This is a genomic window from Pseudomonas sp. Ma2-10, assembly GCF_054330215.1.
In genome coordinates, this window is record NZ_JBTEYL010000020.1 from 57672 (window position 1) to 99869 (window position 42198).

The 42198-nt window shown below is 58.8% G+C and carries 38 protein-coding genes and 4 pseudogenes (1 of these 42 cut by a window edge); 19 read left to right on the forward strand and 23 right to left on the reverse strand.

Annotated features, from left to right (window positions below; translation table 11 throughout):
• The 3 genes and pseudogenes from ACXPVS_RS20690 to ACXPVS_RS20700 form a co-directional block, all read right to left on the reverse strand.
• A protein-coding gene (locus ACXPVS_RS20690) for a lactonase family protein (RefSeq protein ID WP_458511625.1) crosses the window boundary here: on the reverse strand, positions 1–1150 show its 5' portion. It extends 20 nt beyond the left edge of the window; 1150 of the gene's 1170 nt are visible here — the first part of the coding sequence; the start codon lies at positions 1148–1150; its stop codon lies off the left edge, out of view.
• Positions 1143–1439, reverse strand: coding sequence for a DUF5629 family protein (locus ACXPVS_RS20695; protein WP_458511593.1), 297 nt, complete (start codon positions 1437–1439; stop codon positions 1143–1145). Before ACXPVS_RS20695 ends, ACXPVS_RS20690 begins: the two co-directional genes overlap by 8 nt.
• 189 nt (positions 1440–1628) lie before the next feature.
• Positions 1629–1745 (reverse strand): annotated as a pseudogene (locus ACXPVS_RS20700) (AraD1 family protein); the annotation flags it as partial.
• 30 nt (positions 1746–1775) lie between these two features.
• Between ACXPVS_RS20700 and ACXPVS_RS20705 the strand changes: the two are divergent.
• A pseudogene (locus tag ACXPVS_RS20705) lies at positions 1776–2089 on the forward strand (dihydroxy-acid dehydratase domain-containing protein); the annotation flags it as partial.
• A 134-nt stretch (positions 2090–2223) separates the two neighbouring features.
• Here the strand turns inward: ACXPVS_RS20705 and ACXPVS_RS20710 are convergent.
• The 8 genes from ACXPVS_RS20710 to ACXPVS_RS20745 form a co-directional block, all read right to left on the reverse strand.
• Positions 2224–4608, reverse strand: a complete 2385-nt coding sequence (locus tag ACXPVS_RS20710) for an efflux RND transporter permease subunit (RefSeq protein WP_458511594.1) — start codon at positions 4606–4608, stop codon at positions 2224–2226.
• Positions 4609–4636: 28 nt separating this feature from the next.
• Positions 4637–5704: a WD40/YVTN/BNR-like repeat-containing protein gene (locus ACXPVS_RS20715; protein WP_458511595.1), complete on the reverse strand. Its 1068-nt coding sequence runs from the start codon at positions 5702–5704 to the stop codon at positions 4637–4639.
• Positions 5705–6079: 375 nt separating this feature from the next.
• Entirely contained in the window at positions 6080–8737 is a 2658-nt protein-coding gene (pepN, locus tag ACXPVS_RS20720) for an aminopeptidase N (RefSeq protein WP_458511596.1), read from the reverse strand.
• Positions 8738–8747: 10 nt separating this feature from the next.
• Positions 8748–9578, reverse strand: a complete 831-nt coding sequence (locus ACXPVS_RS20725; protein WP_458511597.1) for a DUF2797 domain-containing protein — start codon at positions 9576–9578, stop codon at positions 8748–8750.
• Positions 9575–9835: a YeaC family protein gene (locus ACXPVS_RS20730; protein ID WP_008152127.1), complete on the reverse strand. Its 261-nt coding sequence runs from the start codon at positions 9833–9835 to the stop codon at positions 9575–9577. Before ACXPVS_RS20730 ends, ACXPVS_RS20725 begins: the two co-directional genes overlap by 4 nt.
• Positions 9836–9868: 33 nt before the next feature.
• A complete protein-coding gene (locus ACXPVS_RS20735) occupies positions 9869–10738 on the reverse strand; it encodes a rhomboid family intramembrane serine protease (RefSeq protein ID WP_458511598.1) in 870 nt (289 codons plus the stop codon).
• On the reverse strand, positions 10735–11706 hold the full coding sequence (locus tag ACXPVS_RS20740) for a metallophosphoesterase (RefSeq protein ID WP_458511599.1): 972 nt from the start codon (positions 11704–11706) through the stop codon (positions 10735–10737). The genes ACXPVS_RS20735 and ACXPVS_RS20740 overlap by 4 nt, the downstream gene beginning before the upstream one ends.
• Positions 11706–12596 (reverse strand): NAD(+) kinase, encoded by an 891-nt coding sequence (locus ACXPVS_RS20745; protein ID WP_007906781.1) that lies wholly within the window; start codon positions 12594–12596, stop codon positions 11706–11708. The genes ACXPVS_RS20740 and ACXPVS_RS20745 overlap by 1 nt, the downstream gene beginning before the upstream one ends.
• A gap of 115 nt (positions 12597–12711) precedes the next feature.
• On the opposite strand from ACXPVS_RS20745, the gene ACXPVS_RS20750 reads away from it, so the two are divergent.
• Complete coding sequence (locus ACXPVS_RS20750; protein ID WP_458511600.1) at positions 12712–13662, forward strand: DUF1853 family protein; 951 nt, start codon at positions 12712–12714, stop codon at positions 13660–13662.
• Between the two features lie 95 nt (positions 13663–13757).
• Positions 13758–13836: pseudogene (locus tag ACXPVS_RS20755) on the forward strand (TetR family transcriptional regulator); the annotation flags it as partial.
• A gap of 156 nt (positions 13837–13992) precedes the next feature.
• On the opposite strand, the gene ACXPVS_RS20760 reads toward ACXPVS_RS20755, so the two are convergent.
• Positions 13993–14553, reverse strand: coding sequence for an NADPH-dependent FMN reductase (locus ACXPVS_RS20760; protein ID WP_458511601.1), 561 nt, complete (start codon positions 14551–14553; stop codon positions 13993–13995).
• Positions 14554–14728: 175 nt separating this feature from the next.
• Here ACXPVS_RS20760 and ACXPVS_RS20765 point away from each other — a divergent pair, with 175 nt between their 5' ends.
• The gene (locus ACXPVS_RS20765) at positions 14729–14989 is read left to right on the forward strand and encodes a hypothetical protein (protein ID WP_074876303.1); all 261 of its coding nucleotides are present in this window, start codon (positions 14729–14731) and stop codon (positions 14987–14989) included.
• A gap of 88 nt (positions 14990–15077) precedes the next feature.
• Positions 15078–15971, forward strand: coding sequence for a LysR family transcriptional regulator (locus tag ACXPVS_RS20770; protein WP_458511602.1), 894 nt, complete (start codon positions 15078–15080; stop codon positions 15969–15971).
• Here the strand turns inward: ACXPVS_RS20770 and ACXPVS_RS20775 are convergent.
• The 5 genes from ACXPVS_RS20775 to ACXPVS_RS20795 all read right to left on the reverse strand — a co-directional run bounded on the left by ACXPVS_RS20775 (position 15937) and on the right by ACXPVS_RS20795 (position 21112).
• Complete coding sequence (locus ACXPVS_RS20775; protein WP_458511603.1) at positions 15937–16551, reverse strand: GNAT family N-acetyltransferase; 615 nt, start codon at positions 16549–16551, stop codon at positions 15937–15939. The genes ACXPVS_RS20770 and ACXPVS_RS20775 overlap by 35 nt on opposite strands.
• A 14-nt stretch (positions 16552–16565) precedes the next feature.
• Positions 16566–18821 (reverse strand): Orn/Lys/Arg family decarboxylase, encoded by a 2256-nt coding sequence (locus ACXPVS_RS20780; RefSeq protein ID WP_458511604.1) that lies wholly within the window; start codon positions 18819–18821, stop codon positions 16566–16568.
• Between the two features lie 126 nt (positions 18822–18947).
• Positions 18948–19706: a DNA polymerase III subunit epsilon gene (dnaQ, locus tag ACXPVS_RS20785; RefSeq protein ID WP_458511605.1), complete on the reverse strand. Its 759-nt coding sequence runs from the start codon at positions 19704–19706 to the stop codon at positions 18948–18950.
• 102 nt (positions 19707–19808) lie between these two features.
• Positions 19809–20261: a ribonuclease HI gene (gene rnhA, locus ACXPVS_RS20790; protein WP_008152099.1), complete on the reverse strand. Its 453-nt coding sequence runs from the start codon at positions 20259–20261 to the stop codon at positions 19809–19811.
• A gap of 92 nt (positions 20262–20353) precedes the next feature.
• Positions 20354–21112, reverse strand: coding sequence for a methyltransferase domain-containing protein (locus tag ACXPVS_RS20795; protein WP_458511606.1), 759 nt, complete (start codon positions 21110–21112; stop codon positions 20354–20356).
• Between the two features lie 65 nt (positions 21113–21177).
• Between ACXPVS_RS20795 and gloB the strand changes: the two genes are divergently transcribed.
• The 8 genes from gloB (at position 21178) to fabI (ending at position 31886) form a co-directional block, all read left to right on the forward strand.
• Positions 21178–21945, forward strand: coding sequence for a hydroxyacylglutathione hydrolase (gloB, locus tag ACXPVS_RS20800; protein WP_458511626.1), 768 nt, complete (start codon positions 21178–21180; stop codon positions 21943–21945).
• A gap of 99 nt (positions 21946–22044) precedes the next feature.
• Positions 22045–23499 carry a transglycosylase SLT domain-containing protein gene (locus tag ACXPVS_RS20805; protein WP_458511607.1) on the forward strand — a complete coding sequence of 485 codons (1455 nt, stop codon included), beginning with the start codon at positions 22045–22047 and terminating at the stop codon, positions 23497–23499.
• A 189-nt stretch (positions 23500–23688) separates the two neighbouring features.
• A complete protein-coding gene (locus ACXPVS_RS20810) occupies positions 23689–25521 on the forward strand; it encodes an extracellular solute-binding protein (protein WP_458511608.1) in 1833 nt (610 codons plus the stop codon).
• Complete coding sequence (locus ACXPVS_RS20815) at positions 25518–27359, forward strand: extracellular solute-binding protein (RefSeq protein ID WP_458511609.1); 1842 nt, start codon at positions 25518–25520, stop codon at positions 27357–27359. The genes ACXPVS_RS20810 and ACXPVS_RS20815 overlap by 4 nt, the downstream gene beginning before the upstream one ends.
• A gap of 4 nt (positions 27360–27363) precedes the next feature.
• Positions 27364–28437 carry a microcin C ABC transporter permease YejB gene (locus tag ACXPVS_RS20820; RefSeq protein ID WP_458511610.1) on the forward strand — a complete coding sequence of 358 codons (1074 nt, stop codon included), beginning with the start codon at positions 27364–27366 and terminating at the stop codon, positions 28435–28437.
• Between the two features lies 1 nt (position 28438).
• Complete coding sequence (locus ACXPVS_RS20825; protein WP_458511611.1) at positions 28439–29458, forward strand: ABC transporter permease; 1020 nt, start codon at positions 28439–28441, stop codon at positions 29456–29458.
• A 1-nt stretch (position 29459) separates the two neighbouring features.
• Entirely contained in the window at positions 29460–31070 is a 1611-nt protein-coding gene (locus ACXPVS_RS20830; RefSeq protein WP_458511612.1) for an ABC transporter ATP-binding protein, read from the forward strand.
• 21 nt (positions 31071–31091) lie between these two features.
• Positions 31092–31886: an enoyl-ACP reductase FabI gene (gene fabI, locus ACXPVS_RS20835; protein ID WP_077749640.1), complete on the forward strand. Its 795-nt coding sequence runs from the start codon at positions 31092–31094 to the stop codon at positions 31884–31886.
• A gap of 61 nt (positions 31887–31947) precedes the next feature.
• On the opposite strand, the gene ACXPVS_RS20840 is transcribed toward fabI, so the two are convergent.
• Positions 31948–32802, reverse strand: coding sequence for a LysR substrate-binding domain-containing protein (locus tag ACXPVS_RS20840; RefSeq protein WP_458511613.1), 855 nt, complete (start codon positions 32800–32802; stop codon positions 31948–31950).
• Positions 32803–32916: 114 nt separating this feature from the next.
• On the opposite strand from ACXPVS_RS20840, the gene ACXPVS_RS20845 reads away from it, so the two are divergent.
• Positions 32917–33342 carry a VOC family protein gene (locus tag ACXPVS_RS20845; RefSeq protein WP_458511614.1) on the forward strand — a complete coding sequence of 142 codons (426 nt, stop codon included), beginning with the start codon at positions 32917–32919 and terminating at the stop codon, positions 33340–33342.
• The gene (locus tag ACXPVS_RS20850; RefSeq protein WP_458511615.1) at positions 33339–34616 is read left to right on the forward strand and encodes an amidase; all 1278 of its coding nucleotides are present in this window, start codon (positions 33339–33341) and stop codon (positions 34614–34616) included. The genes ACXPVS_RS20845 and ACXPVS_RS20850 overlap by 4 nt, the downstream gene beginning before the upstream one ends.
• Positions 34617–34619: 3 nt before the next feature.
• Here the strand turns inward: ACXPVS_RS20850 and ACXPVS_RS20855 are convergent.
• Positions 34620–34700 (reverse strand): annotated as a pseudogene (locus tag ACXPVS_RS20855) ((2Fe-2S)-binding protein); the annotation flags it as partial.
• A gap of 155 nt (positions 34701–34855) precedes the next feature.
• Between ACXPVS_RS20855 and ACXPVS_RS20860 the strand changes: the two are divergent.
• Positions 34856–35689, forward strand: coding sequence for a helix-turn-helix domain-containing protein (locus tag ACXPVS_RS20860; protein WP_458511616.1), 834 nt, complete (start codon positions 34856–34858; stop codon positions 35687–35689).
• Here ACXPVS_RS20860 and ACXPVS_RS20865 read toward each other — a convergent pair.
• Complete coding sequence (locus tag ACXPVS_RS20865; protein WP_458511617.1) at positions 35686–36270, reverse strand: LysE family translocator; 585 nt, start codon at positions 36268–36270, stop codon at positions 35686–35688. The genes ACXPVS_RS20860 and ACXPVS_RS20865 overlap by 4 nt on opposite strands.
• A gap of 235 nt (positions 36271–36505) precedes the next feature.
• On the opposite strand from ACXPVS_RS20865, the gene ACXPVS_RS20870 reads away from it, so the two are divergent.
• Positions 36506–37504, forward strand: coding sequence for an MBL fold metallo-hydrolase (locus ACXPVS_RS20870; RefSeq protein ID WP_458511618.1), 999 nt, complete (start codon positions 36506–36508; stop codon positions 37502–37504).
• 32 nt (positions 37505–37536) lie between these two features.
• Entirely contained in the window at positions 37537–38424 is an 888-nt protein-coding gene (locus ACXPVS_RS20875; protein ID WP_458511619.1) for an alpha/beta hydrolase family protein, read from the forward strand.
• 171 nt (positions 38425–38595) lie between these two features.
• Here ACXPVS_RS20875 and ACXPVS_RS20880 read toward each other — a convergent pair whose 3' ends face one another.
• The 3 genes from ACXPVS_RS20880 to ACXPVS_RS20890 all read right to left on the reverse strand — a co-directional run bounded on the left by ACXPVS_RS20880 (position 38596) and on the right by ACXPVS_RS20890 (position 41147).
• On the reverse strand, positions 38596–39294 hold the full coding sequence (locus ACXPVS_RS20880; protein WP_458511620.1) for a haloacid dehalogenase type II: 699 nt from the start codon (positions 39292–39294) through the stop codon (positions 38596–38598).
• 190 nt (positions 39295–39484) lie between these two features.
• Positions 39485–40360 (reverse strand): glutathione-dependent disulfide-bond oxidoreductase, encoded by an 876-nt coding sequence (yghU, locus tag ACXPVS_RS20885; RefSeq protein WP_458511621.1) that lies wholly within the window; start codon positions 40358–40360, stop codon positions 39485–39487.
• A gap of 226 nt (positions 40361–40586) precedes the next feature.
• Positions 40587–41147, reverse strand: coding sequence for a carboxymuconolactone decarboxylase family protein (locus ACXPVS_RS20890; RefSeq protein WP_458511622.1), 561 nt, complete (start codon positions 41145–41147; stop codon positions 40587–40589).
• A 141-nt stretch (positions 41148–41288) separates the two neighbouring features.
• On the opposite strand from ACXPVS_RS20890, the gene ACXPVS_RS20895 reads away from it, so the two are divergent.
• Entirely contained in the window at positions 41289–41891 is a 603-nt protein-coding gene (locus ACXPVS_RS20895; protein ID WP_458511623.1) for a TetR/AcrR family transcriptional regulator, read from the forward strand.
• Positions 41892–42198 lie beyond the last annotated feature (307 nt).

The window sequence follows — 42198 nt, forward strand, 5'->3', positions numbered from 1 at the left end:
TGAGGTCGCTCGGGGCATCCATCGGTAGTTTTTGCACGGTTTTACCCAGCAGGCCTGTCGTTGAATCGCGCTCGACGACGACAATCTGGTTGCTTTTCTGATTGGCGATCAGCAAGAACTTGCCACTTGGATCGAGGCTGAACTCGCGCGGGTGATCACCTTCTACGGAGCGGCGCTGCAGCTCCTTAAGGTGCCCGCTCGCAGGATCGATGGCGAACACCAGCAGCTGATTGGCGGTGCCACGGTTGCTGACGTAGAGGAACTTGCCATCGCGTGACGCGTGAAGCGCTGCGGCTGCCTTGTCCGAAACGGGTTGACCCGTCGCCAACTCGACCATTTGCGTTTGCTTGAGTTGGCCGTCCTTGTAATCGAATACCGCCACCTGCGCACTCATTTCCATGGTCAGCCACGCGTGCTTGCCATCGCCGCTGAACAGCAGATGACGCGGCCCGCTACCGGGAGGCAACTGGACGGACGCCGGTGTCGCGGCGGTCAAGGGCAGTTCCGGGTTGGCCTTTGGGTCGAAGCGGTAGACAAAGATCTTGTCGGCGCCCAAGTCATTGGAGAACACATACTTGCCGTCCGGCGACGAAACCGTTGAATGCACGTGCGCCGACATCTGCCGTTCGGGATTGACCCGGCTTGATGGATGGCTGCTCATCTGCACCACGGGTTTGAGCTTGCCATCGACGCCCACCGGCAATACTGCCAGCGTACCGCCCGGATCTTCAGCCACCGAATAGTTGCTGACAAACAGGTGACTGGCTTCAACGCCGAGACTCGAATGCGTCGGCTCGCTGCCCAGGCTTTGCACCTGACTGATCAGGCTCAGGGCATGGGTTTGGGGATCGATCGCATAACTGCTGACGCGCCCTACCGGATCGGTCTGTCCCGGGCCGTTTTCATTGACCACGAACAGGTGACGCTGATCCTTGGACAGGGTCAGCCAGGATGGATTGTCGCTCTTGACCACTTGCAGTGGTTTGGCATTGATCTGCCCGGTAGTGCTGTCGAAGTTCAGGCGATAAATCCCCTGGCTTTGGCCGGCTGTGTAAGAACCGACCAGCAACTGATAGTCGTCGGCCGAGGCAACCTGAAAACCCATCGCGCCGACGCTGCCGGCCATCAACAGTGGCCAGAGTTTACGCATCCTCATTCGCTTCTTCCTCGTCCTCACCACCACCGAACGCGGTCATGCACACCAACCGGTGTTCACCGGAACTGCCGGTGATCAGCCAGCTTTGCAGGGTTGGATCGAAGGTCGCAGCCTCGACTTCGAGCGGAGTGAACTCCCAGTGCTTGGACGCACGACCGTCTATGCATTCGATGTGCAGATTATCGTCTTCATCAAGGGAGAACTCGAAGGCGTGCAGCCCGTCGATTTCCACCATATCGCAGTGTTCGAGGGTGGCGAGCAAGGTGTCGGTTGCGGCAGTCATGGCAGTCAATCTTTGAAGGGGAAAGACGCAATGATAGCTCATCCCCCCATGATCGTTCCCACAGAGTGGGAACGATCATTCGACCGTTACAGGAAGTCGCGGGATGGCTGGCCATCCACCAACCGCTGAATGCGCAGCGGCCGGGCGCAGGAAACGGTTGGCGCTCCGGCGGAGATCGGGCCTATCTCCTTAAAGGGTGCCAACGGTGCCGGGCTCGAACGCCGCGTCAACCAGTGCAATCCCATTGATTAACGGTGCACCGAACTCGGCCTGACTGATCTCGAACACCTCACCCGGCTGGGTGCGAGGTACTCGAGGTTTTTGCGCTCTATCACAGGCACCTGCAACACAATGGGCACCGCGTCGACCCTGGCCTGCATGGCTGAAGCACTGGGCACCTCCCTGCCCCACAACGCGGCGATTCCTGCCGTCGGTGCGCATCGTTATGTGCTGGCGCACATGTCCGGCATGCGCGCGGCGCAGATGGTTCGACCAACGCAGTGATCCACTTGAAAGCCATTGCCGGGCGCATCGGTCGCGGCATACCGACCATCGTCGACCTGCAACCTTGCGGACGTTTCCTGATGGAAGAGTTCTACTACGCCGGTGGCCTGCCAGCGGTGCTGCGTCGCTTGGGTGAAGCCAACTTGACTCTGGTGCAGTTGGATGATGCGCGTAGTGCATTGAACGCGCTGCCCGGCACCGAATTGTCATAGCGTAAAGTCAAAAAATCGCACAAAAAAAGCCGCAACCTGAGTTGCGGCTTTTCTATTTCAGCCTGGGATCAGTGAGCGAATAACGAGTTGCCCTTCTGCCCCGCCAGTTTCTCCGGCTTGATCAGGAACCGCGCCAACGCTGGCAGCAGCCACAGTGCGCCAAACATGTTCCAGAGCAGCATGAAGGTCAGCATCAGGCCCATGTCGGCCTGGAACTTGATGGCCGAAAAGATCCAGGTGCACACGCCAATCGCCAGGCACAGGCCGGTGAACAACACGGCTTTACCGGTGGATTTCAACGTCTGGTAATACGCCTCTTGTAGCGGCAGGCCTGCACGCAAGAAACTTTCCAGACGGCTGTAGATGTAAATGCCGTAATCCACGCCAATCCCCACCCCGAGCGCCACAACCGGCAGGGTCGCGACTTTCACGCCGATGCCCATGAAGGCCATGAGCGCGTTGCCCAGTACCGAGGTCAGGACCAGCGGCAGCACGATGCATAACGTCGCGGCCCAGGAGCGGAAGGTGATCATGCACATGGTCGCCACGCAGATGTACACCAGGATCAGGATGGTCAGCTCGGATTCCTTGATCACCTCGTTGGTGGCGGCCTCGATCCCGGCGTTACCGGAGGCGAGGATGAATTCCAGGCCTTCCTTGTTGTTCTCCTTGGCGAAGTCTTGCACCGCATGCACGGCGCGATCCAGCGTGGCGGCCTTGTGATCGTTGAGGAACACCAGCACCGGCGCCAGGGAGCAACTGTTGTTGTACAGACCATCAGCCCGAGCGATCGAGTTGTTCAGCACGTCCGGGTTACGCGACAAGGTTTCCCATTTCATGTTGCCCTCGTTCATGCCCTTGATCATCTGCTTGGACACGGTCACCAGCGAGATCGCCGACTGCACGCCCTCGGTGTTCTGCATCTTCCACATCAGCTCGTCGATCGGCGCCATGGTTTCGTAATGCGAGCAGCCTTCGGACTTGGTCTTGACCATCACCACCAACACGTCGGAACTGGTGGAGTAATTGCTGATGATGAAGTTGTTGTCCTGGTTATAGCGCGAGTCCGGACGCAGTTCCGGAGCGCCCTGATCAAGGTCACCGATTTTCAGGTTCTGGCTGTACCAGAGGCCGCCGCCGAAGGCCAGCAGCGCCAGCACGATGGACACCTGCGCTACTTTCGGGCTGGCAAAATTCGACAGCAGACGCCAGAACGGGTGTTCCCGGCGCGCGTCTTTCTTGCTGCGCTCGACGGCGCGCTTGCTGATACCAACGTAGGAAATTGCCACTGGCAGCAGGATCAGGTTGGTGAACACGATCACCGCCACGCCGATGGACGCGCCGATAGCCAGTTCACGAATCACCCCGATATCGATGATCAGCAGCGTGATAAAACCCACCGCATCCGCAAGGATCGCAATCATCCCCGGCAGGAACAGCTGACGGAACGTGCGCCGCGCCGCAGTCAAGGCGTTTTCTGCCTCGCTGGACTGCAAGGCAATACCGTTGATCTTCTGCACACCGTGGGAAATACCAATGGCGAAGATCAGGAACGGCACCAGCATCGAGTAGGGATCGAGCCCGAAACCAAAGAAGTGCATCAAACCGAGCTGCCAGACCACCGCCACCAACGTGGTGCTCAACACCGCCACGGTGCTGCGCATACAGTTGGTGAACCAGTAAAGCAGAATCAACGTGATGATGAAGGCGATGCCGAAGAACATCACCACCATGATCAGCCCATCGATCAGGTCGCCGACTTTCTTGGCGAATCCGACGATGTGGATTTTCACGTTAGGGTTCTGGGCTTCGAATTTGTTGCGGATCTTGTCTTCGAGTTCGTGAGAGAACTTGCGATAGTCCAGCGCCAGCAACTTGCCTTGATCTTGCGGGTCCGGGTAGGACTCCAGCAGCGGGATATCGACAATACTCGACTTGAAGTTGTTGGCCACCAGACGCCCGACCTGACCGGACTTGAGCACGTTGTTGCGCAACAGGTCGAGGCTTTGCTGGGAGCCGTTGTAGCTCTGCGGAATCACTTCACCACCGGCGAAGCCTTCCTCGGTCACTTCAGTCCAGCGCACGCTCGGGCTCCACAGCGACTTGAGGCCGGAACGGTCAACACCGGAAATGTAGAACACCTCGTCATTGATCTGACGCAGAGTCTCCATGTAATCCTTGGAAAAGATGTCGCCATCAGTGGCTTCCACCGAGATGCGCACCGTGTTGCCCAGATTCGCCAGATCGTTGCGATGCTCCATCATCTTTTGAATGAACGGATGATCAAGCGGGATCATTTTTTCGAAACTGGTGGATGGCCGGATCAGCGTCGCCTGCCAGAACAGGAAAATACTGACCAGCAGGCAGATGACGATCACTGCCGGGCGGTTGTTGAAAATCAGGCGTTCGAGAAACGTCGCCTTGTCATGATGATGAGTGCTCAAGGATGTCATAGACCCGCCCTCTTATTATTTGCCCGGCTCATTTGGACGACCCATTTTTTCCATTCTCTGCCCCGGTTGGCGAAGTGACGCGAACGCCACCTTGTCCTGCCAGAATCAGATTGCCATTGCCCGCTGCGGTGACCGCCGAAACGGCAATGCGATCCGAACGGTTGAACACGCTGAAGGTTTCGCCGTTGTCGTCGCTGCGGATCACCGAGCCACCGTTGCCGACGATCACGATGGAACCGTCCTCGAGCAGCGTCGCACCGGACAGACCGAATTCCAGCACACCGCGAACGGCCTTGAGCTCAATCGGCTCCCAGGTCGTACCGAAATCGGTGGAGCTAAACAGATTGCCCCGCAGCCCATAGACCAGCAGCGTATTGGCCTGAGCGGTGCCGATCACGCCAAACAGTGAACCCTCATAGGGACCTTCAAGCTTCTCCCAGGTCTGGCCCCAGTCGGCGGAGCGGAACATGCTGCCCTGCTCGCCAACGATGAACAGGCCGGAATCCTTGACCGCGGCGATGGCGTTGAGGTGGTACTGGTCTTCGTTGTCGAGGCGATCGCTGACATCTTCCCAGTGCTTGCCGCCGTCGGTGGTGGCCAGCAACGCCCCGTAAGCGCCTACGGCAAAGCCGCTATTGACGTCCAGAAACCAGACGTCGAGCAGCGGCGATTCGCGTTTCAAATCTTCGAATTGCTTGATCCAGGTGACGCCGCCGTCCTCGCTCGCGAGGATCTGCGCATCATGTCCGACGGCCCAACCGTGCTTGTCGTCGACGAAAAACACCGACGTCAACAGTTGCCGCGTCGGCACCTTGGCTTGGGTCCAGGTCGCGCCTTGGTCATCGGAATACAAAATGTGCCCGCGATCCCCGACCGCCACCAGGCGCTTGCCGGCGTGCACGACGTCGAGCATCAGGCTCTTGCTGGCTTGGGCAGACTCAATGGAATAAACAATGTCGGATGCTGGCGCAGCAGCGGCCAGCACAGGTGCCGACAGCACGGCACAGCCCAACAGCGAGAGCGCTGTAGCCAGCAACGCGATTTTGCGTAATGCCGGCGGGCGGCAGATACCCACACCCATGACAGGCTCACTCATAGACCTTCCCCCATTATTATTGTTAGGCCGTTCAACCTTTCAGGGCGCCGTAAGGGATGCTCTTTGGGATTGCCTTTTCTGGAGCATAGTCCTGAAATACGCAATCTAGAGCCCCTTCGGAAGCTGGCTTATCCTATCGGGGTTTGGAAAGGTCTGACAATCGACGCCACGTTATGTTTTGTTAACTGGGGGGTATAACGGGCGTGAGTGAATGGGGAGGTATTCGGAGGGGTGATTTCGATGGGGGTGTAGATCCGTTACCGCAGAAATGGAGAGGTACACCTGAAATAAAATGGTCGGCTGTCAGGCCGCCATCGCGCGCAAGCTCAGCTCCTACAGGGGGTTGAGTCAACCGCTGCAGGAGCGAACCCAGAGTCAGGCCAGGCTTTTGCTGACCACTTCAAACACGTCGCTGGACAGTTGACCCGAAGCGCGAATCCGCTCCAACTCACCTTTCATCAACGCCTGACGCGCATCGTCATACTTGCGCCAGCGAGTCAGCGGCGCCAACTGCCGAGAAGCGATCTGCGGATTAAACCCGTTCAGTTCGATCACCAGATCCGCGAGGAACCGATAACCCGAACCATCGGCCGCATGGAAGTTGATCAGGTTCTGCCCGGCAAACGCGCCGACCAGTGCGCGAACCTTGTTCGGGTTCTTGATATTGAACGCCGGGTGTAGCATCAACGCCTTGACCCGCTCCAGACCACCGGGCAACACGCTGCCCGCCTGGACGCTGAACCACTGATCCATGACCAGCGGATTATCTTTGAAGTGCTCGGCAAAACTCGCCAGTGCCGTGGCCTTCTCTTCTTCGTTCGGCGAATTCACCAATACCGCCAATGCCGTCAGGCGCTCGGTCATGTTGTCGCTGGTCTCGAATTGCTCCAACGTCGCCGCCAACACTTGCGGCTTGCCGCTGAGCATCAGGTAAGACAGTGCGATGTTCTGCAACGCGCGACGCGCAAAGTGTTCGGCCTCAGCCACATACGGGGTGTGCTTCGAGAGATCGCGATTAGCCTGATAACGCAGCCACAACGCCTCGAACAGATTGTCCGCCAATTGCTTGCGAGCAAACTCGCGAGCGATGTGAATGGCGTCAACGTCAGCCACTTCGCTGATCTCGGTCAGATACGCTTCGCCCGGCAGCGAAAGCATTTCCGCGACCATCGCCTGGTCCAGCGTCTCGTCCGACAACACAGTGCGCAAGGCAGAAATCAAACGCTGATCCAGCACCAGTCTCTCGCCCTTTTGCTGCTGAGCAATCAGCTCTTGCAGCACCTGAACTGACAATTGCTGACCCGCATCCCAGCGATTGAAGCCGTCGCTGTCGTGCTGCATCAGGAACATCAGTTGATCGCGGTTGTACGGGAAGCTCAGCTTTACCGGCGCCGAAAAGCCACGCAACAACGAAGGCAATGGCTGCTCCGCAATGTCGATGAAGGTGAATGTCTGCTCGGCGTCGGTCACTGAAATGACCCGTGAGGTGCCCTGAGCGCTGGCTTCACCGGAAAGACGCAACGCAATGGCCGCGCCGTTGGAGTCCAGCAGGCCCAATTCAACCGGGATCACGAACGGCAACTTCTCAACCTTGTCCGGGGTTGCCGGGCAGCTTTGACGGAACGTCAGGCTGTAGGTTTTCGCCGCTGCGTCGTAGGACTCGCTGACCGCCAAACGCGGTGTGCCGGCCTGGCTGTACCAGCGCTTGAACTGGGTCAGGTCGACACCATTGGCGTCTTCCATTGCTTTAATGAAGTCGTCGCAGGTCACGGCCTGACCGTCATGACGATCGAAGTACAGGTCGCTGCCTTTGCGGAAGCCTTCGGCGCCGAGCAAGGTATGGATCATGCCGACCACTTCCGAACCCTTTTCGTACACGGTCAGGGTGTAGAAGTTGGAAATCTCGATGAAGCTGTCCGGGCGCACGGCGTGAGCCATGGGACCAGCATCTTCGGCGAACTGGTGGGTGCGCAGGTATGCCACGTCCTGGATGCGCTTGACCGTGGCCGAGTTCATGTCGGCGGAGAAGCCCGAATCGCGGAACACGGTGAAGCCTTCCTTCAGCGACAACTGAAACCAGTCGCGGCAGGTCACACGGTTGCCCGACCAGTTGTGGAAGTACTCGTGGGCAACAATCGCCTCGACCCGCTGGTGCGCGGCGTCGGTGGCGGTTTCGGCGCGGGCCAGCACGGCGCTCGAGTTGAAGATGTTGAGGCCCTTGTTCTCCATGGCGCCCATGTTGAAGTCATTGACCGCGACGATCATGAAGATGTCCAGATCGTACTCACGACCGTATACCTCTTCGTCCCAGCGCATGGACTTCTTCAGGCTGTTCATGGCGTGCTGGCACTTGTCGATGTTTTCCGGCTCGACATAAATGCGCAGTGCCACGGAGCGATCGGTCATGGTGGTGAAGGTGTCTTCAACGCCCCACAAATCACCGGCCACCAGCGCGAACAGGTAGGCAGGTTTCTTGAACGGATCTTCCCAGGTCGCCCAGTGCCGGCCGTCTTCGCCGGGACCGGAGGCAATCGGGTTACCGTTGGACAGCAACACCGGATAGCTATGTTGTTCGGCAACCACCGTGGTGGTGAACGTACTCATCACGTCTGGACGGTCGAGGTAATAGGTGATCTTGCGAAAGCCTTCGGCCTCGCACTGGGTACAGAACATCGTGCCGGATTTGTACAGGCCTTCCAGCGCAGTGTTGGTTTCCGGATGGATCTTGACGCTGGTGTCGACCGTGAAGGTGGTGCTGGTCGGGTGCAGGGTCAGGTGATGCTCGGTCAGTTGGTAGTCCGCGTCGCTCAGCTCGTGGTCAGCCAGGGTGACTGACATCAATTCAAGCTGCTGGCCATCCAGCACCAGCGGCGGCAGGCCCGGGCCACGGTCAGGGTTGCGGCGCATTACCAGTTGCGCATGGACCAGGCTGTGGTCCTCGAACAACTCGAAGGTCAGGTGCGTCTCGTCGATCAGGTACTCGGGCGCCTGATAGTCCTTCAGGTAAATCATCTTCGGTTGTTCGGTGCGCATGCTGGAGTCCTTACTGATGCACGGCGAGCTGGTAGGCCGTGTATTTACGAATATTGATTACGCCGGTGTCGAAAATCAGGTACTGGCCCTTGATTCCCAACAGCGTGCCTTCGGCAATCGGATTCTTGTCTAGGTTGAAACTGACGATCTTGGCCGGGTATTGCTCGACCGGATAGCGGATTTCGAGCGTTTCTACATCGGCAATGGTCTGGATCGCCTGTAGGCCGAATCGTTCCTGCAAACAGTGCAATCCTTCGGCGCAACTGTCGAACAGCTGGTCACGAACCTGAGCCAGGTCGACCGACACCGCATCGCCCTTGAGTAAAGCACGCCAGTTGGTTTTGTCCGCCACCTGACTGCGGAACAAGTCTTCGACGAAGCCCGACTGCTGACGGGTCGAGACACGCATGATTGGCAAAGCCTGACAGGCGCCCTGATCGATCCAACGGGTCGGCAACTGGGTGGCGCGGGTAATCCCGACCTTCACCCCCGAAGAGTTGGACAGATACACAATGTGATCCGTCATGCAGAACTTCTCGCCCCACGCCGGCTCACGGCAGGTGCCAGCGTCATAGTGACAACGCTCCGGGCTCATGATGCAGATATCGCATTGGGCCAGTTTGGTCATGCACGGGTAGCAGTAACCCTGACTGAAACTGGTTTTGGTCTTGCGTCCGCAATGGGAGCAATGAATCGCCCCCAGGTATTCCAGGCGCACCGTAGTCCCGATCAACGGATTGACCGGCACCTCGACGTCGTCCAGACGAAACGCGTACTGCACGTTCGACCCGTCAAGGCGCGCCGACATTTTGCTGCTTGCACCGCGGCCAATCTCGTTCAATGGACGGCATCCGATTTGAACAGAATATTCGGCACTTCGATTGACTTGGAGCCGCACTCCTGCACGCCCATGTAACCGGTGCGCTGGTCTTCGGGCAGGTTCTGGATTTCCCAGGCAATCATCGCTTGCAGCGACAGTTCGCGTTGTTCGGCGGTGAGTTTGCCACCGTCGGACCATTTACCGATTTCCACCGCCAGTTTCAGGCTCTGGTAGATATCAGGGGTTATGTTGTTGATCATTTCGTTAAAAGAGGACATCAAGGGCTCCGCGCTCTTAAATACATAACAGTTTTAGGCGGCCAGTTTACGGCGGTTGTACAAACCACCCAACAAACCGGTCAAGCATCCGATGAGCAACCCGCCGACGTGGGCCGCATTGGCAATTTCACCGAAGCCGATCATCGAGACCAACCCGGACAGGCACAGCACCAGCCACACCAGCATCATCACCAGCACGCCGCGCGGCAGGCGATAAGCCGGGGTTGGCGACAACAGTTGAAAGATCCAGCAATGCCCGAGGAGGCCGTACAGCACGCCGGACAACCCGCCAAACAGCGTCGGGCCACTGAAAACAAACTGGGCGTAGTTCGAGACCAGCCCGAACAGCAACGTCAGGCCGATCAGGTTGATACTCCCCTGGCGCGACTCGATGCGCCGCCCCAGCTCCCAATACCACATGCCATTCATGGCCAGGTGCAGGATGCCGAAGTGGATCAGCATCGGCGTCACCAGACGCCACCATTGCCCCGCCGCCAGGCTGTCGGCCAAGGGCACGAAATGGATGTACTCGCCGACAACACGGAAATCAAGGAAGGTCAGCCAGCGCATCGTGTCGAGGTTTTCGCCCAGCAGCGTCACGGCACCGACAAGCAGGCTCAGCAGCAACACGAACGCTGTCGCCTTGGCGTGGCGCAGTTGCTCGACGAAACTTGGGCGCTTTATGGTTTGCGCCACCGGAATGTCCAGTTGTTGATCGGGATCACCGGCCGGGAAGCGTTCGTACAACACACGCACGTCTTCGCTGATGTTGGCCGGCACCCACAGCACCTGCTCACCCGCCTCTTCACTGACCCGATGCGGCACCTGCATGCGCTGCAACAGTTTGACGAACCCGCTCAAATCCACCGCCAGCGGCAGACGTAAAACCGCAATGGCGCTCATTGCAGCACCTCCGGGCGCTCGACATCGACCCAGACAAATTTATGCGGGTCGAGACGGGTTTCCTGATCCAGACGGTAGGCGACCAGCTTGCCGTAGAGCACCGCGCTGTAATCCAGACAGGCCAGGTTCGGCCGGATCGGCACTGGTTTGCCGCTGCGCCAGTAATGGCCCACGAACAACAGTGGCTCATCGACGCCGTAGCGCAGCAAGGTATTTTTTTCAGTGGACGACAGCGGCGTCCGGGCCACGGGGTCGGGCAAGGCGTCGGGCTGGAACACGATGTCTCCATAGGTTTGCGGGTTGTCTTCCCAGAACTTTGTGCGGAAGAACGAACGCGTCAGGCCATCGCCACTGGTCATGGTCAACCCATGAGGCAAGCGCATGTCAGTGCCGCGCAGCAGGCGGTCAAACACGGTGCAGGCGAAACTGCCCGGTACGGCCGAGGCCTGGAGAAAATGCTCATCAACGCAGCCGTTGGGGAATAGCGCGCGCAATGGTTCGATCAGGCCCGCGTCCCAGCAGGCATGCACCACGCGAAAACGCCCGGCATCGACGAACAATGGCATCTCATAGAACCATTGCAGGAAATCATGCCAGTCAGCCGGATGGTCTTCGAATTGGGTCAGGGTTTCGTTCAGCAAACGGGCATGGCGCGGGGTGTGTTCACGCACGAACTGCTTGCCGCTGCCCGCCGGCGCTGGCGCGCTCCAACCGAGGGCGTTGAACTCATGGTTGCCCATGATGCACAGCGCCTGGCCGGCTTCGACCATGTCGTGAACGATGTGCAGCGCTTCGCGAATCCGCGGACCGCGGTCGATGATGTCGCCGACGAACACCGCCATGCGCGACGGATGCCGCCAGACACCACCGTGTTTTTGGTAACCGAGCCGGTCGAGCAAGTGCTCAAGTGTCAGAGCGCAACCGTGCACGTCACCGATCAGGTCGTAGCTACGCGCGGGATCGAGCATCAGTCGCCTCCACCACCCAACTTGCTGCCCCAGCCGAGTTTAGTCCGGCAGACTTCATAGTAGTTATGGTCAAGCGGGTGAATCAGCCGCAGCTTTTGGGCTTTCTTGCTGATTGTGATGGTGTCACCCGGCGCGCAGGTGAAATGGTTCTGCCCGTCACAGGAGACTTGCGGGTAAATCTGCATATCTTTGGACACGACGATTTTCAGCTCACTGTTGCCATCGACCACAATCGGCCTGCCCGACAAGGTATGGGGGTACATCGGCACAATCACAATAGCGTCGAGCTTGGGATGCATGATCGGGCCGCCCGCCGATAGTGCGTAGGCCGTCGAGCCGGTCGGCGTGGCGACGATCAGGCCATCGGCCTTCTGGCTACAGACGAACTGGCCGTCAATGTACAACTCGAACTCAATCATCCGCGTCGATTTGCCGGGGTGCAGCACCACGTCGTTCAGCGCGTCGCCCTGACCGATGGCCTCGGCGTGGCGGCGGACTTCGGCTTGTAGCAGGAAGCGGTTTTCCACCAGATAGTGGCCGTCGAGCACTTCGGCGACTTTGACTTCCAGCTCATCGGGACGAATATCGGTCAGAAAGCCCAGGCTGCCACGGTTGATGCCGAGCACCGGAATATTGTGCCGGGCCAGTGCCCGCGCGGCGCCCAACAGGCTGCCGTCACCCCCGACCACAATCACCATGTCACATACTTCGCCGAGCATCTTGCGCGAGGAGGTTTGCAAGCCATGACCCGGCAGCACTTCGGCGATGGTGTCTTCGAGGATCACGTGCAGGTGACGATCGAGCAGAAACCGTTTCAGTCGGCGGACGGTATCCAGCACCTGTGAACTGCCAAGGCGACCGATGATGCCGATATTACGAAATTGCTCCATGGGGCTCCTAATGAAGGGCGCGGCGGCGAAAAACACGATTATGGGCGAAAGCGCGGGATAGACAAAATCCTTTCAGCCACAACGGTGTACTCACGATTGAGGCTATGCTCGCAAGATGATCCTATTTCCCGATTTGCTGCAGTTACCCCACCAGTTGCGCCATCCCGAAGTGCGCGACCTGGCCTGGGTCATCCTCGCGCCGCCGATGCTTGGCGTCACGACGTGGCCGCAGCGTCATCCGCTGGCCGGCAGTGACTGGGTCCAGGCACCGGAGCGGCTGGAACGGTGGCTGCGGCAACTCGATCACGACAGTTATGACTTGCTGCATTGGCTGGCGCAGGCCCGAACCCGGCGATTGGGCTTGTACTACGAACGCCTCTGGCAATACGCCGTGCGGCACGCGCCGGGTACCGACCTGATTGCCGCCAATATGCCGATCCGCCGCGAAGGCCACACGCTGGGCGAGTTGGACATGCTGCTGCGCGACCGTGACGGGGTGCATCATCTGGAACTGGCGATCAAACTTTACCTTGGCCCGCAAAATGGCGACGGACACGACACAGCTCAGTGGCTCGGTCCCGGCTGTCACGATCGGCTGGACCGCAAACTGGCCCATCTGACTCAGCACCAATTGCCGATTTCGGCGCGCCCGGAGAGCCGCGAAGTATTGGCGGCGCTGGATATCCAGCAGTTCAGTGCGCATTTGTGGCTGGGGGGCTATTTGCTGTATCCGTGGCCGGGGCAGGCCGAGCCACCGAAGGGTGCACACCCCCAGCATTTACGCGGTAGCTGGCTGCATCAGAAGGACTGGTCAGACTTTGTCGTACAGCGCCCGTTCGGTCGCTGGCAACCCCTACCCCGCCATGCCTGGCTGGCGCCGGCCCACTATCCGGCGGAGCAGACCTGGAGCACTGGACAGCTGAATGCCTGGCTCAGCGAGCTGGAGCCACTCGCCCCGGCGCAGTTGCTGGTGCGACTCATCGAAAACGCCCAGGGCGATTGGGAAGAGGCCGAGCGGCTGTTTCTGGTGGCGGATCTTTGGCCGAATGTGCCGGGTAATGGCTGAGTTTTGTAGCGTCCGGGCTGACCCGCTCCTAACGGGCCATAGGCAACGCCGCCCAGGCAAAGCCCCCCGCCGCGTCCAGCAGCAGACTTTGACAAGAAGCCGGCGTTGCCATTGGTACGCTGTACGACTATTTCCCGAGTAAGGAAGCCTTGCGATCAGGCTACGTTCGGCACGGTCGGGACGTCTTGATGCTGCGTCTGGACCTTCACGTCGTGCACGCAAGCTTCGCGGGCCCATCCGGATCAAACGCTTGGCACGTCTGACCTATAACCCGAATGGAAGCACTGATCTGTAGCCGATTGACCAGTACGCCGTAACGTAGAAGATTTGTCACACCTTCTTGTGTTGTTCGACCCAAAGACCATAAGCATTGATGAATTTTTGCAGGAACGGTTTTAGCGACTCGGACAGGTTGCCCGCCTCATCGAATGCTGAACCGGCACCGCTCAGATAAGCTTCCGGTTGCTGCATGCACGGCACATCCAGAAACACCATAGACTGGCGCAGGTGATGGTTGGCGCCAAACCCCCCGATAGCGCCCGGCGAAGCACTGATCACCGCTCCGGGCTTGCCGCTCCAGGCACTCTTGCCATAGGGACGCGAACCCACATCGATCGCGTTCTTCATCGGTGCAGGCACCGAACGGTTGTATTCGGGGGTTACAAACAGCACCGCGTCGGATGAGCTCACTTGTTGCCGGAAAGTGCTGTAGGCTGCCGGCGGTGAAGCACCATCGATGTCCTCGTTGTAGAGCGGCAGATCGCCGATTTCGACGATAACCAGTTTGAGATTGGCGGGTGCCAGCTCGGCCAGGGCCAGCGCCACCTTGCGATTGATCGATTCCTTTCTCAAGCTGCCGACCAGTACAGCGATCGTATAGACGTTGCTCATGGAAGATTCTCGACTGTCCGATGGAAAGAGCTTGTAGTTATAGATGACGATTCAACCAGTGGGCGACTGAAAACGCCGCCCCGGACTATTTTTTTCCTGTAGGAAAACTTACCTCGCCCAACCACGGTCTACAGAGCCGCAAATTGTGTGATTTATCCCCAGAGGTTCTAAGCAGATGGCAGCAGTACTCGTCGGTCAGTTCCATGCAAGAGACGCGGAAGGCCGCGTTTATTCCGTGCATGAGTTCCAGGAATCCACCCCGTCGGCAGACGGCCTCACGGGCTCGGTGCCTGTCACCACTTATAAGCTGGCCATTGGCGATCGCGTACGGAAACTCGATGACAACCAGTTTTTGCTGGTGCAGTCGGACGTGACCATCGTGCGCGAACCCGACACCTATGTCGGCAACCTGCCGGAAACCAACGTCGCTTCATAACCCCGCGTTATGAGCAGAAGTCATATGCGCGCACTTGAGTTAGGATTCAGCCACTGACTCCCTCACCTGCTGAACATGGACTTCACGCATGCGTTTACGTCATATCGAAGTGATCCAGGCGCTCCTGCAGACTGGTCACCTGGGCACCGCCGCCGAATGGCTGCAATTGCCCGTGGCTGAAGTCGAAGGGATTCTGCGCGACGCCGAGGATCAGTTGGGTTTCATGCTGTTTTCAAGCGTGCGTGGACGCTTGCAGGCCACGCGCGAGGCGCGGGAGTTACAGGCCCAGATCGCCCTCGTCTATGAAGCGCTCGAGCCGGTTCAGCGGCTGGCCAACAGCCTCAAGCAATATCAGGCTCCGCCCTTGCGGATTGTCTGCACGCCGCCCTTGGCACAGCAGCTATTGCCACAGAGCATTGCCGCCCTGCGCCGACGCCTTCCTGACGCGCCTTGCACCCTTCTGAGCCAACCTACCCGCGAGATCGTCAGAAACCTGCTGTTGCGCGAAAGCGATCTGGGCCTGAGCCTGCATGACCCCGATCACGCTGACATTCATTGCCAAGTGATCGCCCAGGGGAAACTTCAGTTGCTCGCGCCCCACGGCTGGTTGCAACCCAAACAAAAGTACATCTCGCTGCAGGACCTGGCCGGCCAATCGCTGGTTGGCCTGGAAGGTCATGATCCGCTGAGCCCGGCGCTGGAAAACAAGCTGCATGCCCTGCGCCCTGCGCCGGTCATTCAGACCCGGGTACAGACTCATCAGATGATGCGCAGCATGGTCGAGGCCGGCGAAGGCTTGGCCATCGTCGACCCTTTCACCGCCCTTGGGGCGAAATCGACCGGGCTGGATGCCTGCCCGCTGGCGCCGGCGATGCCGATCAGCCTATACGCCTTAACCCTCAAGAACGGCGAGCCATCGCCAGCGGTTCAGGCGTTGCTGGGCATTATCACGGAACAAGCCGTGGCGATATTGACGAGCTAAGCGGGGTTTCCAGCGGGTTATCGAACAATCGATACCAGAACAGCGCCACTTCGGCGGTGTTCGGATCGATCCCGCGATAGCGCAGATGATCGATTCCGCCCATGACGTAACCGCTGCGTTCATAGAGCCGGCAGGCCCCAAGATTGTTGTTCTGGGTTTCAAGCATGATGCCCGGCAGTTTCTTTTTTCGGCTCCAGAACTGCGCCACATCCAGCAACGCCTTGGCCACGCCATGACGGCGCGCCGGCGCATGCACCGCCAACTCGTCGATATGGGCAAAGCCGTTCCAGTTGGTGCTGACCACCAAGTGACCCACGGGCTCATCATCGAGATAAGCCGTGAAAATCGCGCTGTCTGCGGCATCGCGGAAATTGCTGAACTCCTCGGGATCAATGCCGTAGCACTTGCGATAGGGCGTGATCGGCGTCACCGTCCACTGCTCCACCGGTTTACCGATTTCGGCGGCACCGTAGGCCGCGACTTCAAAACTGAAATCACTGCCCCAGATGTAGGCTGCAAAACCATCGTCGGCAACGCGCACCGACAGCCCTGGGTATTTCGGATTCATGACCGGTTGCATACTGGGAAAGGTCCTCACTCCTTGATGCAATCGACGGTATACAGCCGTCCATTGCCCTCGTCTTCGTGTTGCAAGCCGTGCACATCAGCGACAAACCCCGGGAAGCTGCTGTCGAACGTACGGGCAAAGGCCAGGTAATCGATGATCGAACGCGTCGACTCGGTAAACCGCTCGCCGGGCATGATCAACGGGATCCCCGGCGGGTACGGTACCAGCATCACTGCGGCGATCCGGCCATCCAGAGCATCGATCGACACCGCTTCAACCTCGCCACGCACTAATTGATCATAGGCATCAGACGGCTTCATGGCGATTTCCGGCAGCACTGTGTACATGCGTTTGAGGTGTTTGGCCGTGGCATTACTGCGATAGCAGGCGTGCAGCTGATCGCACAGATCGCGCAACCCCATGCCCTGATAGCGCGCGACATTCTCTTGTGCCACGCACGGCAGGCAAATCGCGAGGCTGACATTGGCGTCGTAGCTACGCTTGAACTCCAGCAACTCGGTCAGCAGCGTGCTCCATTTACCCTTGGTGATACCCATGGAGAACAGCACCAGGAACGAATAGAGCCCGGTCTTTTCAACGACCAACCCACGCTCCCAAAGGAATTTGCTGACCACCGCCGCCGGAATCCCGCGCGGGCTAAGGGCGCCGCCGGCCGTCAGGCCCGGCATCACCAACGTGACCTTGATCGGATCAAGCAGCACGTAGTCGTCGGTTACGCCGCCAAAGCCGTGCCAGTCAGCGTCGGGTTGCAGCAGCCAGTCATCGGTGACGACACGGTTGATGCCCTCCGCCGAGGGCGGCTGCCAGATGGAAAACCACCAATCGTCAGCGGCGATGTGCTGGCGCAAATTGGCTAGCGCCCGACGAAAACTCAGCGCTTCGTCAAACATTTCCTGCAACAGCGAACGCCCGGCCGGGCCTTCCATCATGGCCGACGCCACATCCAGCGAAGCGATGATGCTGTACTGCGGCGAGGTAGAGATGTGCATCATGAACGCTTCATTAAAGCGATCCCGATCCAGCTGCCGCGCGCCGCCGTCCTGGACGTGAATCATCGACGCCTGGCTGAACGCCGCCAGCAGTTTGTGGGTGGAATGGGTGGTAAACACCAGGGGGCCGTTCTCACTGCAGGAAGTGCCCATGCCGTAACGTCCGGCGAAGAACTCGTGAAACGCCGCGTAGGCGTACCAGGCCTCATCGAAGTGCAAGACCTCGACGCTGTTGCCCAACTGCTGCTTGATGAGCTCGGCGTTGTAGCAGAGGCCGTCGTACGTCGAATTGGTCACCACCGCCAACTTGACCTTGGGTGCCCGGCCCTTGGTCAGTGGGCTGGCGTCAATCTTGGCCTGAATCGATTCGCGGCTGAATTCGCTCAATGGAATCGGGCCGATGATCCCCAGCTCATTGCGCTCCGGGCACAGGTACAGCGGAATGGCACCGGTCATGATGATCGAGTGCAATATGGACTTGTGGCAGTTGCGATCCACCAACACCAAGTCATCGCGAGCGACCATCGAATGCCAGACGATTTTGTTGGCGGTCGAGGTGCCATTGATCACAAAGAAAGTGTGATCGGCGCCGAAATTGCGGGCAGCGCGGGCCTCCGCTTCTGCCAGCGGACCGGTGTGATCGAGCAAAGAACCGAGTTCCGGCACCGACACCGACAAATCGGAACGCAGGGTATTTTCCCCGAAAAACTGGTGAAATGCCTGACCCACCGGGCTCTTGTGGTACGCCACACCGCCGCCATGGCCGGGCGTGTGCCAGGAATAGTTAGAGTCAGCCGTGTGCTGCACCAGCGCTTTGAAAAACGGCGGCAGCAGACCATCCAGATATTTGCGTGCCGCTCGAGCGACCTGCCTGGCCAGAAAAGGCACGGTGTCTTCGAACAGATAAAGAATCCCGCGCAACTGATTGAGTTCGGCCATGGCGTCGGCCGGAGCGTTCTCCAGGGTCACCTGCTCACCCAGCGCGAAGATCGGCAAGTCGGGCGCACGCACTCGCGCCAGGCCAATCAGCTCGGCCATATTGTGTAATAGATGAGAGTGAGCGCTGGCGTCTTCGGCCGCAATCAACATGCAGGAAAGACCGTGATGGGTCGAGGCAACCAGACGCCCTTCGGTGTAGTCCACCGCCGAGACAATGCTGAAGCCTTCCTGTTCCAGCTCCCGGGCAATGCCACGCACGCGATCACCGGCGACGGTGTCCGCCTTGATGTCGCGATGGACGATCAGGACCGGAAATTTCAAATCTTTATACATGAGGCTCAGTGTCCTGAGGCGGCAAACCGTGGTCCGCCAATCACCTCAGGGTAGAGGGTTCGAGCGCATGTGGCGAGTGCGGTGCCCCGAAGCAGATCGTCGGGCGCACCATTGTGTGGCGAAAAATCAGGCTTGAGCCTTGGCCTCGGCCAGTTGTTGCCAGAGTGACGCCGCGCCGGCGGATTTGGCGATGGCTTCCAGGCGTGCCACGTGTTGAGCCAGGTCATCTTCGCTGGCACGGATGATACGCGTCGGCTGACGATCGACCGGCAGGCGGCGGATCTCGGAGGCGGAATTGTCCGAACCTTCCCCGGAACCGTTGCCGTCGGAAGCATTACCAGCCAGTGACAAGCTGGTCTGGCCGCCCGTCATGGTCAGGTAAACGTCGGCGAGGATCTCGGAGTCGAGCAAGGCGCCGTGCAGTTCACGGCCGGAGTTGTCGACGCCATAGCGTTTGCACAAGGCATCGAGGCTGTTGCGCTGCCCCGGGTGACGTTCCCGGGCCATCATCAGCGTGTCGAGGATCGAGCAGTGCTGCGTGATGTCCACACGATCGTGCTGGCCCATCAGGGAGAATTCGTTGTTGATGAAGCCAACGTCGAACGCCGCGTTATGGATGATCAACTGAGCACCCTTGATGAATTCAAAAAATTCATCGGCCACTTCAGTGAAGCGCGGCTTGCCGACCAAAAACTCGTTGGTGATGCCGTGGACGCCAATGGCGCCTTCATCACTCTCGCGGTCTGGTTGCAGGTAAACGTGGAAATGCCGGCCTGTCAGGCGCCGACCGATCAACTCGACACAACCGATTTCGATAATCCGGTGGCCGTCGGTCACCGGCATGCCGGTGGTTTCGGTATCGAGTACAACGGATCTGGTGGCCATCAGTGCTCAGCTCTCAACGGGTCATTCGTGCAAAAACGGCGATATTAACACGCTCGCTGGGGTCTTTCAGATACACCGTGTTGCAGCCATTCGCGGGCAGGCTTAAGCCTGCTTGTAACCGCGTACTTCATCCACGCCACGGTTGGCCAGTTGGTCGGCGCGTTCATTGCCATGGTGACCGATGTGGCCACGCACCCATTTCCAGGTGACGTTGTGGCGATTGACCTGCTCGTCCAGCAACTTCCACAGATCAGCGTTTTTTACCGGTTCTTTCGCAGCCGTTTTCCAGCCGCGCTTTTTCCAGTTGTCCATCCACTCGTTGATCCCTTTCATCACATACTGCGAGTCGGTGACCAACAGCACGTCGCAGGAGCGCTTGAGTTCTTCAAGACCACGGATCGCGCCCATCAGCTCCATGCGGTTGTTGGTGGTGTTGGCTTCGCCGCCCCACAGTTCTTTTTCAATGCCTTTGCACACCAGCAAAGCGCCCCAACCGCCTGGACCAGGATTGCCTTTACAGGCGCCGTCAGTGAAGAGTTCTACGCTATCGCTCATGCCAATCTATCCAGAAAATGCGGTGGCTCGCCGATCAGTGATCGACGATGCCCGAGGCCGGGGCAAACCCGGCCAGGAAAATAAAAAGTGTATTACGCGTCGATGCGGCGACGATTGACCTTGGCCATCGGCAATGGAATCAGCTTACCCATCGGTTCGCGCCGCGCCTGACGGACGGGGCGCAGGCCCACCACGATTTTGCGTGCAACCAGTAAATAGAAGCCGCCACCCGACAGTTGCCAATCACCGGCCTTGCGTTCCCAACCGGCCAGGCGAGCCTGCCAGGCGGGTGATGCAAGCGGCGGACGATAGCACCCGAAGCGGCGTTTCTCCAGTGCGAAGCCCAGCAGGTTCAACCAGTCACCGACCCGCGACGAGGAGATACAGCGAGCCTTGCGCAAGGCATCGTGGGCGAAAACGTGACGCAAGCCCCAGGTGCTCCAGGGGTTGATCCCGACGATCAGCAGATGCCCGCCGGGCCGCACGCTGCTCGCCGCTTCACGTAGCAAACCGTGGGGCGACAGGCAGAAATCCAGCCCATGCTGCAACACCACCACATCGGCGGCATGTTCGCTCAAAGGCCACGCCTGCTCTTCGCAGACGATCTCGACACCCGGCAATGGCGCGCCGAGCCGCACATTGCGCTGGACTTGCGGCGCCGACGGCGGCGTTTGGGCCGACGGGCCGTAATGCACCAGGTAGCCACCGAAGAACCGCCCCAACTCGTCTTCGAGCATGCGACGCTCTTCGTCCAGCAGAAATTGCCCGATGGGGCCGGACAGCCATTCACGGGCCCCGCTGATCAATGCCAGCCATTCAGGATCAGCCTGAGCGAACGCTTTATCGGTCATTGCATTCTCCAACGCGTCAGGAAGTTCTAAGATGCGCCATTGTTTTCCGCATGGCGAATCCGACGATGATACAGATCAGTGCCCTACCCGCCTTCACCGACAACTACATCTGGTTATTACAAGACCACCGCACCCAGCGCTGCGCGGTGGTTGATCCGGGCGATGCCGCGCCGGTGCAGGCCTGGCTCGCCGCGCATCCGGGTTGGGTCTTGAGTGATATTTTGATCACTCACCACCATCATGACCACGTCGGCGGCGTCGAGCAGCTTAAAAAAGCGACAGACGCGACCGTCTACGGTCCGGCCAGCGAAACCATCCCGCTTCGCGACGTGGCCCTCAAGGACAACGACAGCGTCAGCGTGCTGGGCTGGGACTTCGATGTCTTTGCCGTCCCCGGCCACACCCTGGGGCATATAGCCTATTACCATCATGGTTTGCTGTTTTGCGGTGACACCCTGTTCGCGGCCGGTTGCGGACGCTTGTTCGAAGGCACGCCGGAGCAAATGCATGCCTCACTGACGCGCCTCGCCGCGCTGCCTGAAGATACGCTGGTTTACTGCACTCACGAATACACCTTGAGCAACCTGAGGTTTGCCGCCGCGGTCGAACCGGGCAATCCGGACACCGCCGCACGTCTGGAAAAGGTCACCGCACAACGTGAAGCCGCAATCATCACGCTGCCCTCTACGCTGGCGCTTGAAAAGCTTACCAACCCATTTTTGCGTGTCGATGAAACATCCGTTAAAGAAAAAGTGGACGAACGGAATGGACCTAAAAACCGGGCTCCGAGTGCGGTTTTTGCTGCTCTGCGCGCTTGGAAAGATAAGTTCTAAGGCGCTTGCCTGATGGTACAAAAATTCTGAATGGTTGACCGCAGGGGGTACGCTTTCTAGAATCGCCCGACATTTTTGCCCGGAACTTACTTCCAGCCAATGTCGTCATCTATTCGTAAAGCCATCAATTCAGACGCATTGACCCGCTTGGCTCAAGCCATCGCGGTGGCTGTGTCCGCTACTCTGGCGGGCTGTTCAAGCCATGTGCCGCAAACCGACGCGGTACACACGCCTAATATCGCCGCCCGAGCCAAACAGAAACCTATCTGGCTCAGCGAAAAACCGACGCCGCAAATACCACAAGATGTCTGGGAGCGCATGCGCCTGGGCTTCCAGTTGCAGGACAATCAGGGCATCAACCCGCGCATCGAGCAACAGCGCCTGTGGTTCGCCAGCAACCCGTCCTTCCTCGAAAACGCCGGCGAACGCGGCAGCCTCTACATCCACTACATCGTCGAACGCCTTGAAGAACGCAACATGCCGCTGGAACTGGCGCTGCTGCCGGTGATTGAAAGCGCCTATAACCCGATGGCCTATTCCCCGGCAAACGCGGTTGGTTTGTGGCAATTCATCCCGTCCACCGGGCGCTACTTCAACCTGCGTCAAACCCGTTTCTATGATGGTCGTCGCGATATCACCGCCTCGACCACCGCGGCCTTGGATTACCTGACCCGCCTGCACGACATGTTCAACGGCGACTGGCTGCTGGCCCTGGCGGCCTACAACGCTGGCGAAGGCACGGTCAGCCGGGCCATCGAGCGTAACGAAAAGCTCGGCTTGCCGACCGATTACTGGAACCTGCCGCTGCCGTCCGAAACCCGGGCCTACGTGCCGAAGCTGCTGGCCCTGTCGCAAGTGGTGCTGGCACCTGAAGCCTACGGCGTAAACCTGAACCCGATCGCCAACGAACCGTACTTCCAGGTCGTCGAAATCAACCAGCGCATGGACCTGTCCAAGGTCGCTGCGGTGGCTAACATCGACGAAGACGAACTGTTCCAGCTCAACCCGGCCTTCAAACAGCGAACCACCATCGATGGCCCCCAGCATTTGCTGGTGCCAACGTCCAAGGCGCAGCTGCTGACCGCCAGCCTGTCGACCATGCGTCCTGAAGAGTTGATCAGCAAGAAGCCACTCAAGCCGGTATTTGAAGGCTCGAGCGACTCCGAACTCGCCAGTCTCAAGCGTGCTTACCGCGTTAAACGCGGCGATAACCTCGGCACCATCGCCAAGGCCAACAAGGTCAACGTCAAGGACCTGCAGCGCTGGAACAAGCTGACCGGCACGAACCTCAAGATAGGCCAGACGCTGGTCATGCGGGACACCACCAAGCGCAGAAGCGGTCGAGTCAACACCGTCGTGGCGGCGAACAGCAAAGCCACCAGCAAGACTGGAAAACAGAAGACGCAGACCCGGTACAAGGTTCAGCAAGGCGACTCGCTGTACAGGGTGGCCAAGCGTTTCAACATTGAAATGCAGCACCTCAAGCGCTGGAACCCCCGGGTTGGCCAGGCGCTGAAGCCTGGTCAAATGCTGACGGTCGCTTCCCCTCGCTAAGATGAGCCCCTGATTTCGGGGGCTTTTTTTGACCCGAGGAGTCACCCGTACCGAACGCAGGCTTCGCCAGCGGCTACAGGGGTGTGCTTGCGCAATTAACTGCGCATTAATTCACCGTCTTTTTCCTGTCGATACAAGCTGTTACTGTACGGACCACAAAGCCCAAGCCGCCTGGATCGGATCCCTGACTTGAAGTGTCCCCTCCTCCCACTCCTGATCAGCCTGGCCTTGAGCTCCCCCGCAAGCGCGACGATCAGCGAAAGCCATGGTTATGCGCAGTTCGGCACGCTCAAGTACCCGGCCAGATTTACCCACTTCGACTGGGTCAACCCGCAAGCGCCCAAGGGCGGTACGTTGCGGCTGATGGCGTTTGGCACCTTCGATACGCTCAACCCCTACACCTTCAAGGGTTCAAGTCCGGTTTCCACGCCGAATTTCCTGCAATATGGCATCAACGAGCTCAACGAACCGCTGATGGTCGGCACCGGCCAATACGCGCCGTCCGGCGATGAACCGACTTCCAGCTATGGCCTGATTGCCCAATCAGTGGAATACAGCAAAGACCGCAGCTGGGTGGTGTTCAATCTGCGCCCCGAAGCGCGTTTCCACGATGGCACACCGATTACCGCCTATGACGTGGCGTTCTCCTACCGTTTGTTGCTCAAGGAAGGCCATCCGCAATACCGCACCAACCTTCAGGAAGTGTTGCGAGTTGACATCCTCAACCCGCAGCGTATTCGTTTCGTCTTCAAGCGCGCCAGCAATCCGTTGCTGATCCTGCGCCTGGGCGAATTGCCGGTGCTGCCCCAGCATTACTGGAAAGGTCGCGACTTCAAGGCCACCACCTTCGAGCCGCCACTGGGCAGCGGGCCGTATCGCATTACGTCGGTAGAGCCTGGGCGGCAGATCATTTTCGAACGGGTCAAGGATTACTGGGGCAAGGACCTGCCGGTCAATCGCGGTAAATACAACTTCGATCGCGTGGAAGTCGAGTTCTACCGCGACAGTGACGTCGCGTTCGAAGCCTTCAAGGCCGGCGAATTCGACATTTATATCGAGCACCAGGCGAAGAACTGGGAAAGCGGCTACAACTTCCCTGCGGTGCGACGCGGCGACGTCATCAAGGCCCAAATCCCGCATCAAATCCCGACCCAGAGCCAGGGTCTGTTCATGAACTCCCGACGTCCCGCCTTCTCCGAGACCAAAGTCCGTGAAGCGCTGGGCCTGATGTTCGACTTCGAGTGGACCAACCGCGCGCTGTTCAGCGGCGCCTATAAACGCGCCATGAGCTACTACCCCAACAGCGAGTTCTCCGCGACGGGCCTTCCGGTCGGCCATGAATGGCTGATGCTGGCGCCCTATCGCGAGCAACTGGCCGCCAAGCTCCTCACTGAGCCGTTCAGCCTGCCGCAGACCCAAGGGCGCGGCATCCCCCGGGAAACCATGCGCAAAGCCCTGGGCCTGCTGGCCGAGGCCGGTTGGAAGCTCAATGGCCAACACGTGCAGAATGCTGCCGGGCAACCGTTGCGGTTGGAGATTCTGCTGGTCAACCCGAACCTGGAACGCATCCTTCAGCCTTACGTCGAGAACCTCTCCAGCATCGGCATCGACGCTCGACTGCGCACTGTCGATCGCGCCCAGTACAAGCAGCGCCTTGATCAGTTTGATTTCGACATGATCCTGATGACCCTCAACCAGACACTCAGTCCAGGCCTGGAGCAATGGCAGTACTTCCACTCCAGCCAGGTCGGGGTCAAGGGCAGCAAAAACTACGCCGGCATTGCCAATCCGGTGGTCGACCATTTACTCGAACAATTGCTCGCCGCCCAGAACCGCGATGAACAGGTTGCCGCCGGCAAGGCCCTGGACCGGGTGTTGTTGTGGCAGCACTACATCATTCCCAACTGGTACCTCAATTATCACCGCCTGGCCTACCGCAACCGGTTCGCCTTCGCCACCACGCCGCCCTACACGCTGGGCCTGAGTGCGTGGTGGCTGAAATCTTCGGAGAAAGATCGATGAAACCCATACGCACCCTGCTCTTGCAGGCCAGCGGTCTGTTGTTCGCCGGGCTGGCCAGTGCCGCCCCGCAGCATGCCCTGACCCTGTACAACGAGCCGCCGAAATACCCGGCCGACTTCAAACATTTCGATTACGTGAACCCCGACGCGCCCAAGGGCGGGATCTTCCGTCAGGCCGGTTTCGGCGGCTTTGACAGCCTCAATCCCTTCATCAACAAGGGTGTCGCGGCCGATGACATCAGCATGATCTACGACACCCTGGCCAAACAGGGCCTGGATGAACCGTTCACCGAGTATGGCCTGGTCGCCGGCAAGATCGAAAAGTCCCCGGACAACAGTTGGGTGCGCTTCTACCTGCGCCCCGAAGCGCGCTTCCACGACGGGCATCCGATGCGCGCCGAGGACGTGGTGTTCAGCTTCCAGACCCTGATCAAGGACGGCGCGCCGCTGTTCCGCGGTTACTACAGCGATGTCGAGGACGTGGTCGCTGAAGACCCGCTGACGGTGCTGTTCACCTTCAAACACAACAACAACCGCGAGCTGCCGTTGATCCTCGGCCAATTGCCGGTGTTGCCCAAGCATTGGTGGGCGACTCGCGATTTCAAAAAGGGCAACCTGGAAATGCCGTTGGGGAGCGGCCCGTACAAGGTCAGCGAAGTCAAGGCTGGGCGCTCGGTGCGCTATGAGCGGGTCAAGGACTACTGGGGCAAGGACCTGCCGGTCAACCGCGGGTTCTACAACTTCGACGTGATGACCACCGACTACTACCGCGACAACACCGTGGCCCTGGAAGCGCTCAAGGCCGGGCAGTTCGATTACTGGCTCGAAATGGCCGCAAAGAACTGGGCCAACGCCTACAACACTCCGGCCGTCATCGAAGGCCGGTTGATCAAGGAGCAGATCCCCAACGGCAACCCCACTGGCATGCAAGGCTTTGTATTCAACCTGCGCCGCCCGGTGTTCCAGGATGTGCGCGTGCGCCAGGCCCTGACCCAGTTGCTGGATTTCGAATGGACCAATAAGCAACTGTTCAACGGCGCCTACGCCCGCACCCGCAGTTACTTTGAGAACTCGGAAATGGCTGCCAGCGGCCTGCCAGACGCCGATCAACTGGCGATCCTCGACCCGTTCCGTGGCAAGATTCCCGAGCAGGTGTTCAGCGAGGCGTTCCAGAACCCGGAGACCGACGCCAGCGGTATGATCCGCGCCCAACAGCGCAAAGCCTATCAACTGCTGCAAGAGGCGGGCTGGCGGATCGCCGATGACAAGATGGTCGACGCCAATGGCAAACCGGTGACCATCGAATTTCTGTTGGCCCAGACCGAATTCGAGCGGGTGTTGCTGCCGTTCAAGCGCAACCTGAGCGACTTGGGGATTGACCTGGTGATTCGTCGGGTCGACGTCTCGCAGTACATCAACCGCGTGCGTTCCCGGGACTTCGACATGATTGTCGGCAGCTTCCCGCAGTCCAATTCACCGGGCAACGAGCAACGCGAGTTCTGGATGTCCGCCGCCGCCGACAAACCCGGCAGCCGCAATTCCATGGGCCTGAAAGACCCGGTGGTGGACCAGTTGGTTGAGCAGCTGATCAACGCCGATTCGCGCAAAAGTCTGGTGGCCCACGCTCGCGCGCTGGACCGCGTGCTGCAATGGGGCTATTACGTGATCCCCAACTGGCACATCAAGACCTGGCGCGCGGCGTACTGGAACCACATCGGTCATCCGACGATCTCCCCCAAGTACGACATCGGCATTAACACCTGGTGGGTCAAGCCCGATGCCAAACCTGCGATAGAAGTCGAAACCAAACCGCAAGCCGACCCTGCGGGCACGGAGTAATCAGATGCTGGCGTATATTTTTCGGCGACTGCTGCTGATCATCCCGACCTTGCTCGGCATTTTGCTGATCAACTTTGTGATCATCCAGGCCGCCCCCGGTGGGCCGGTGGAGCAGATGATTGCCAAGCTCGAAGGCTTCGAAGGCGCTACCAGCCGCATTGCCGGTGGCGGTGCCGAAGTCTCGGTGGCGGGCTCCGCCTATCGCGGCGCCCAGGGCCTGGACCCGATGCTGGTCAAGGAAATCGAGCACATGTACGGTTTCGACAAATCGGCGCCGGAACGCTTATGGATCATGATCAAGAACTACGCGACGCTGGATTTCGGCGACAGCTTCTTCCGCGACGCCAAGGTCATCGACCTGATCAAGGAAAAAATGCCGGTGTCGATCTCCCTCGGGCTTTGGAGCACGCTGATCATGTACCTGGTGTCGATCCCGCTGGGGATCGCCAAGGCGACGCGACACGGCAGCCACTTCGACGTCTGGACCAGTTCGGCAATCATCGTCGGTTACGCGATACCGGCGTTCCTGTTCGCCATCCTGCTGATCGTGGTGTTCGCTGGCGGCAGCTATTACGACTGGTTCCCGCTCAGAGGGTTGACCTCCAACAACTTTGATGAGTTGAGCATGGGCGGCCAGGTGCTCGATTACTTCTGGCACCTGGCATTGCCGGTGACGGCGCTGGTGATCGGCAACTTCGCGACCATGACGCTGCTGACCAAAAACAGTTTCCTCGACGAAATCAACAAACAATACGTGGTCACCGCCAAGGCCAAGGGCCTGACCCATCACCGCGTGCTCTACGGCCATGTGTTCCGCAACGCCATGCTGCTGGTGATCGCCGGGTTCCCGTCGGCGTTTATCGGCATTTTCTTCACTGGCTCGTTGCTGGTGGAGGTGATCTTTTCCCTCGACGGCCTCGGGCTGATGAGTTTTGAGGCGGCGATCAACCGCGATTACCCAGTGGTTTTTGGCACGCTGTTCATCTTCACCCTGTTGGGATTGGTGGTGAAACTCATCGGTGACCTCACGTACACCTTTGTCGATCCGCGTATCGACTTCGAAAGCCGGGAGCATTGAGATGAACCTGTCCCCGCTCAATCGCCGACGTTTCGAACTGTTCAAGGCCAACAAGCGTGGCTGGTGGTCGCTGTGGCTGTTTCTGCTGCTGTTTGGGCTGAGCCTCGGCGCCGAGTTGATCGCCAACGACAAACCCTTGGTGGTGCACTACGACAACGGCTGGTACTTCCCGGCGCTCAAGCGTTACCCGGAAACCACCTTCGGCGGCGAATTCCCGCTGGAAGCCAATTACAAGAGCCCGTACATCCGCGAGTTGCTCAAGGAAAAAGACGCCTGGGTCCTGTGGGCGCCGATTCCCTACAGCTATCAAAGCATCAACTACGACCTGAAAGTCCCGGCCCCGGCGCCACCCTCCGTCGACAACCTGCTGGGCACCGACGATCAGGGCCGCGACGTGTTGGCTCGGGTGATTTATGGTTTCCGGATTTCGGTGCTATTTGCCCTGACGCTGACCATTCTCAGCTCGATCATCGGTGTGATTGCCGGGGCCTTACAGGGCTTCTACGGCGGCTGGGTGGATTTGGCCGGGCAGCGATTTCTGGAGATCTGGTCCGGGCTGCCGGTGCTGTACCTGCTGATCATTCTCGCCAGTTTCGTGCAGCCGAACTTCTGGTGGCTGCTGGGGATCATGCTGCTGTTCTCGTGGATGAGCCTGGTGGACGTGGTCCGCGCCGAATTCCTGCGAGGGCGGAATCTGGAATACGTGCGCGCCGCGCGGGCGTTGGGGATGCAAAACGGCGCGATCATGTTCCGCCACATCCTGCCCAACGCCATGGTCTCGACGATGACCTTCATGCCGTTCATCCTGACCGGCGCCATCGGCACCCTGACCGCCCTGGATTTCCTCGGCTTCGGTTTGCCGGCCGGCAGCCCATCCCTCGGTGAACTGGTGGCCCAGGGCAAATCCAACCTGCAAGCGCCGTGGCTCGGTATGAGCGCGTTTGCCGTGCTGGCGTTGATGTTGAGTTTGCTGGTGTTCATCGGCGAGTCCGCTCGCGATGCCTTCGACCCGAGGAAGTGAAATGAATCAGGACAATCTGATCGAAGTGCGCGATTTGGCCGTCGAATTTGTCGTCGGCGAGCGCGTTCAGCGGGTGATCGAAGGCGTGAGCTTCGATATCAAGCGCGGCGAAACCCTGGCGCTGGTGGGCGAAAGTGGCTCCGGCAAATCGGTGACTGCCCACTCGATCCTGCGGCTGCTGCCCTACCCGCTTGCCCGGCATCCATCCGGGACCATCGAGTACTCCGGGCAGAACTTGCTGAGCCTGAAAGAGAAAACCATTCGCCACATCCGCGGCAACCGGATCGCGATGATCTTCCAGGAGCCGATGACTTCGCTCAATCCGCTGCACTCGATCGAGAAGCAGATCAATGAAGTGTTGAGCACCCACAAAGGCCTGATCGGCAAAGTCGCGACCAAGCGCACGCTGGAACTGCTGGAAATGGTCGGCATCCCGGAGCCCGAGAAGCGCCTCAAGGCCCTGCCCCACGAATTGTCTGGCGGCCAGCGGCAGCGAGTGATGATTGCCATGGCCCTGGCCAACGAGCCGGAACTGCTGATCGCCGACGAGCCGACCACCGCACTGGACGTAACCGTTCAGCTGAAAATCCTCGAGTTGCTCAAGGAATTACAGGCCAGGTTGGGCATGGCGCTGCTACTGATCAGTCACGACTTGAATCTAGTGCGAAGAATTGCGCATCGCGTATGTGTCATGCAGCGCGGTTGCATCGTCGAACAGGCATCGTGCGAGGAGTTGTTCCGCGCACCACAGCATCCGTACACTCGGGAACTACTGGCAGCGGAGCCCAGCGGCAAGCCGGCAACTAACGTTATCGGCCCCCCCTTGCTGCAAGTCGAGGACCTGAAAGTCTGGTTTCCGATCAAGAAAGGCTTTCTGAAAAAGACCGTCGACCACATCAAAGCGGTGGACGGAATCAATTTCAGCCTGCCTCAGGGTCAGACCCTGGGGATTGTGGGAGAAAGCGGTTCGGGTAAGTCGACACTGGGTTTGGCGATTTTGCGGCTGATCGGCAGCAAAGGTGCCATCCGTTTTGAAGGCAAGCAGCTAGACTGCCTGACGCAGCAACAGGTTCGACCGCTGCGTCGGCAGATGCAGGTGGTGTTTCAGGACCCGTTCGGCAGCCTGAGTCCACGGATGTGCGTGAGCCAGATCGTCGGCGAAGGCCTGCGGATCCACAAAATGGGCACCGAGGTGGAACAGGAGCAAGCGATTATTGCGGCACTCAAGGAGGTAGGCCTGGACCCGGAAACCCGGCACCGCTACCCCCACGAATTTTCCGGCGGGCAACGGCAGAGAATCGCCATCGCCCGGGCATTAGTGCTAAAACCGGCGTTGATTCTGCTGGACGAGCCGACATCGGCCCTCGACCGGACAGTGCAACGCCAAGTGGTGGAGCTTTTGCGCTCACTGCAAACCAAGTACAACCTGACGTATCTGTTTATCAGCCATGACCTGGCTGTCGTCAAAGCGCTGAGCCACCAGTTGATGGTGGTCAAGCAAGGCCAAGTGGTCGAACAGGGAGACGCGCAAAGTATTTTTGCGTCCCCCAAACATCCGTATACACAGCAGTTGCTGGAAGCCGCTTTCCTGGCCCCAGCCACTGCGCAATAACCTGAAAGAGAGGAGCAACACATGGGTTTTCTCGCCGGTAAGCGCGTACTGATCGTCGGTGTCGCCAGCAAGCTGTCCATCGCATCCGGCATCGCTGCCGCCATGCATCGCGAGGGCGCTGAGCTTGCCTTCACTTATCAGAACGACAAACTCAAGGGTCGTGTCGAAGAGTTCGCACAAAGCTGGGGTTCCAACCCTGATCTGTGCTTCCCGTGCGACGTGGCCAGCGATGAAGAAATCGCCAAGGTCTTCGTTGAGCTGAGCAAGAAGTGGGACGGCCTGGACTGCATCGTGCACTCCGTCGGCTTCGCCCCGGGCGACCAACTGGATGGCGACTTCACCGAAGCCACCACCCGCGAAGGTTTCCGCATCGCTCACGACATCAGCGCCTACAGCTTCGTGGCCCTGGCCAAAGCCGGTCGCGAAATGATGAAAGGCCGCAACGGCAGCCTGCTGACCCTGTCGTACCTGGGTGCCGAGCGCACCATGCCGAACTACAACGTGATGGGCATGGCCAAGGCTTCCCTGGAAGCTGGCGTTCGTTACCTGGCCGGCTCCCTGGGCCCGGACGGCACCCGCGTCAACTGCGTATCGGCTGGCCCGATCCGCACCCTCGCCGCTTCCGGCATCAAGAACTTCCGCAAGATGCTGGCCGCCAACGAAGCGCAAACTCCGCTGCGTCGTAACGTCACCATCGACGAAGTCGGCAACGCCGGCGCCTTCCTGTGCTCGGACCTGGCGTCCGGCATCAGCGGCGAAATCATGTACGTGGACGGTGGTTTCAACACCACGGCCATGGGCAGCCTCGAAGAGTAATCTTCGGGTTGTAATGAAAAAACCCGCCGCTTGAGGCGGGTTTTTTCATAGGGGCGTGAAGTCAGACTAAACACTGCGCAAATAGCTGCTGGATCGGCTGTGTGCGCTGGCTATAGCGCTGCAACAGGACGATCTCGCGGTAGAACGTCAGCTCGCCCAACGGGATGATCCGGACCTTCGCCCCATGCTCAAGCCAGAGCCCGGCCTCGGGCAGCAGCGACACACCTAACCCGCATTCAACCATCTTCACGATGGCCTCCAGTTCATCCAGCTCCAGAGCCACCTGCACCTCAATCTGCTGCTCACGCAAAAACCGCGTCACCCGTCTTCCACCGAACGAATTGCGGTCGTAACGCACATGCGGATGGTTCGCAAGGATCAGCAACGGCTCATCGCCTTCAAGGTCCGCCGGCACGATCAATACAAACCGCTCCTTGCGGATTAGCTGCGCTGACAGTTCTTTGGGCAACTCGAACGGCGGCTTGATCAGGATCGCCAGATCCACCTCACCGGTGTCCACCTGACTCAACAAGCTCAATGACACGCCCGGCACCAGTTTCGGCTCCAGCAGCGGCGCCTGCTGCCTCAACCGCAACAACGCCTGGGGCAACAACCCGGTCTGGGCCGTGGCCACCGCGCCTATTTTCAACTCGCCGCGATACTCACTGACATCATCGCTGACCGCCATGCGGCTGAAGGTCTCAAGGATCTCCCGCGCCATCGGCAACGCGCGTTGCCCTGCCGCGTTGAGAATCGCCTGACGCCCGGTGCGATCAAACAAGCGAATGCCCAGCGCCTGCTCCAGATTGCGCATCTGCGCGCTGACCGCCGACTGGGTCAGCCCGATGTGCATCCCGGCTGCCGCGAACGTGCCATAGCGCGTGACGGCAATGAAGGTTTTCAGTTCGCGCAACATAGACGTTCTCGATTGATCGAAATAATTTGAGCTCGACGCAAAAACTATCGTCTTTTAATCAAAAATAACAGCACTAAACTCATCCTCAACTTCTGACAATCCGAGGCGAACCCAATGCAACTCTGCCCTTTTCACCTGGCCATCCCCGTGTATGACCTGACAGCGGCCCGGATTTTTTACGGTGAAGTGTTCGGTCTGGAAGAAGGCCGCTCCAGCGACCATTGGGTAGACTTCAATTTTTTCGGCCATCAGTTGGTGATTCACCTGGCGCCCAAAAATGCCACTCAGGACGCAGCGCACACCAATGCCGTCGACGGACACAACGTGCCAGTGCCGCATTTTGGCGTCGTCTTGGGGATGGACGAATGGGAGGCTCTGGCCAAACGCCTGAAAGCCCTCGATACCCGATTCGTCATCGAACCGGGCATTCGATTTCAGGGGTTGGTGGGTGAGCAAGCCACGATGTTTCTCTTCGACCCTTGCGGCAATGCGCTGGAGTTCAAGGCATTCAAGGACATCACTCAGTTGTTCGCAAAATGATCCGCCCCGTCCCGGATGCCACGACCCTCAGTCAGTCCGTGATCATGGGTGAGACGAGCGCCGCCGCTATCGCCGAAACGGCCCTGGGGTGCATTCAGGCGCTGGAGCCGGACATCCAGGCCTTTGTCTCATTCGATCCCCGAAAAGTTCGGACCGATGCTGCGTTGCACAACAGTCATGGTTTGCTGGCCGGAGTCCCGGTGGGGGTGAAGGATGTCTTCGACACTGCCGACCATCCGACGCAATTTAACTCGCCCATCTATGCCGGCCATCAACCTACGAGGGATGCGCATGTGGTGACCCTGCTCCGCCAGGCCGGCGCGCTGATCATGGGTAAGACCCACACCACTGAATTTGCGTACATGCATACCGGCCCGACCCGCAACCCGCGTGACCCGAACCGCACGCCGGGCAGCTCCAGCGCCGGTTCGGCGGCCGGGATGGCAGCGGATTTTTTTGCGGTGGCGCTGGGCACCCAGACGGCCGGTTCACTGCTGAAACCGGCGTCCTATTGCGGTCTGTTCGCGTTCAAACCGTCGTTTGGGCTGGTATCGCTGGAAGGTGTAAAGCCGCTGGCGCCGAGCTTCGACACCGTAGGCTGGTACGGTCGCTCGGTGCGGGACCTGCACTTGGTGGCGCGGGTGTTGATTCCAGGTTTTGCAGTGCCTGAGGTTGAACCACGCCGTCTGCAATTGGGCTTCTATCGCACAGCGCGCTGGGATCAGGTCGACCCCGAGGTGTCCAACGCCCTGGAACAGGCCGTGGACCACTTGCGCAGCGCCGGCCATCAGGTCGACGACGTGCAACTGCCGGATGAGTTTGCCGGGGTATTCGACGATCACCTGTTAATCAACGATTGCGAAGGCGCCCGTTCTCTGGCGAAGGAGTTTCAGGAACACCGCGCACTGTTAAGCCCTTCGACGTTGGCAATGTTTGACCGCGCGGCGGCAACAACCTGGGAACAGGAGTCCGCTGCCAAGGCCCGGTTGGCCGCGCTTGCACCGCGCCTGAATGAACGATGCGAGCCCTACGACGCAATGATCGGCCCGTGCTGTGGGATGGTCGCGCCCGTGGGTCTGGAAAGCACCGGGCCATCGGATTTCATCAAGTTCTGGGGCGCGTTCGGCTGGCCGCAGGTGAATATCCCGCTGGTTCGCGCTGAAGGATTGATGCCTGTCGGTTTACAGATGATCGGCCGGTTCAGAAATGACGGTTCGTTGCTACGGGCGGCCGAACGGGTCGCTTCCGATTTGCTCACTGATCGCGGCCAATAAGCTTTCGGCCCAAGCCCGTTGCACCGGGGGCGAACCGTCGGTGGACAGGCCTTCTATGGTGAGGATTTTCTGCTCATGGGCCATGCCATTGGTGTTAAGGCCCTCAGACTCACGGTGTTCTGAAGGGGGGTCGCGGTGGCGGTGGCGGTGCAGATAAAAAAACCCGACATCGCGGCGCTGCAACGAGCCTTTGACGGCGAGAACTAATACACTTCGGTGACCTGCCGAGGACGCTGACCATGAAGCCCGCCGTTGCCAAAGACGCTGACAAAGCCCCGCGCTTCTGGCGCGACGACGCCCTGCCCTTCATCGAAGCCCGCTCCATCGCCGACGGCCGCGACGTTTGCTACACCCGGCATTCCCACGAGCATTTTTCCATTGGTGCGATCACGGCCGGGCGCAGTACTTACCTCCACGAGCAATCGCAGTTCCAGGTCGGTGCCGGCACCGTGGTGCTGATGAATCCTGATGATGTCCACGCCTGCAATCCCATCGATGACCAACTGTGGTCGTACCTGATGCTGTACGTCGAGACACCCTGGCTGACCGATTTGCAGCATCAGCTAGGCTTCAGCCAAGACTTGGCGTTTCGCCGGTTTTCCATTACCCACACTCACGACAGCGACCTGTTTGCCGGCCTGAAGGGTTTGTACAAAGTGCTGGTCGATGTGCAGCAAGACGTGTTGCGCAAGCAAAGCGCGGCCGTGGAGTTTTTCACCGACGTACAGCAGCGGCTCAATCCGATCGATCAACCGCTGCGCGAGCCCAATTTCAAACTGGAGCGGGCGGCCGATTACATCCGCGACAACTGCACGTACATGCTCAAGCTTGAAGACATTTGCGAGGCAGCTCAGCTATCGCCGTCCTACTTGATCCGTGCGTTCAAGCAGCATTACCGCATGACGCCCCACGCCTTTCTGGTCAACAGGCGCATCCAGTTCGCCCGCGATCAACTGCGCAGCGGCAAACTGATCGCCGATGTGGCGCTAGAAGCCGGGTTTGCCGATCAGGCGCATCTTCAACGTGCGTTCAAACAACATCTGGCGGCGACACCGGGACAGTATCGCGGCTAAATCAACAGGTACACCGCGCTCGCGGCCAGCAGAAACGCCATGCTCCGATTGAACAGGCGCATGCCCGCCGGGTTACTCAGATAGCCGCGTAAGAACGTCCCGGCATAGGCCCAGCAGCCGACGGACAGGTAGCAAATCACCAGATACACCGCCGCAAACTGCCAGACCAGCCGCGCCTCGCCATCCGCCACAAACGCGCCCATGCCGGCCACGCAAGCCAGCCAGGCTTTCGGGTTGAGCCACTGCATGACGGCGCCGTACAACATCGACGGCGCACGGCCTGACGCCTTCGCCTCCAGATGCCCATTGTCGGCGGCCAACTTGAAGGCCATGTACAACAGGAACGCCACACCCGCCCATTGCACCATCTGCGTCAGCGCTGGCCAACGCTGCAACACCTCTTGCAGCCCTAACCCCATCAATACCAACAACACGACGAACCCCAACGTCGCCCCAGCCACATGCCGTTGACTGGCGCGAAAACCAAATTGCGCACCGGAACTCAACGCCACGATATTCACTGGCCCAGGGGTTATCGAGGCCACCAGTGCAAACGTCGCCATCGAGATAATCAGACTCATCACAGACCTTCTTCAATTCAGTTGAACGAGGCCTCAAGGTAAAGACCGAGTTGATGGCTGTATTGAACAAAACACCCCTCAGTTGTACCGCGACGACGTTCACCCTGTTTCTACCGATTCATGCCCAAGTGCTACGCTCCACACTTGACTAATCGTTCGGTCAATGACGCATCTGACATCAGCATCGCAAGTAAATGTCCAACCTCCGTCCCACTTCACTAGATAGAGGTCTGTTATGCCCAGCAACTCCATTCGCGCACTGGTCACCACAATCTTGGTCACGGCCTCGTGCTTCTCTGGCGCCGCCGAGTCCGTCGTAGCGAAAAACACAGGAGAAAACGATATGTCCGCCCATTCGATATTGTCCTATGAAGTGCTCGTCACTGACGGGGTCACTCGGGGGAGCGATAAACGACTACCCAATGGTGATCGCATCGTTTCATCGCCGATCACCTCCACCCTGATCTACGGAAAAACCGACGCGGTGCTGATCGATCCGCCGATGAGTCGTGAGCAAACGCAAAAGGTCAGCGATTGGGTTGCGCAATCCGGTAAGCACTTGAAATACATCTACGTGACTCACGGACATGGCGATCACTGGTTCGGTACTGAACAGATCCTCGAACGGTTCCCAGGGGCCACTGTATATGCCACCGAAGGCACGATCCGACTCATGCATCAGCAGGCTACTGTCGGACGCGAAAAGGTATATGACAAGGACTTTCCCGGGCTCATTGGAAAGACCGATGTTATTGCTCAAGCGATACCGGCTGAAGGCTTCACACTTGAGGGCCATACCCTCCAGGCGATAGATGTCGGTCATACCGACACTGACGACACCACGGTGCTGCTCGTGCCGTCCATGGGACTGGTGGTGGCCGGCGACGTAGCCTACAACGGTGTCCACCAATATCTACTCGAAGGCGGCAATGGTGGTCTCCAAGCTTGGGTTAAGGCGATCGACCAAGTAGAAGCTTTGAAACCGCGCATCGTTATTGCTGGGCACAAACAGAAAAACCGTGCCGATGATCCCGTCATTCTGGAGCAGACTCGCCACTACCTGTTGGATGCCATAGCGCTACTCGCCGAAAAACCGACCCCACTTGAGTTCTTCGACAAGATGATCGAACTCCACCCAGATCGCATCAATCAAGGACCGCTCTGGTACAGCGCTATCGGACTGCTCGGAGCGCAGACTGCATCTTCGGGCAATGCCCCCCAGACCAAAAAATAAACCTTTACCTCCTTCTAGCTGAGGATCACACCATGCCTACTTTTTTGAGCCGTACAGTACTTCTCGCAAGCCTGGTTGCAGCCCCTTATTTCGCGTCTGCGGCCGAAGAAACAGTCAATTTCTCCGTTGAAGGACTGAACGTTGTCGGCACTCTGAACCTGCCCGACGGCGTTAAGAACCCCCCAGTAATCCTGTTACTCCACAGTTTCGGGGGCAGTAGGGATGAGCTGATAATTGCGGCGGTCAATGAAGGTATTTTTGCCCGTGCCGCGCGTCTTTGGGCCGAACAAGGCATTGCCAGTCTCCGTATCGATTACCGCTTTGATGGCGACAGTGATGGTGACAAGGCCGACGGCACACTCGATACCGATGTTGAGGATGGGCTGGCTGCGCTCGACTATCTGGCCAAGTCCAAGCGCGTCGATGCCAGCCGCATGGCGCTTGTTGGATGGAGCATGGGCGGCGCAGTGGGTGCTGCTGTAGCAGGGCGGACCCCGCACGAACTCGACGCGGTCGCACTCTGGAACCCCGCGACCAATATGGGGGCCGCTTTCCCGATGCTGTGGGGCGCCGAGAAGATCAAGGAAGCGCTGCACAGCGGTGACACCCCCGTCGCACTCGCCTTACCTGCCGGTGGCGAGGTCAAGCTTAAATCCGCGTTCTTCGTCAGCTTGATGACCCTCGATGCCGCCGCCGAGATCACCCGTTACAAGGGGCCGCTGCTCGTCGCGGTCGGCACTAACGACGACATCGTTTCTCCGCAGCCAACCCTCGGAAAAAGCTTTATCAGCTATCACCCTGGAAAACATGAGTTGCTTGTCCGGCCCATGGATCACTTCTTCAACATGAGCAAAGACGAGAAGCAGATCGACGAGCTGATTTCGACGACCGCTACCTTCGTCAAGAAGCACATTCAGTGATCCCCCGCCCCCGGCTACTTCACGTTGCTTGAAGCGCGTCCCTTGCCGTTGACTAACAACTGGCAAGGGGCTTAGTCGCTGGTGGCCGGGCGAATCTCTATTCAGCCCGTGCCTGCTTATCACAGGCATACCCTCTCGATGGTTACCAGCGTTACTCAGCAGGACACGCGATCAAGCGGCCCTCCAGCGCTGAATGATTTGCTTGGTCAAGTCGCCTAATTCCGCGGCGACCAGGTCCGGAACGAGCATCTCGGATACCGGCAGCAATGCGTTGTGCGGTCGGGTCAGCAATGCGCCATGACAACCTGCAGCTTGCGCCCCAGCCGTATCCCAAAGATGACAAGCGACCAGGAGCAAGTCCGTCATCTCGACATTCAACTCCTTGGCCACGAGTTGGTAGGTTTCCGGGGCTGGTTTGAATTTACCAACCGCCTCGACACTGAAGCTGCGCTCAAAGAACTCCGCTAACCCGGCACGCTCGAGTGCCGAAGATGATGATCCGCTCGCCGAGTTGCTCAGTGTCACCAGTCGAAAGCCTGCATCACGCAAGCTGTTGAGCGCCGGCAGTACATCCGGGTGCGCAGGCATAGTGCTCATCCGTGCCTGCAGTTCATCAACATCGCTAGCCTCGACCGTGGCGCCATGGATAGTCGCCAGCATGCGCAGGGTGCCCACGGCCAGTTCGCCAAATGGGCTGTAACGCCCGCACAAGGTCATGGTTTGCGAGTAGAGAACCAGTTGGGCAAACCACTCGCGCAAAACGGCTTGATCACCAAATACACGCTTGAACAGCGGTCCGAGCGTGGTGATATCGAGCAGGGTTTCGTTCACGTCGAAAACGATGATCGGGGCGAACGGGTGCTCTGCCATGAATAACCTCTTTTTCGTCATGCTGCACGCTTCTGCGCACAGGCTCTTTTCGTTGGGGGCGCCCTGACATGCTAGATACCGGCCTGGGCCCGCTGGGATGCCGTTTTTGGCGTTTGTAGACAAGCGCTCTGCCTTCCGCCCATCTCGGTCAGTTAGGCAAAACGCTGAGCAAGGTCCTGTGTGCTATTTCTCAAACGACGCCATCAGGGTCCAGCTTGTCTTGAGTTTTCAGATCGAAGTCCGAGGCGTCATGTCGTTCGTGCAACTGCTCTGACGGCTCGCCCCATGTACGGTTTACTTTGCGGCCACGCTGAACGGCGGGACGTTCAAGGATCTCTTCGGCCCAGCGGCGCAGGTTCTTGTAGCTTTCGACCTGCAGAAACTCGCCCGCGCCATAGGCCTGGCCCAGCACCAGGTTGCCGTACCAGGGCCAAGTGGCAATGTCGGCGATGGAGTATTCGTTTCCGCCCAAATAGCGGTGCTCCGCCAACTCGCGGTCGAGCACATCCATCTGGCGCTTCACCTCCATCGTGAAGCGGTTGATCGGGTATTCGAATTTTTCCGGCGCATAGGCGAAGAAATGCCCGAACCCTCCGCCCAAATAGGGGGCCGAGCCCTGCAGCCAGAACAGCCAGTTGATGACCTCAGTACGCGCCGCGGCGTCCTTGGGCAGATAGTGTCCGAACTTTTCCGCCAGATAGAGCAAGATCGCGCCGCTTTCAAACACACGGCTGCCGGTTGTGCTATCGAAGAGAGCCGGGATTTTCGAGTTTGGATTGACGTCGACGAAACCCGACGAGAACTGCTGTCCTTCACCAATTTGGATCAGGTGAGCGTCATATTCCGCTCCAACTGCGCCCAGCGCCAAGAGCTCCTCAAGCATGATGGTGACCTTCTGGCCATTGGGCGTGCCCAGCGAATAAAGCTGTAGAGGATGCTCCCCCCGCGGCAGAGTGGCTTCGTGTGTGGACCCGGCAATGGGGCGGTTAGTCTTGGCCCATTCCCCGCCATTTTCGGCGTCCCAGGTCCAGACTCTGGGTGGTTCGTAATTGTTCGTGTCAGACATGATTCTGATCTCTCTTTCATGTTTGGAGCAGGCCCGAAGCTGGGGCTCTGTTGTGTTTGGGACAACCATTTGGCCAGGGTGTGGTCGCTCGTCCACAGCATTTTGCGGGCTTGCTCAATCAGACATCTCGGCCAATTGTTCCAAGATACGCGTGTAGCTGCCAAAGCGCTGCTGGGCAGTGGACAGGCCGATACCGGTATCGACGGTGGGCCAGATACTGCTGCTGTTAGCGGGATGACTTCTTATCCCAAGAGAATTGCTTGAAGGCTTCGTCGATAGGCGTTTGGGCAATGTGGTTGGTGTAGTTGCTCATGACTTTTTGGCTAAGGCCCAAGATGACTTCCAACACGTTTTGCTGGGTATAACCGGCTGTATAGAAGTCTTGCACTTGCCTTGGCTCAAGCTCGCCGCGCTGGCGCACCATGGCCAGAGTAAAGTCGCGCAACGCCTCAAGCTTAGCGGTGGGCAGCGGAGTCTCATCACGCAGCGCATTGCTCACTTCGTCCGACACCTTCATCGCCTTGGCGATACCCGTATGCGCGGGTACGCAGTAATGGCAGGCATGCTCAACGTTGATCGTTTGCCACACCACAGTTTTTTCATCGGCGCTGAAACTGCTGTTCACAAACAGGCCATGCAGCACTTGATAGCCTTCGAGCAAACCGGGGGCTTCGGCCATCACCGCATGCAAGCCTGGGATCATGCCAAAGGCTTTCTGCGACTTCTCCAGCAGGGGCTTGGCGGCTTCCGGTGCGCTGTTCTGGTCGTGCAGGGTGAAAGTGCTCATTGAATATTTCCTTTCTTGAGTGATCATTCAAATATGGGCTCAATCCTAATTGCAGCTTGGGGTGCAGTCAAACTAATATTGAGCGATCACTCAAGTTCAGGCCTACCGGTTACACTGAGGCCTTTTATCCGAGAGACAACGATGTCCCGCACTGCTCGCTTTGATCGCCAAGTCGCCCTGGATAGAGCCGTTGAACTGTTCTGGTCCAGAGGCTATTACGCTTCTTCGATGAAGCATATTGAGGTGGCTCTGGATATGCGCCCTGGTAGCCTCTATGCCACCTTTGGCAGCAAAAGTGGTCTGTTTGCCGAGGCGCTTGAGGCTTACGCGGCCCGTGCCAGTGATGACTTTCGTCAGATAATCGAAGGATCTCCAGGCCTGGTAGAAGGGTTAAAGCGCTACCTGCGCTCATTCTCCCAGCCCTGTAGCGGCGACGCGCAAGCACCTGCGCAGGCTTGCATGCTGATTAAGACTTTGCTTGAGGTGAATACCGAAGACGCCGCATTACGGACCCAGGTCGAGGCGATGCTCGCAACCATCGAACAGGGACTTTGTAAGGTGCTGGAGCAGGCCAAGGCACAGGGGGAATTGCGTGCCGATGTTGAGTGCCCGAGGCTGGCCCGCTTGCTCCAGACGCAGATCATCGGCTTGCGGGCGTTTGCCGAGCGCAATGTGCCCACTGATCAGATTGCAGCGCTTGCTGACGACATGGCCGACATGCTCGATGCCTACCGAGCTGGTTGAATTGATCCTGATCTCCTAGCCCTAGTGATAGTCCGCTATTAGCCGAAAGACACCCGTCAAAAATCGTATTGCCTTCCTATGTGGATTGAGGTCGTACAAAGGATGTGCGGACGTGGATCAAAGAAACATTTCTAGGTTTTGAAACTTCAATGTCCCTCAAATCTTAAACGCCACTATTTCGCCATTGTGCGCAAGAAGTTGCGCAGTACACCGTAATAAAACACCCCACAAAACCGCTACAGACCTTATGTGACAAGGCCTACAGCCAAGTGCGCAAGAAGTTGCGCAGTACTGCGCAACTTCTTGC

Bases quoted from the DNA above. Each gene is read 5' to 3' on its own strand.
- ACXPVS_RS20795 (WP_458511606.1), bottom strand. From the start codon at position 21,112: ATGACCGATAAAGCGTTCGCTCAGGCTGATCCTGAATGGCTGGCATTG.
- ACXPVS_RS20710 (WP_458511594.1), bottom strand. From the start codon at position 4,608: ATGACATCCTTGAGCACTCATCATCATGACAAGGCGACGTTTCTCGAA.
- ACXPVS_RS20880 (WP_458511620.1), bottom strand. From the start codon at position 39,294: ATGGCAGAGCACCCGTTCGCCCCGATCATCGTTTTCGACGTGAACGAA.
- ACXPVS_RS20695 (WP_458511593.1), bottom strand. From the start codon at position 1,439: ATGACTGCCGCAACCGACACCTTGCTCGCCACCCTCGAACACTGCGAT.
- ACXPVS_RS20745 (WP_007906781.1), bottom strand. From the start codon at position 12,596: ATGGAGCAATTTCGTAATATCGGCATCATCGGTCGCCTTGGCAGTTCA.
- ACXPVS_RS20825 (WP_458511611.1), top strand. From the start codon at position 28,439: ATGAACCTGTCCCCGCTCAATCGCCGACGTTTCGAACTGTTCAAGGCC.
- ACXPVS_RS20735 (WP_458511598.1), bottom strand. From the start codon at position 10,738: ATGAGCGCCATTGCGGTTTTACGTCTGCCGCTGGCGGTGGATTTGAGC.
- ACXPVS_RS20820 (WP_458511610.1), top strand. From the start codon at position 27,364: ATGCTGGCGTATATTTTTCGGCGACTGCTGCTGATCATCCCGACCTTG.
- ACXPVS_RS20750 (WP_458511600.1), top strand. From the start codon at position 12,712: ATGATCCTATTTCCCGATTTGCTGCAGTTACCCCACCAGTTGCGCCAT.
- ACXPVS_RS20780 (WP_458511604.1), bottom strand. From the start codon at position 18,821: ATGTATAAAGATTTGAAATTTCCGGTCCTGATCGTCCATCGCGACATC.
- ACXPVS_RS20770 (WP_458511602.1), top strand. From the start codon at position 15,078: ATGCGTTTACGTCATATCGAAGTGATCCAGGCGCTCCTGCAGACTGGT.
- ACXPVS_RS20730 (WP_008152127.1), bottom strand. From the start codon at position 9,835: ATGTCCTCTTTTAACGAAATGATCAACAACATAACCCCTGATATCTAC.
- ACXPVS_RS20850 (WP_458511615.1), top strand. From the start codon at position 33,339: ATGATCCGCCCCGTCCCGGATGCCACGACCCTCAGTCAGTCCGTGATC.
- ACXPVS_RS20760 (WP_458511601.1), bottom strand. From the start codon at position 14,553: ATGAGCAACGTCTATACGATCGCTGTACTGGTCGGCAGCTTGAGAAAG.
- pepN (WP_458511596.1), bottom strand. From the start codon at position 8,737: ATGCGCACCGAACAACCGAAGATGATTTACCTGAAGGACTATCAGGCG.
- yghU (WP_458511621.1), bottom strand. From the start codon at position 40,360: ATGTCTGACACGAACAATTACGAACCACCCAGAGTCTGGACCTGGGAC.
- ACXPVS_RS20875 (WP_458511619.1), top strand. From the start codon at position 37,537: ATGCCTACTTTTTTGAGCCGTACAGTACTTCTCGCAAGCCTGGTTGCA.
- ACXPVS_RS20765 (WP_074876303.1), top strand. From the start codon at position 14,729: ATGGCAGCAGTACTCGTCGGTCAGTTCCATGCAAGAGACGCGGAAGGC.
- ACXPVS_RS20890 (WP_458511622.1), bottom strand. From the start codon at position 41,147: ATGAGCACTTTCACCCTGCACGACCAGAACAGCGCACCGGAAGCCGCC.
- ACXPVS_RS20860 (WP_458511616.1), top strand. From the start codon at position 34,856: ATGAAGCCCGCCGTTGCCAAAGACGCTGACAAAGCCCCGCGCTTCTGG.
- fabI (WP_077749640.1), top strand. From the start codon at position 31,092: ATGGGTTTTCTCGCCGGTAAGCGCGTACTGATCGTCGGTGTCGCCAGC.
- gloB (WP_458511626.1), top strand. From the start codon at position 21,178: ATGATACAGATCAGTGCCCTACCCGCCTTCACCGACAACTACATCTGG.
- ACXPVS_RS20715 (WP_458511595.1), bottom strand. From the start codon at position 5,704: ATGAGTGAGCCTGTCATGGGTGTGGGTATCTGCCGCCCGCCGGCATTA.
- ACXPVS_RS20870 (WP_458511618.1), top strand. From the start codon at position 36,506: ATGCCCAGCAACTCCATTCGCGCACTGGTCACCACAATCTTGGTCACG.
- rnhA (WP_008152099.1), bottom strand. From the start codon at position 20,261: ATGAGCGATAGCGTAGAACTCTTCACTGACGGCGCCTGTAAAGGCAAT.
- ACXPVS_RS20775 (WP_458511603.1), bottom strand. From the start codon at position 16,551: ATGCAACCGGTCATGAATCCGAAATACCCAGGGCTGTCGGTGCGCGTT.
- ACXPVS_RS20895 (WP_458511623.1), top strand. From the start codon at position 41,289: ATGTCCCGCACTGCTCGCTTTGATCGCCAAGTCGCCCTGGATAGAGCC.
- ACXPVS_RS20840 (WP_458511613.1), bottom strand. From the start codon at position 32,802: ATGTTGCGCGAACTGAAAACCTTCATTGCCGTCACGCGCTATGGCACG.
- ACXPVS_RS20830 (WP_458511612.1), top strand. From the start codon at position 29,460: ATGAATCAGGACAATCTGATCGAAGTGCGCGATTTGGCCGTCGAATTT.
- dnaQ (WP_458511605.1), bottom strand. From the start codon at position 19,706: ATGGCCACCAGATCCGTTGTACTCGATACCGAAACCACCGGCATGCCG.
- ACXPVS_RS20740 (WP_458511599.1), bottom strand. From the start codon at position 11,706: ATGCTCGATCCCGCGCGTAGCTACGACCTGATCGGTGACGTGCACGGT.
- ACXPVS_RS20805 (WP_458511607.1), top strand. From the start codon at position 22,045: ATGTCGTCATCTATTCGTAAAGCCATCAATTCAGACGCATTGACCCGC.
- ACXPVS_RS20845 (WP_458511614.1), top strand. From the start codon at position 32,917: ATGCAACTCTGCCCTTTTCACCTGGCCATCCCCGTGTATGACCTGACA.
- ACXPVS_RS20815 (WP_458511609.1), top strand. From the start codon at position 25,518: ATGAAACCCATACGCACCCTGCTCTTGCAGGCCAGCGGTCTGTTGTTC.
- ACXPVS_RS20865 (WP_458511617.1), bottom strand. From the start codon at position 36,270: ATGAGTCTGATTATCTCGATGGCGACGTTTGCACTGGTGGCCTCGATA.